The following is a 55193-nucleotide window of genomic DNA, read 5'->3' on the forward strand; positions in this document are numbered from 1 at the left end:
CTTGTTTAAAACTGACGGAATTCATTTAATTCCTTACCTATGCTTTTGTTCAGTTTTCAAAGAACTTTTTGTTTGCCGCTCGTTTTGGCGACTTTATTAAGATACCACCGTTCAATGCTGCTTGTCAACAACGTTTTGAACTTTTTTTAATATCTTATTTTCGCTTGAATCTGCTTCGCATTTGCTTAGTGCAACTGGCCGAAGCGACAAGAAGTAATATACCATCTGCTTGGCAGCTTGGTCAACACCTTTTTTAAAATTGATTATAAATTATAGATTTTCCGTCTCAAATACTTTCGGCAGTCTGCTGGGCCAGCTATTCTCCGGAACAAGCTGAACATGATTTGATAACGGTCCTCAAGCGCAGACTTCACGATTTTATCGATCCGCTCGTCTGTTAAATCAAATATAATCTCTTCCATTTCCTTCTTCAGTAAATATTCAAATTCTCTAATCTCTTGCTGATTCATCATCATTCCGAGCACATAGACACCTCTTTCCATATTTCTCCTTTCATTATGTCCATGGCTGGCTGTCACTATCATGCTTTATGAAAATGTCGAACAAAAAAAGTCATATGTATAGCCTGTCTTCATATTTTAAAACAAGAAAGACCGGACAAGGAGGCGGAGTAGGTATGAAATTCTTTATGATTATTAACGGCCGCAAAATCAAACAGTATATGGTCGTCGTATTTGCTGCATTTTTTGCAGCGGCACTGGCCTTTTTAAGTCAAGAGCAGCTCGCTGTCTTCTCGAGCAAGGAAGGACCTCGTGCTATTTATAAGGGTGAGGAAAAAGGGAATAAAGTCGCTTTAACTTTTGATATTAGCTGGGGTGAGAAACGGGCACTGCCGATTTTAGATATTTTAAAGGATGAGGGAATCAAAAATTGCACGTTCTTCCTCTCAGCTGCATGGGCCGAACGGCACCCTGAGATTGTAGAGCGGATCGTGAAGGACGGCCATGAAATCGCGAGTCTTGGTTATCAGTACAAGGATTATACCGATTTTGAAGACCGGCAAGTCAAGAGGGATATTCTAACCGCCCAAGAAAAGCTGAAGAAAGTGTCTGGAAAGATGACTTCTCTTCTTCGTCCGCCAAATGGCAGCTTCGATAAAAGAGTACTGAACATTTCTGAGGATTTAAATCATACGGTTGTTCATTGGAGCGTGGATACGAAGGACTGGAAGAACCCTGGTGTCGATAAAATCGTTCAGAATGCAACGGAGGATGTACAGGGGGGAGACATTATTCTTCTTCATGCATCAGATTCGGTGAAGCAGACGCATAAGGCGCTGCCGAATATTATTCAAAAGCTCAAGGATGACGGCTATAAGTTCGTCAGTGTGACAGAAATGATCGCCAACACACAGGCGAGCAGCAATGAGCTGAACTAAAGCGAGAGAGCCCTGCGCCATAAAGGCGAGGGCTCTCTTTGTTTTACTTTCGTGCAGCAGCACCTGTATGGGAGGGTTTGGTTTTGTTCTGACTTTGATTTAAACGGTGAAGCATGAGGATCTGATACGTGTTACACAAGATGAGCGGCACGAATGTGATCCACATGGAGATCGGGTTGTTTTGTTTTAGAACGGGCACCCATTCAAGTGTGGTGACAACTGTGATAAAAAATAACGTCGGAATGAACGCTGCCTGGTTCGTACGGTTTCTTTTTATCACTGCGATGGCCAGCGCATACAAAAGCAGTGCAGCTGGGATCGCGATATACGGCCAAAGTGCTTCTCCCTCTTTATGGAATGATGTATATCGCAAATAGAAAAGGTCAAAGACAACGACTGCGATAACAAGCAGCTGAACCGCTTCCCAAAGACCTTTCGACTTAAAAATTCCCAGCCCAAACCGGTGAACAGTCAAGTACGCAAAAAAGCCCATTTGGCTGAAAACGCTGAAAAGCGCTCCAAAGCCGATCAATCCGATAATATATATGCCGATTTCCTTAAAGCTGCCGCCGTCAGGAAATTGAAGAACAAAGCCAGTGATGATCGCGCTGATTGTTCCAATAAGTAAAGTCGTGGTAAATAAAAACACCCAGTTTCTTGAGTTCACGTGAGTATCCTCCTATTCGTTTCCGATTTCGATTGTACCATAATCACGCTTTGAAAATTCCAGTTTTCCTTTATTTGTTCAGTATATTTCACCTCTATTTTCCCATTCTAATACTAAGATCCAATTAGAAAGGAGGGAGCAGAAATGAAAAAGTCATGGATCGTGTTCCTGCTCTTCTGTTCACTTCTTCTTTCGATGAGCGGATGTGCTCAAAAAGAGGCGCAGGGCTCAAGCCAGATGGATTACGAAGCAACAAAGAAAATGCTCGTGGACCTGCTGAAGACAGAAGATGGGAAAAAGGCTATGATGGAAGTCCTGTCTGATGAAAAAATGCAGAAACAGCTCCTCATGGAAAGTGAAGTCATCAAGAAAACCATAGAAGAACAGCTGCTCACACCAAAAGGCCAGAAGTTTTGGACAGAGCTTTTTAAAGACCCTAAGTTCGCGGCCGCTTATGCCAAAAGCATGAAAAAAGAGCATGAAAAGCTCATGAAGGACTTAATGAAGGATCCTGAATATCAAGCGGCTGTCATGAAAATCATGCAGAATCCACAGATGGCTGCAAAGCTGCTGGAGCTTGTGAACAGCCAGCCTGTTCGAAAAGAAATGAAAAAAGTGATGCTCGAAACGTTTGAAAGCCCGATCGTCAAAGCGCAGATCAGTGAAATGCTGAAAAAAGCGGCGCATGAAGAAATCGACCAGACTCTGTCCAAAAAAGGCGGAGCAGGCGGCGGCTCAGAAGAGCAAAAAGCCCAGGAATCGAGCACCACACAATAAAACCTCCCGCTATCCGCAGGAGGCTTTTCTTTATTTACCTGTTTTTTCGATCACTTTTTTCGCGATCTGGATGTAGTGCTCGCCGATTGGATGTGCGGAGTCATATACGCTTGGCGCGAAGTCGTTTTCGTCGATATCCGGCTGGCCGAGCGGAATGTTGCCGAGCACTGGCACCATCAGCTCTTCAGACAGACGGTCACCGCCGCCTTTACCAAAGATGTACTCCTTCTCGCCTGTTATCTTGCTTTCGAAATACGCCATGTTCTCGACGATCCCGAGAATCTCATGGTCGGTTTTCAGTGCCATGCTTCCCGCTCGTGCCGCGACGAAAGCAGCTGTCGCATGCGGTGTGGTTACGATCACTTCACGGCACTTTGGCAGCATCTTATGCACATCGAGCGCGACGTCCCCTGTTCCTGGCGGAAGATCGAGCAGCATGTAATCCAGCTCTCCCCATTCTACTTCGCTGAAAAAGTTGTTCAGCATTTTGCCGAGCATCGGGCCGCGCCAAATGACCGGTGCGTTATCTTCCACGAAGAACGCCATCGAGATCACCTTGACCCCAAAGCGCTCTACAGGGAAGATTCGCTCTCCCCTTACTTTCGGACGTTCCTGAATGCCCATCATATCCGGCACACTGAAACCATAGATGTCAGCGTCGATCAAGCCGACCTTCTTGCCAAGACGTGCTAACGCAACAGCTAGGTTAACGGATACGGTCGATTTTCCGACGCCGCCTTTACCGCTCGCGATGGCGATGAACTCGGTTTTGCTGTTTTTGGACAAAAGCGGCGGAACACCCGGTTCTGGTGCTGGAGGTGCATCCTCTTTCACTTCAAAACGCAGGCCGACTGATTCAGCGCCTGCTCCTTTCAACACCGCCACAACCTGCTGCTGCAGCTGCATCTGTTCCGGTGTGCCTGTCTGGGCGATAGCCAGCTTCAAGCCGACATAGCCCTCTTTTATCTTGAGCTCGCGGATGCTTCCGCTCTCCACAAGGCTTTTATGTAAAAATGGGTCTTGAACGGATTGTAATAGCTCGATTACTTTTTCTTCTGTAAGCACAAAGACACATCCTTTTTCCACGTAAGTATAAAGCGATTATACCATACTCCATGAAAGTGCTTACTTAAATAGGCCGCGAAAAACGGAATTCCGTTTCGCAGCCCTCATACGGCTTATTCTTCTGTCTGTGCGGGAACTTTTTCTTTCGTATAATAGCGAAGGATGCCTTGATAGATGGAAGCGGAAATTTTCTGCTGGTAGGACTTGGTCTTCAAATACTCCCGCTCGGTCGGGTTGGATAAAAAGCCGACCTCGACTAAAGCGCCTGGTATCTCGGCCGTTCGCAGCAGATAGAGGCCGGACATCGATTTGGCAAGCCGGTCTGTGTTCTCGAGGTTACGGATCAGTTCGTCCTGTATCATGCGTGATAACCGCTCTTCCTGCTTTCGTGCAGGATGGTAAAACACTTGTGCGCCTCGCCATTTGGAAGAAGGCAGTGAGTTCAGGTGGATACTGATGAACAAATCGGCGTCTGAACCATTGATGATTTCTTTTCGATGCCTTAAATCTTCATTCTTTCGGTGACGCAGCTTCTTCGTTCCTTTATCCGCCAGATCACGATCCACTTCTCTTGTCATGATGACAAGCGCCCCTGATTCTTGCAAATAGTCACGCAGCATAAGCGAAATATTGAGCGCCACCTCTTTTTCAAGCACCGATCCATCCCCAATCGCCCCTCCGTCAGGTCCGCCGTGTCCTGGATCAATCACGACAACTTTTCCCGAAAGCGGCATGTTCCACGAACGCCACGAATCTTTATCTGTGAATTGATACGTTAACATAAACAGCAGCGCCGAGCATGCCAGTGCAAGCGCCGTCCGCCTCATCCACCTTTTCATGATCTGTAGTCCTCCCGCCAATCTCGATACCTCATGTATATGGGACAAGGGAGGGAGATATGATTGATTTCCATGTCGGTGAGAATGGCCAACTTTCCACAAAAAATTGGACACTATTCAAGCTATTTCAGGCAGCTTACCCGCAGGATCTTCGGGAATATAATATAAAAAACGGGCACTTGGCCCGTTATTTAGTGCAGCTTCATCCGATATCTTTTTTCGCCGTTTCTGTAGCCTTCCATCCACCATACCTGGACGTAGGCCTCGCAGCACATGTGAAGTGATTCCATCATCATTTCGGTTCCCCAGCACCAGAACTGCCAATATTCGAACAAGCTATCGGTGATATTTTTTTCTTTTTGCGCACTGCGGGCTTTGATCGTTTGCAGTGTTTCCCCGTGGTACGCGAAGCGGCTGTATGCCGCTCCGGCTAAATAGGCGTCAATCGCGATATCGATGCATGCGTCTTCTAAGTCCTGCTGATATAAAAGGGAGTATTGGAAAAAAGGCTGAAAAATGCGCTGTATTTCTTTTTTAATGTCAGTGAGTGAAAGATCGCGCAGGACCTTGCGCTCGAACTGCTCTTTTTTGTATTTTTGCTTTTCCCTGAAGTTCGTGAACAACTCTGCCATGGTTATCCTCTTCCTGCACGTTTAGGCGCTTTATCTTTTCTTATTATCAGCTTTTGCATTGAGCGTTGTGAGCATTCTGCGTAAATGATGGGAAATGCCGAATTACATGGTCTAAACTGCTTGTGCCTTTCCATAAAAATGAACATGACAAAAGGTTAAAATTATAGAATGAATTGCAGGAAATGAGGGATAATCATGCAAGATGGCTGCGAACGAATGGCGCTCGGGACGTGTTCTACGGCCGAAGGTTTTCAGACACAGGCCGCTGGCCGTTACTCCCATGCGGAAGGCTCCAACACGATCGCGAACGGAGCGGCTTCCCATGCCGAAGGGTTTAAAACGAATGCCAATGGCCCTGCATCGCACGCAGAGGGCAGCTCAAACAACGCATACGGCAGCGCCGCTCATTGCGAGGGATACTTAACACAGACCTTAGCGGATATGGCGCATGCCGAGGGCTTTTCCACCTCCGCTCAAGGACCTGCTTCTCACGCGGAGGGGCAAAGCACGGTGGCAACTGGACGTGCCGCACATGCGGAAGGCAGCTCAAGCACCGCATCCGGTCAGGCATCTCATGCGGAAGGCAGCTTAACGACAGCCTCAGGCATCGCCGCTCATGCAGAAGGAGAATTTACGACAGCATCCGGACTCGTCTCTCACGCAGAGGGGCAAGGCACGATCGCTGAGGGCGAGTCTTCTCACTCAGAAGGCGATACAACCCGCGCACGCGGCAGAGCATCACATGCCGAAGGAAATCTGACGCTCGCCAGCGGCAGTTTCTCCCATGCCGAGGGACAACGGACGATCGCTTTTGGCGACCTCTCGCATGCCCAAGGAAATCAAAGCCAGGCCATTGGGCAAAATTCGCATGCGGAAGGGGCTTTAACCATTGCCAATGGGTTCAATTCGCACGCTGAAGGGGTCAATACTGTCGCCTCTGGATCCTTTTCTCATACCGAGGGACAGTCGACCAATGCGAACACGTTTGAAGGGGTTCATGTGATGGGCCAGTTCGGTGCAGCCAACGAGCTGAGCTATTCGTGGTATTTGGCGAATGGAACGGACGCCTCCACTCCCGGACTTGCTGCCAAAATTTTAAGCAACGGCAATGTTAAAATAGATGGCACGGTCAGCTCCCCTGCAGCTGATTATGCGGAAATGTTCGAAATCGCTGACGGAGAACCGATCGGGCATGGTTACTTTATTGCGCTTTCCGGTGACAAGGCACGCATAGCCACTTCTGCCGATGATTATATTGTCGGCATCACGAGCGCACGTCCGGCGTTTTTGTCCGACAGCGGTGAAATGAGATGGAAGAACAAGTTCTTAACAGACGAATGGGGAGACATTTTATATGAACAGGTAACGCTGCCTGAAGTCGCTGATGGATATGGTGGAAGGGTGTTACCAGAGAGGGAGATGGTGCGTCCAAGGCTGAACCCTGATTACCGGCCGTCCGATGAATATGTCCCTCGCCTCGAAAGAAAGGAGTGGATCGCGGTCGGCATGCTCGGCAAGCTGCTCGTGCGTGACAACGGGGAGTGCCAGCCTGATCAATATTGCGCGCCAAATGACAGCGGAATAGCTGTTCCGGCCGCAAACGGCTACCGCGTATTGAAGCGAACAGGTCCTAATCAGGTTTTGGTGCTCTTTCGGTAGGTGGTGGTTGAAGCAGATATGTAGTTTTCAGGTCAAAATGAAGATTTGCGGGTCGAATGAGGTGTGTTTCGAGTAGATACGGCGGATAATCGGGTCGAAATTTTAAAAAGCGGGTCCAACTACGAAAAAACCCCCAGCCACATGGGCTCGGGGTTTTCCATAATCGTTCCAAAGATTAACGCTTTGAGAACTGAGGTGCACGGCGTGCGCCTTTAAGACCGTACTTCTTACGCTCTTTCATACGAGCGTCACGAGTAAGGAATCCAGCAGACTTCAAAGTTCCGCGGAACTCAGGGTCAGCTTGAAGCAATGCACGAGAAACACCGTGGCGGATTGCGCCCGCTTGTCCAGTGTATCCTCCGCCAGAAACGTTAACTAGAACGTTGTACTTGCCTAGTGTATCTGTTTCGTTAAGCGGCTGCTTCACGATCAATTTTAAAGTTTCTAATCCGAAATATTCGTCGATGCTGCGTCCGTTGATGACAATTTGTCCTTCGCCAGGAACTAATCGTACACGTGCTACGGAGTGCTTACGACGTCCAGTGCCATAGTATTGAACTTGTGCCACGTAAATACCCTCCTCTTATTATCCGCGTAATTCGTAGTTTTCAGGCTTTTGTGCTTGGTGGTTATGTTCTGAACCAGCATACACATGAAGCTTTTTGAACATTTTGCGTCCAAGGCTGTTCTTAGGAAGCATGCCTTTGATCGCTAACTCAAGCATTTGAACCGGACGAGTTGTGCGCATTTCAAGAGCCGTTCTCGTACGTAGTCCGCCTGGGTGTCCAGTGTGACGGTAGTAGATCTTGTCGCTTAACTTCTTACCAGTTAAGTGGATCTTCTCAGCATTGATGATGATTACGTTGTCACCAGTGTCAACGTGTGGTGTAAAAATCGGCTTGTGCTTTCCGCGAAGGATAGATGCAACTTCACTTGCAAGACGTCCTAGAGTCTTTCCTTCTGCGTCGATCACGTACCATTTACGTTCTACTTCAGCAGCTTTCGCCATGAATGTCGTACGCATGTGTTTTTCCCTCCTGTATGTTCAATCGCTAAATCGCATAAATTGTATATGTGTCATTTCCCGAGATATCTCCGGGGCAGTGGCGATATCATTTAGAAATACCAAAATATATCTTATAATACTATAACAACGATGTCAAGCGTATCACAATATTTTATCGTGATTTTTATCATGAAATCTCCGCAATCCTTTGGTCCTTATTCCTCATAAAAAACGCGGTTAAGATAAAGCCCGTGGGCCGGAGCCGTTTTTCCCGCTTTCGTCCGGTCTCGCGCACGCAGCAGCTCCGAAATGCTGCCTGGTTCAATCTTGCCCTGCCCCACATCCAGAAGCGTGCCGACAATGATTCTGACCATGTTATACAAAAAACCGTCGCCTCTTATCGTGATCGTCCAGTCTGCCCCATCTCTTAAAAGCTCAAGGTGGTGAATCGTCCTCACTTTATCCTCGACCTCTGAGCGTGCAGAACAGAAAGAGGTGAAATCGTGCGTACCGAGAAAATGAGGGATCGCCGCATCCAGGAGTTCTGCGTCCAATGGATAAGGAAAATGGCTCGCATAGTTCCGTTGAAACACGTCTCCTTGGCGGGAAGTGTTCAGCTTGTACACATATTCCTTCCCCACAGCCGAGAACCGGGCATGAAACGTACTTTCCGCTTCCTGCGCGTCAAGCACGCGTATATCGGCCGGAAGAAGGGCGTTAAGCGCTTTGATCCATCTTTCAGGGGTGATGGCAAGACTGCTGTCAAAATGCAGTACCTGACCCCTTGCATGGACGCCTGCGTCTGTACGGCCAGAAGCAGACACGGGTACCGGACCCCCTTTGTGCATCACCGCAAGACAGCGTTCGATCTCCCCCTGCACCGTGCGGCCCGCTGGCTGGATCTGATAGCCCGCAAAGCCCGTGCCATCGTAAGCTATCGTCAGCTTGTATCGTGTCATCTTCGTCCAAGCTCCTCTACGACCGGGTGAAGAACAGAACAGCTGTCAGCATGAACAATGACACAATCGCGAGTGTATCGCGCATCTGCCAGTTCAGCTCCCTTAGCCGTGTTCTTCCTTCTCCGCCTCGGTATCCTCTAGATTCCATCGCGATCGCCAGTTCTTCCGCCCGTTTAAAGGCCGAAACAAACAGCGGGATGAGCAAAGGCACGAATGCTTTTACTCGTTCCTTGACCGGACCGCTCGTAAAATCCGCTCCGCGAGCCATCTGTGCTTTCATGATCTTCTCCGTCTCCTGCAGCAATGTCGGGATAAACCGCAGCGAGATGCTCATCATTAGCGCAAACTCATGAACGGGCAGCTTCACCTTTTTCAGGGGATGAAGCAAATACTCCAGACCGTCGGTGATGTCGATCGGTGTGGTCGTCAATGTCAGAAGCGAGGTCATCATCACAAGCAAAATCAATCGGAGCGAGATGAACAAGCCCTGAATAACGCCGCCTTCATATATTTTCAACCAGCCGAGGTCGAGCAGCACGTCTCCCTCTTTTGTCATGAGTACATGAAGGATGAGGGTGAAGAACACAAGAAAGAAAACAGGCTTCAGCCCTCTGTACAAATAGCTGGCAGGAACGCCAGAGCTTGCAAGCACGAGCACTGTGAAAAGGGCGGCTGCGCCGTACGAAATCAAGTTGTTCGCCAAAAAGATGACAAAGATAAAGAGAAACGATGACAACAGCTTAGACCGCGGATCCATCCGGTGCAGGACCGACGACGCTGGATAATATTGCCCGATAATCACATTTTGCAGCATTATCGCCGACCCTCCTTCCATTCGGAAGCGAGCACGGCGGCAAGGGCTTCTGCCGTAAATTGAGACAGCTCGTGCCTTACACCTGACACCGCATGCCATTTATGCAGAAACTTCACCGTCTCCGGCACGTCCAGACTCGCCTCTTTCAGCTTGTCTTCTTGTTTGAAAATGTCAGGCGGGATCCCTTGCATGAACACCGCGCCATTGTGCATGACCACGATCTCATCGGCATACTTGGCGGCATCCTCCATGCTGTGCGTCACAAGGATCGTCGTCAGCTTTCGGTCATGATGTAGCTTAGCGAACAGCTCCATGATTTCGTTGCGCCCGGAAGGATCGAGTCCTGCCGTTGGCTCATCGAGGATGAGCACATCCGGTTTCATCGCCAGAACACCGGCGATCGCGACACGGCGCATCTGGCCGCCGCTTAAATCGAAGGGCGATTTATCCTTCACGTCCGCCGGGAGACCGACGAGTTGGATCATTTCTTTTGCGCGCTCTTTTGCTTCTGATTCAGGTGTGCCGAAATTCATCGGACCAAACATGATGTCTTTTTCCACGGTTTCTTCAAATAGCTGGTGCTCCGGATATTGAAACACAATGCCCACCTTTTTACGCAGACTCTTCATGTCCCGCTTCTTATCCCCTGCAGCCCACTCATCCTCACCCATCATGATGCTGCCAGATGTCGGCTTCAGCAGGCCGTTCAAATGCTGAATGAGTGTGGACTTTCCTGAACCCGTATGGCCGATCAGCGCAAGAAAAGTGCCATCTGCAATCTGCAGGCTGATCTCTTTTAAAGCGAGGCGCTCATAAGGAGAGCCTGGCATATAGCGGTGCTCTAGCTGCCTGATTTCAATGTCCATAATGCTCTCACCAACTCTTCCTGCGTTAAATAGTCCCGTGTTAACGGCACGCCTTCTGCCCGCAGCTGCTGACTCAGCTTAACGGAAAAAGGCGTGTCGAGCCCTGCATCAAGGATAAGGCTCGTGTTCGAAAAAACATCCGAGGGCGAACCAATCGCCGATAAGCGCCCTTTGTTCATGACAAGTACTCTGTCCGAATGCAGCGCCTCCTCCAGGTCATGGGTGATCGAGATAACCGTGATCCCCTTCTCCCGGTTCAGCTCTCTTACCGTCTGAAGCACTTCCTTGCGACCAAGCGGATCAAGCATCGACGTCGCTTCATCCAAAATGATGATGCTCGGCTGCTGCGCGAGTATTCCCGCAATCGCCACGCGCTGCTTCTGACCGCCTGAGAGAAGATGCGGCTCCTGGTCCAAATACTCCTGCATTCCCACGTGCTGAACGCTCTCGTTGATTCTTTGGATCATCTCATCACGCGGCACCCCAAAGTTCTCAAGGCCAAACGCGATATCGTCTCTCACACTCGTTCCGACAAACTGGTTATCCGGGTTCTGAAACACGACTCCGACACGGCGCCTGATCTCCCACAGCTCGTCCATGTTCGTCGTCGTCAGCCCTTCCACCTCAACACTTCCGCTATCCGGAAGCAAAAGACCATTCAAAAGCTTCGCCAGCGTCGACTTCCCCGACCCATTATGCCCGGTAATCGACAGCCACTCTCCTTTATTACACGAAAAGCTCACATTTTTTAGCGCAAGCTCTGTCTCAGCCGGATACTTGAAAACCACATCATTCACCCTCAAGATTTCCATCAAGACTCGATCCCTCCCCTAAGCTGTCCATACTAAACTGCTCTCTGCTCATGATTATAACGCAATTTGTGTGTATCATTAAAATGCACTGCTATTTAAGGATTCAAGAAGAAGTTGATTTCCGTTCCAGGCGCACGCTTTCCGCGGGGTGAGCGGTGAGCCCTTTTGTCGCTTCGCGCCTTTAAAAGGTCTCACCTGTCTCACTCATCCCGCAGGATAAGGAAAGCTGTGTAACAGGACATCGCACGAAGAAAAAGTGAACTTCTTTTTCGAGGAGTCGGCGCCTTACACTCCAATCAACTAAATCAACGAAGAATTCAAGGTGATTAAGCAACCTTTATGAATTAAGTCATTAGCGTTGTTTTGTATCATACCGTTATTGAAGTTATTCAAGGAAGATGACTTCTGCAAGACAACACTCAAAATTCAAGCTTTAATCTGTATAATAACTGAATGACAGCCGCATCTGCCACTAAGCAGTCAGCCAGCACCAAGAACGAACTTTATCTTCTTCAAAATAGCCAATTTCTTTTAGACTTATTTATTGTTATGGCTTGCTACTTCTTCAAAAAAGTAAAACCATCGCCTGATCCAAGACACCTGACAGGATGTAGCTGTAAAATAACGGAATGTCAGCCGCAATTAGCTAATTGTCGCCCGAGTTTTACTCTAGCTCAGCCGCTTTCACACCAAACTCACCTGCGCCGTTGCATAACCCGTCTGTATACATGCATAACACAGCCGCGCCGGCCTCGAAAACCTTCGAGGAAAGCTCAGAATCCCATTTCTCCGCCTGAAATACCAGCAAAACTGGCGCAACAGTTCTTTGGCTTCCAAAAACATCATGCTCAGCACATTCAAAGGTTAACATTAAAACCTAAAAGGCCGGATAGGTCTACTTGCTTCTCAAAAACAGTCTGCGCTTACTCATTACCACCTTCGAATCCTTCTCTGCAAGTTGATCGGAGTGAAAGGTGCCGACTCCAGCGGGACGAGTGGGAAGGTGAGACCCTTCAATGGCGCGTGCGACGAAGGGGCTCACCTCCCGCCCCGCGGAAAGCGTGCACCTGTAACGCAGATCGACCTCATCTCAGAATCCCGCAAGGCATCGAAGTAACATGAGAAGCTAAAAGGCTGGGATTATGTTACTCGCTTTTCACATACGGAGTGCGCTGAAGCCTTATCACCTTCGAGTCCTTCCCTGCAAGTCGATCGGAGTGAAAGGTGCCGACTCCTCGAAAATGAACACCGCATTTTCTTCGTGCGATGTCTTGCTTCGAGCCTTCCTTAGACGATTGGCTAGCGAAGGGGCTCACCTGTGACGCGAATCAACTTTATCTTAGAATCCAGAAAGGCTTCGAAGTAACATTAAAAGCTAAAAGGTTTGGATATAGTACTTGCTTTTCGCAAACAGTCTGCGCTAAATCATTATCACCTTCGAATCCTTCCCTGCAAGTTGATCGGAGTGAAAGGTGCCGACTCCAGCGGGATGAGTGAGACAGGTGAGACCTTCCGAAGGCGCTTGCGACGGAAGGGCTCACCGCTCACCCCGCGGAAAGCGTGCACCTGTAACGCAGATCGACCTCATCTCAGAATCCTACAAGGCATCGAAGATTGCTAACTTAAACACTAACATATCTTTTTGAGCAAACAAAAAAGGGCAAGACCCGAATCCGTGAAGACCCTATCCCGCCCTTTGATGCGTATTAAACTAATTCAATGATAACCATCGGCGCACCGTCTCCACGGCGAGGTCCGATTTTCGCGATGCGAGTGTAACCTCCGCTGCGCTCTGCATAGCGTGGTGCAAGATCAGTGAAAAGTTTCTGAAGTGAACGCTGTCCAGTCTCTTCATTAGCGATTTCGTTACGCATGAATGAAGCCGCTTGACGGCGAGCGTGAAGGTCTCCACGCTTTCCAAGTGTAATCATCTTTTCAGCGAATTTGCGAACTTCCTTAGCTCGCGCTTCCGTTGTTTCGATGCGCTCGTTAATGATCAAGTCTGTTGTCAAATCACGAAGCATAGCTTTGCGAATGGAAGACACACGACCTAACTTTTGGTATCCCATGAGATATTCCCTCCTTCTGCGATAACTCTGAATCTATGATGGCTTAAAGATTAATCTTCAGCGCGTAAGGCAAGACCAAGCTCTTCTAGCTTCTCTTGAACTTCTTCAAGAGATTTCTTTCCGAGGTTGCGTACCTTCATCATATCTTCTTCTGATTTATTTGCAAGTTCTTGAACTGTGTTAATGCCAGCGCGCTTGAGGCAGTTGTAAGAACGAACAGAAAGATCAAGCTCCTCGATCGTCATCTCTAGAACTTTTTCCTTTTGGTCTTCTTCTTTTTCAACCATAATTTCCGCTTTTTGCGCTTGATCCGTTAACCCGACAAAAATGTTCAGGTGTTCCGTGATGATCTTCGCTCCAAGGGAAACCGCCTCTTCTGGACGGATGCTGCCATCTGTCCATACGTCAAGCGTTAACTTGTCATAGTTTGTAACTTGACCGACACGCGTGTTTTCTACTTGGTAGTTCACACGTGAGATCGGTGTATAAATAGAATCCACCGGAATAACTCCGATCGGCAGATCTTCACGCTTGTTGCCTTCAGCCTGGATGTATCCACGGCCGCGCTTTGCTGTCAGCTTCATTTGGAAATGAGCGCCTTCAGACAAAGTAGCAATGTGAAGATCAGGATTCAGGATTTCTACATCACTGTCGTGCGTAATGTCGCCAGCTGTAACGACTCCTTCGCCCTGCACATCAATCTCAAGAGTCTTATCTTCTTCAGAATAAATCTTCATTGCGAGCTTCTTCAAGTTCAAGATGATCGTAGTAACATCTTCTACTACACCTTCAACTGTAGAGAACTCGTGCAATACTCCATTAATCTGAATGGATGTGATAGCTGCTCCAGGAAGTGAGGATAACAGGATACGACGTAAGGAGTTGCCTAGAGTAGTCCCATATCCACGCTCGAGTGGTTCAACAACAAACTTTCCGTATGTGGCATCGTCGCTGATTTCAACCGTTTCGATTCTTGGCTTTTCGATTTCGATCATTCAACTAACCCTCCTTCAAACGTCGAACCTCGGCTGGGCTCATAGCCCTGCCGAAATTCCCCAATAGGCATTCCCGACATTTAATAACCAAAACGATATATTCCACATAACCATTATAGACAGGCTAGTGGAATATATACCCATCGCGTATAAAAATTATACGCGGCGGCGTTTTGGAGGACGGCATCCGTTGTGAGGAACCGGAGTAACGTCACGAATTGCAGTTACTTCCAATCCTACCGCTTGAAGGGCACGGATTGCAGCTTCACGTCCAGCACCAGGGCCTTTAACGGAAACTTCAAGAGTCTTCATTCCGTGCTCCTGAGCTGTTTTACCAGCTGTTTCAGCAGCCATTTGAGCTGCGAATGGAGTGGATTTACGAGAGCCTTTAAATCCTAGGTGGCCAGCAGTCGCCCAAGATACAGCGTTCCCGTGAGTGTCAGTGATAGTAACGATCGTGTTGTTGAACGTAGAGCGGATGTGCGCTACGCCGCTTTCGATATTCTTTTTGACACGACGCTTACGTGTATTAGTTTTACGTGGCTTTGCCATTTAGATTCTACCTCCTTTACTTACTTTTTCTTATTCGCTACAGTACGGCGAGGTCCTTTACGAGTACGAGAGTTGTTCTTCGTATTTTGACCGCGAACCGGAAGTCCACGACGGTGACGTACACCACGGTATGCACCGATCTCGATTAGACGCTTAATGTTTAGGGACACTTCACGGCGAAGGTCACCTTCTACTTTGTGTGAGTCAAGGACTTCACGGATTTTGTTTAGTTCGTCTTCCGTAAGATCGCGAACACGAGTTTCTTCAGATACACCAGCAGCAGCTAGAACCTGCTGAGCTTTCGCTTTACCGATACCGAAGATGTATGTTAAAGAGATTACCACTCGCTTGTCGCGCGGAATGTCAACTCCAGCAATACGTGCCATTATCTTTGCACCTCCTTGATATTAACCTTGTTTTTGCTTATGTTTCGGGTTTTCACAGATTACCATTACAGTACCTCTGCGACGAATTACTTTACACTTTTCACAAATCGGCTTAACTGATGGTCTTACCTTCATTTTTATTAACCTCCTTATGTTCACGGAGTACGAAAATTTATTTGAAGCGATACGTAATGCGACCACGTGATAAGTCATATGGAGACAGTTCAACTGTCACTTTATCTCCTGGAAGGATCCGAATGTAGTGCATGCGGATCTTACCGGATACGTGAGCAAGAACTTTATGACCATTTTCCAGTTCCACACGAAACATGGCGTTCGGAAGAGGCTCGATTACCGTGCCTTCTACCTCAATAACATCATCTTTAGCCATCGACTTGATCTCCCTTCTTCAGAGCAATGACGTCCTCGTCGGAAAACTTCGCTACAGCATAACGCAGTTTGCCATTGGTTACACGGCCAGTTTCAAGAATACTTCTTGCAACTTCCGGTGAAGTAAAGTCCATCAGTTCTAAGTGATTCAGGTTTTTGCGTTTGGCTCGGTCGAATTTACGCTTGTCGCCGTCCGCGATGAGGACGAACCTTTCATCTTGGATACCGACGATGACCCCAAGCTTATCATTGTCACGGCCGTTTAGAATGCGAACCAGCTGCCCGAGTTTCGGACCATGATTGTATTCATTCACGCTCATCACCTGCACTTAGATTTTCGTCAGGATTTCATACCCTTCATCCGTAATGACAACAGTATGTTCAAAATGAGCACACCATTTGCCATCCGTTGTGACTACCGTCCAGTTATCGGATAATGTTCGAACATAGCGAGTACCCGCATTGATCATCGGCTCGATGGCAAGCACCATACCCTTTTTCAAGAGCGGTCCCCTGCCTGGCGGTCCGTAATGAGGTATCTGCGGATCCTCATGCAATTCCTGCCCGATCCCGTGACCCACGTATTCACGTACAACCGAGAAGCCTTCGCCCTCTGCGTACTTTTGAATTTCATGGGAGATATCGGTCAACCGCGCGCCTGCTTTAGCTTTTGCCAATCCTTTAAATAAGGACTCTTCTGTTACATCCAGGAGTTTTTGAGCTTCATCTGAAATCTCTCCTACTCCGTACGTCCATGCGGAATCACCGTGATATCCTTTGTACTTCGCCCCAATATCTATCGAGATAATGTCGCCATGGTTAAGCACGCGAGATCCAGGTATTCCATGTACAAGCTCTTCGTTAACGGAAGCACAGATGCTGCCGGAGAACCCATTATAGTTCTTAAACGAAGGTGTTGCACCATGGCTGCGGATGAACTTATCGGCAATCGCGTCAAGCTCGCCAGTTGTAATGCCAGGCTTTACATGTTTACTTAACTCTTGGTGTGTTAAAGCTACGATGCGACCTGCTTCCCGCATGATTTCAATCTCGCGCGGCGTTTTGCAGATGATCATTTAGCAAGACCTCCAATGAGCTGATCGATGTCTGAATAGACTTTTTCGATTTCCTGGTCACCGTCAATATTCTTGAGGTACCCTTTCTCTTCATAAAAATCAAGCAACGGCTTTGCCTGTTTCATGTTAACTTCCAGTCGTGTACGAACGGTCTCTTCGTTATCGTCTTGTCGCTGAATTAGCGTACCACCGTCTTTGTCACATACTCCTTCAACCTTTGGCGGGTTGAAAATTACATGGTATGTTGCTCCACAAATCTGGCAAACTCGACGTCCTGTCAAACGTTTCATGAGATGGTCCGAATCGACAGATATATTGACAACATAGTCAATCTGGCGCCCAAGATCAGTAAGAATTGTTTCTAATGCCTCAGCTTGCGCCACAGTCCGTGGGAAGCCATCAAGCAAGAATCCTTTTTGGCAATCGCTCTTAGCCAGACGCTCGCGTACGATTCCGATGGTCACTTCGTCAGGGACGAGGTTTCCAGCATCCATGTACGACTTCGCTTCTAGTCCAAGTGAAGTTTCCTCCTTGATAGCTGCGCGGAACATATCTCCCGTAGAAATATGCGGGATTCCATATTTATCAACAATTCTTTCTGCCTGAGTGCCTTTACCTGCACCGGGCAATCCCATCAAGACTAGATACATCTAATCCCTCCATACATGTCCCTTACTTTTGGCAGAGGCGAAGGGGAAGTTTAATTCTTCCCTTTTCCTCTATTTAATGAAGCCTTTATAGTGCCGCTTAATCAGCTGGCTCTCTATCTGCTTCATCGTATCTAATGCCACACCTACAACAATCAGCAAGCTCGTTCCACCGATCTGTACAGATGGAGGAAGGTTCAATGCTGGTATTTTTGTAAAGATTACCGGAAGGATAGCGATAACCGCGAGGAATAGAGATCCTACAAACGTTAATCGGTACAGAATTCTCGTAATATACGTTTGAGTGTTTGCCCCTGGACGGATGCCCGGGATGTAGCCACCCTGCTTTTTAAGGTTATCGGCCATTTGCTCCGGGTTAACCTGGATGAACGTATAGAAATACGAAAATCCGATAATTAAAGCTGCATATATGATCATTCCGATAGGCTGGGAATAGTCAAACGCATTGATGATCCACTTTGTCACACTGTTTTGCTCGAAAAAGCCAGCGATCGTGCGCGGAGTAATGAGCAAGGAAATCGCGAAGATAACCGGGATTACTCCTGCCGCGTTGACCTTGATCGGCAAGTGAGTGGACTGACCGCCAACAGGCTTTGTACCAACGACTCGTTTTGCATACTGAATAGGGATTTTACGAACACCTTGTTGAATAAAGATTACTGCGACAATAATTAAGACAACAGCAATTAACAGCAGAACTACAGATACGATATGCATAAACAGTTCTTCTTTAGGACCGTTAATCTGTGCTGCATAAAGCTGGGTAACTGCTGTAGGAATAGCTGCGACAATCCCCGCAAAAATGAGAACGGAAATCCCGTTTCCAATTCCTTTAAGGGTAATCTGCTCACCTAACCACATTAAGAATGCGGTACCTGCAGTTAAAACTAACGCAATGAATAGGTACGTTGTAGGGCTTGGGTCGGTTATGAGTCCCGGGAAAATGTTATTAAACCCGATAGACATCCCGATCGCCTGGATGAAACCAAGGACAATCGTTCCATAGCGTGTGAACTGGGCCAGCTTCTTGCGCCCTACCTCACCTTGCTTGCTCCATTCGGTAAACTTCGGAACTACATCCATCTGCAAAAGCTGCACGATGATGGATGCCGTGATGTACGGCATAATACCCATAGCGAAGATTGAGAAGTTCTGTAATGCTCCGCCACCAAACGTATTTAAAAATCCAAGGAAGTCAGCACTGTTGCTGTTGCTGAATTTCAGCACGTCCCGGTTTACCCCTGGTACTGGAATGAATGTTCCAAGACGGAACACAACCAGCATAGCAAGTGTAAATAGAATTTTATTTCTCAGATCACCCACACGCAAGATATTGGAGATTGTCCCTAACATTAGATCACCTCAGTATTTCCGCCAGCAGCTTCAATTGCTTCTTTAGCAGAAGCAGAGAACTTGTGCGCTTTAACTGTAAGCTTAACTCCTAATTTGCCATTTCCAAGAATCTTGATACCGTTCATTTCCTTGCTGACTACGCCAGTTTCAAGAAGAAGTTCCGGAGTTACCTCTGTACCTTCTGCGAAAGTTGCAAGTCGATCAAGGTTTACGATCGCGTACTCTTTACGAGTTGGATTCGTGAATCCGCGCTTAGGCAAACGACGTGCTAATGGGTTCTGTCCGCCTTCAAATCCAGGACGAACTCCACCGCCAGAACGTGAGTTTTGCCCTTTGTGACCGCGTCCGCTAGTTTTTCCGTTTCCAGAACCGATACCGCGTCCTACACGGTTGCGTGTTTTACGGGATCCTTCTGATGGTTTTAACTCATGAAGTTTCATCTGAGCACCTCCTCATGGTTTATTTCGATTTTTATGCGTCGATTTCGTTAACTGTTAAAAGGTGAGACACCTTGTTTACCATACCGCGGATAGCCGCGTTGTCAGCGTGTACCACTGTCTGATGCATCTTGCGAAGACCTAGAGTCTTAACAACGATGCGCTGGTTCTCAGGACGGCCGATAACACTGCGAGTGAGGGTGATTTCTAATTTCTTAGCCATCTATATTCCCTCCTTAACCTAAAAGCTCTTGTACTGATTTACCGCGAAGTTTCGCAACATCCTCAGCACGCTTTAAATTTTTCAAACCTTCGATTGTTGCACGAACCATGTTGATCGGGTTGTTCGATCCAAGTGACTTGGAAAGGATGTCACCCACACCAGCAAGTTCAAGCACCGCACGGACAGGTCCGCCGGCAATAACTCCAGTACCTTCAGAAGCTGGCTTCAGAAGTACGTTTCCAGCGCCAAATCGTCCAACGATTTGGTGAGGGATTGTTGTACGAACGATAGGTACAGAAATCAAGTTTTTCTTAGCATCTTCAATCGCTTTACGGATTGCGTCCGGTACTTCTTGAGCTTTACCAGTACCGAAGCCCACGTGACCGTTTTTGTCACCTACGACAACCACTGCAGCAAAGCGGAAACGACGTCCACCTTTTACGACCTTAGCTACACGGTTGACCGTAACGACGCGTTCTTCAAGTTCAAGTTTGTTAGAGTCGATACGCATCAGGTTCCCTCCTTCTATTAAAATTCTAGACCAGCTTCGCGAGCCGCGTCTGCCAATGCTTTAATGCGTCCGTGGTAGAGGTATCCTCCACGGTCAAATACTACTGCAGTATAACCTTTTTCCTTTGCACGCTCAGCAACTGCTTTCCCGATTGCTTTCGCTGCGTCAACGTTACCGCCGTTTCCTGCTTCAATTCCTTTGTCAAGAGTTGATGCAGATACAAGTGTTACTCCAGCTTGATCATCGATCAATTGTGCATAGATGTGTTTTGTAGAACGGAATACGTTCAAACGGGGACGTTGTGCTGTACCGATAACAGTACGGCGAACACGAGCATGTCTTTTCTTACGAGCGACATTCTTATCAGCTTTCGTGATCATCCTTTGCACTCCTTTCCGCTAACTAACGGCTTTATTTACCTGTTTTACCTTCTTTGCGTCGTACGAATTCACCTTCGTAACGAATTCCTTTACCTTTGTAAGGCTCTGGAGAACGTACAGAACGGATGTTAGCTGCTACTTCTCCAACACGCTGCTTGTCAATTCCTTTTACGATAACTTTCGTATTCGCAGGAACGTCGATTTCGATTCCTGGTTCAGGAGTGATTTCTACAGGGTGAGAGTATCCAACGTTAAGCACAAGCTTGTTTCCAGCTTTAGATGCACGGTAACCGACACCGATGATCTCAAGTGCTCTTTCGTATCCGTTTGTTACACCGATTACCATGTTGTTAAGCACGCTGCGCGTAGTTCCGTGAAGAGCTTTGTGGTCTTTGCGGTCGCTCGGGCGTTCCACAGTGATCACGTTTTCTTCAACCTTAACTTTGATATCAGCATTGAACTGGCGGGACAGTTCACCTTTAGGTCCTTTAACTGTAACTGTGTTGTCAGCAGCTACATTGATTGTAACCCCAGTTGGGACTTCAATCACTTTGTTGCCTATACGAGACATATTGGCACCTCCATTCGCTGTCTATTTATTACCAAACGTACGCTAGAACTTCGCCGCCCATTTGAGCTTTGCGAGCTTCTTTGTCCGTCATGATTCCTTTTGATGTAGAAACGATTGCGATTCCAAGTCCTCCAAGAACTCGTGGAAGCTCATCGGACTTCGCATATACACGCAAGCCAGGCTTGCTGATACGCTTAAGACCAGAAATTACGCGCTCGTTGCTTGAACCGTACTTAAGGAAGATACGGATCATACCTTGTTTGTTGTCTTCAACGTACTCGATGTCGCGAACGAAACCTTCACGCTTAAGGATCTCAGCGATCTCTTTCTTGATGTTTGAAGCTGGAAGCTCCAACTTATCATGGCGAACAGTGTTAGCGTTGCGGATACGAGTAAGCATGTCTGCAATTGGATCTGTCATAACCATTACTAGTTACCTCCTTCCCTTTTCTCAGGGTATTACCAGCTGGCTTTTTTAACGCCAGGAATTTGTCCTTTATAAGCAAGTTCTCTAAAGCAGATACGGCATAGCTTAAACTTGCGGATTACTGAATGAGGGCGCCCGCATCGTTCACAGCGCGTGTACTCTTGCACTTTGAACTTCTGCTGACGTTGCTGCTTAGCAATCATTGACTTCTTTGCCACGGGTAAACCTCCTTTGGCTGAAAGGTTATTTTTGGAATGGCATTCCAACTTGTGTTAGAAGCTCACGAGCTTCCTCGTCAGTGTTCGCTGTCGTTACAATAACGATGTCCATTCCGCGAACTTTGTTTACTTTATCATAATCGATCTCTGGGAAGATCAATTGCTCTTTCACACCAAGCGTGTAGTTTCCGCGTCCGTCGAAAGACTTCTTAGAAATACCGCGGAAGTCACGTACACGTGGAAGGGATACAGCGATTAGCTTATCAAGAAACTCGAACATACGCTCACCGCGTAGAGTTACTTTTGTTCCAATCGGCATACCTTCACGAAGCTTGAAGCCTGCGATAGATTTCTTAGCACGAGTGATAACCGGCTTTTGACCAGCGATCGCTGTAAGCTCTTCAACAGCCGTGTCCAATACTTTTGAGTTGGAAACAGCTTCACCAACACCCATGTTGATGACGATCTTTTCGATCTTTGGTACCTGCATAACTGATTTGTAGCTGAACTTCTCCATTAGAGAAGGAACGATGTCTTTTTTATAACGCTCTTGTAGACGGTTCATTTGGTGGCCCTCCTTTCAATGCGAGACTTATTTATCTAGAACTTCACCAGATTTGGCTACACGAACTTTTTTCCCGTCAACTTCTTTGTATCCTACACGGGTAGGAACACCAGTTTTAGGGTCAAGAGGCATCACGTTAGAAACGTGAATAGGTGCTTCCATAGTAACAATTCCGCCTTGCGGATTCGCCTGGGAAGGCTTAGAGTGTTTCTTCACCACGTTTACGCCTTCAACAAGCACTCGGTTTTCTTTCGGGAAAGCGGCAAGGATTGTTCCTTGCTTGCCTTTGTCCTTACCAGAAATGACCTGAACTTTATCGCCTTTCTTAACATGCAATGGCATGAGCGTACTGCACCTCCTTACAAGACATTTTAAGCGCCTTGCTTGCTTTTGAATGAATTAAAGAACTTCTGGAGCAAGTGATACGATCTTCATGAACTGCTTGTCACGAAGCTCACGAGCAACAGGTCCGAAAATACGAGTTCCACGAGGACCTTTGTCATCTTTTACGATAACTGCAGCGTTCTCGTCGAAACGGATGAATGATCCGTCTTTACGGCGCATTCCACGCTTCGTACGTACAACAACCGCTTTGACAACATCACCTTTTTTAACAACGCCCCCTGGTGTAGCGGACTTAACAGAACATACGATAATGTCACCAACATTAGCGTACTTGCGTCCAGAACCACCTAGAACTTTAATGCATAGAAGTTCTTTAGCACCAGAGTTGTCAGCGCCTTTTAAACGAGTTTCTTGTTGAATCATGCGAATTGGCCTCCCTTCGGATATAGTTGTAATCCGAACATGTATTTAGATGATTACTGCTTCTTCAATGACTTCAGTCAAACGGAAACGCTTATCCTTAGATAGCGGACGAGTTTCCATGATGCGTACTACATCACCGATTTTTGCAGTGTTGTTTTCATCATGCGCTTTTAACTTTTTAGAGTATTTAACGCGCTTGCTGTACAATGGATGTTTCTTGTAAGTTTCTACAAGAACCGTGATCGTTTTGTCCATCTTGTCAGATACGACACGACCAACATATACCTTGCGCTGGTTACGTTCACTCATTGTGCGAACCTCCTCTCAAGAATTAACCGTTAGTAATCCCTAGCTCTCTTTCACGTAAAACCGTTTTTGCACGGGCAATTGCTTTACGAACTTCACGAATGCGGGCTGGGTTTTCTAGTTGACCTGTAGCTAGCTGGAAACGTAGGTTGAAAAGCTCTTCCTTTAGGGATTTTGCTTTTTGTTCTACTTCAGCAGTGGTCAGGTTACGAATGTCATTAGCCTTCATTTGTGTCACCACCCACTTCTTGGCGTTTCACAAACTTACATTTTACAGGAAGCTTGTGTGATGCCAGACGCAATGCTTCACGAGCGATCTCTTCAGATACTCCCGAGATTTCGAACATTACTTTACCTGGCTTTACTACTGCTACCCATCCTTCAGGAGCACCTTTACCGGAACCCATTCGAACTTCTAGAGGCTTCGCAGTGTATGGCTTAGATGGGAAAATTTTAATCCAAACTTTACCGCCACGCTTCATATAACGAGTCATCGCAATACGAGCTGCTTCGATCTGACGGTTTGTGATCCACGAAGCTTCAAGAGCTTGCAAACCAAACTCTCCGAAATGAACTTCAGTTCCGCCTTTTGCGTTCCCACGCATTTTACCGCGGTGTTCACGACGATATTTAACACGTTTTGGCAATAACATATTATTTGCCTCCTTCCGCTTTTTTCGTTCCTTTTGTTGGAAGGACTTCACCACGGTAGATCCAGATTTTCACACCGATCTTACCGAAAGTTGTGTCAGCTTCAGCAGTACCGTAGTCGATGTCTGCACGAAGTGTGTGAAGAGGAACAGTTCCTTCACTGTAGTGTTCAGAACGAGCGATGTCAGCTCCGCCTAAACGACCAGATACTTCAGTTTTGATACCTTTTGCGCCCATACGCATAGCACGCTGGATAGCTTGCTTCATCGCACGACGGAAAGATACGCGGTTTTCTAATTGACGAGCGATGTTTTCTGCTACTAGCTTCGCATCAACATCAGCTTGCTTGATTTCGAAAATGTTAACGTGTACTCGCTTGCCGCCAGTAAGGTCGTTAAGAGCTTTACGAAGTGCTTCCACTTCTGTTCCGCCTTTACCGATTACCATACCAGGCTTAGCAGTCTTGATTGTAACATTTACACGGTTTGCCGCACGTTCGATTTCGATACCAGATACGGCTGCGTCTTTAAGACGCTTTTCAATATATGAACGGATCTTGATGTCTTCGTGCAAAAGTGCTGCGTAATCCTTTTCTGCGTACCACTTGGATTCCCAGTCACGGATAATGCCAATACGAAGACCTATTGGATTTACTTTTTGACCCACGTCTTAACCCTCCTTCTTTTCAGAAACAACGATCGTGATGTGGCTCGTACGCTTGTTGATGCGGCTGGCACGTCCCATAGCACGTGGACGGAATCGCTTCAATGTGATCCCTTCATCAACGAACGCCTTGGCGATCACTAAGTTGTTTGGTTCCATTTCATAGTTGTGTTCCGCGTTTGCAATAGCAGACTTTAGCACCTTTTCGATGACAGGAGAAGCCGCTTTTGGCGTTAAACGTAGAATTGCAAGTGCTTCACCGACTTTTTTACCTCTGATCAAGTCGATTACGATTCGTGCTTTACGAGGAGCGATGCGCACTTGTTTCGCGATTGCTTTAGCTTCCATTATGTGTACCTCCCCTCAATTAACGTCTAGTTTTCTTATCATCAGCTGCGTGACCTTTGTAAGTACGAGTTGGAGCGAATTCTCCCAACTTATGTCCTACCATGTCCTCAGTCACGTAAACCGGTACGTGCTTGCGACCATCATAAACAGCGATTGTGTGTCCGATGAATTCAGGGAAGATTGTAGAACGGCGAGACCAAGTCTTAAGAACTTTCTTGTCATCCGCAGCGTTCATCGTCTCAACTTTCTTCATCAAGTGATCATCTACAAATGGTCCTTTTTTCAAACTGCGACCCATATGGGAACCTCCCTTCGTGCTTGCACTACGGTTCGAGTGAACCGTAGGACAATCACGTTATTTTTTACGACGACGCACGATGTACTTGTCGTTTTGATTGTTTTTCTTACGAGTCTTGTAACCAAGAGTCGGCTTGCCCCATGGTGACATTGGTGATTTGCGTCCGATTGGAGCGCGGCCTTCACCACCACCGTGCGGGTGATCGTTAGGGTTCATTACAGAACCACGAACTGTAGGACGGATGCCCTTCCAGCGAGAACGACCAGCTTTACCTACTTTAACTAGTTCGTGCTCAAGGTTTCCAACTTGACCAAGTGTAGCACGGCAAGTAAGAAGGATCATGCGAACTTCACCAGATCCAAGACGAACAAGAGCGTATCTCTCTTCTTTTCCAAGAAGCTGAGCTTCTGCACCAGCAGAACGAGCCAATTGTCCACCTTTTCCAGGCTTCAATTCGATGTTGTGGATTGTAGAACCTACAGGAATGTTAGCAAGCGGAAGTGCGTTACCTACTTTAATATCCGCTTCTGGACCAGACATGATCTCTTGACCAACCTGAAGTCCTTTAGGAGCTAGGATATAACGCTTTTCTCCATCCAAGTAGTTGATTAGTGCGATGTTAGCAGTACGGTTCGGATCGTACTCGATTGTAGCAACGCGGCCTGGTATTCCATCCTTGTTACGTTTGAAATCGATGATACGATACTTACGCTTGTGTCCACCACCTTGGTGACGAACAGTTAGTTTACCTTGGTTGTTACGTCCAGCTTTTTTGCTAAGCGGAGCAAGCAAGGATTTTTCCGGACGGTCCGTTGTGATTTCAGCGAAGTCAAGCTGAGTCATGTTACGGCGACCGTTTGTTGTCGGTTTAAACTTTTTGATACCCATCGTAATTTCCCTCCTTTACGTGTTGTTCGTATTAAACTCCTTCAAAGAAGTCTAGTTCTTTGCTCTCCGGAGTTAGTGTAACAACTGCTTTCTTGCGTTTTGAAGTGTAGCCAGTGTGGCGTCCAACACGCTTGAACTTACCTTTGTAAGTCGCAGTGTTTACTGATTTTACTTTCACACCGAAAATTTCTTCAAGCGCGCTTTTGATTTGAGTCTTTGTCGCGCGAGTGTCAACTTCGAAAGTGAATTTCTTATCAGCCATGATTTCAGTAGAAGCCTCAGTAATAACGGGGCGCTTAATTACATCACGAGCATCCATTATGCGAGCACCTCCTCTACTTTTTGAACAGCGTCTCTAGTCATCACTAGCTTGTCGTGCTTTAACACGTCAAGAACGCTAACACCGTCAGCAGTAACAACCGTTACACCTGGCAGGTTGCGAGCAGAAATGGCTACAAAGTCATTGTAGTCGCCTGTTACAACTAGTGCTTTGCGATCTGCTGAAATATTTGCTAGTACAGCTTTCATGTCCTTCGTCTTAGGAGCATCAAATGCAAGTCCTTCAAGAACGATTAGGTCATTGTCGATCACCTTGGAAGATAGCGCTGATTTAATAGCTAAGCGGCGAACCTTCTTAGGTAGTTTGTACGAATAGCTGCGCGGAGTAGGTCCGAAAACAACTCCACCGCCAACCCATTGTGGAGAACGGATAGATCCTTGACGAGCACGTCCAGTACCTTTCTGTTTCCAAGGCTTGCGTCCACCACCAGCAACTTCGGAACGATTTTTAACATCGTGGTTTCCTTGGCGCTGTGATGCTTGCTGCATGATAACAGCGTCGAAAAGCACGCTTTTGTTAGGCTCAATACCGAAAACGGATTCGTTAAGCTCGATATCGCCAGCTTGTGTGCCATCTTGTTTAAAAACTGCTACTTTTGGCATCAGATTGTCCTCCTTTCTTATTTAGCATCCTTTGCTTTAACAGCAGAGTTAATAGTTACGTAAGATTTCTTCGCTCCAGGAACGTTACCTTTGATAAGGATTACGTTGCGTTCTGCGTCAACTCTTACTACTTCAAGGTTCTGAACCGTTACAACGTCTCCGCCAGTACGTCCAGGAAGAGCTTTTCCTTTGAATACGCGGTTCGGGTCAACTGCACCCATTGAACCAGGACGACGGTGGTAACGGGAACCGTGGCTCATAGGTCCGCGGGATTGTCCGTGGCGCTTGATTACACCTTGGAATCCTTTACCTTTCGAAGTTCCAGTCACGTCTACAACGTCACCTTCTGCAAAAATATCAACCTTGACTTCCTGACCAACTTCGTATGCCGCAACATCAACGTTACGGAATTCTTTAACGTAGCGCTTAGGGCTTGTGCTTGCTTTTGCAGCATGACCAGCTTCCGGCTTGTTAGAGCGAGCTGCTTTCTTGTCGTCGAATCCTAATTGGATCGCTTCGTATCCGTCATTCTCAACAGATTTCTTCTGAAGCACCACGTTAGGAGCGATTTCAACAACAGTTACAGGGATCATGTCTCCGTTTTCTGCGAAAACTTGAGTCATACCGATTTTCTTTCCTAAGATTCCTTTGGCCATTTGTCACACCTCCTGTGAGTTTAAATGTTTTTTATATGGTTCTTATATGGTTCGTTCACGAAAAATTAAAGCTTGATTTCGATGTCTACGCCAGACGGCAGATCCAAACGCATTAATGAATCAACTGTTTGTGGAGTAGGCTCGATGATGTCGATAAGACGCTTGTGTGTGCGCATTTCGAACTGCTCACGAGAGTCCTTGTACTTGTGCACCGCACGTAGGATCGTGTAGATCGCTTTTTCAGTAGGTAGAGGAATCGGTCCTGACACCTTTGCTCCTGAACGCTTAGCAGTTTCAACGATTTTCTCAGCTGATTGATCAAGAATTCTGTGATCATACGCCTTTAAACGGATACGAATCTTTTGCTTTGCCATTATTTTCCCTCCTTTATTCGCCTATTTTTGTAAACAGACATTGCTCACCGGAAATTTAAACCTGATATCACCCGCCATGGCAAAGGGGCCGGGTGTGTCAGCAACCTTCCGAGTCATCGCAGTGAATGACCAACATTACTCATTATAGAGAAAAACAATGGGCAATGCAAGTGTTTATGAAAGTTTTTTTTGATCGATGCGTTTCTTTACAAATGAAAGCTGAAAACGTTGATAATTAAGGGGTCTATTAGCTTTTTTGACGAGTTTCTTCTATATAATACCGCGGTAAGTGTGAGGCCTATATGTTTACTAGCCAGAACATCGCATGAAATAGCCCTATTGTGCATTTGCAGCATCCCTCGATCAGTGAATTCATGAGTGATAGCTCATTTATTTGCAGATTTGAGAAGCTTATTTGCAGGTTTGAGGAGTTTATTTGCGAATCTGAAAATTTATTTGCATATGGTCATTTTTTCGTTTGATAGCCAACAAATTATACGCTGAAGAGCCTATTTATTTGCATAATCCTACGATTGTTTGCAAAGCTCTGCTCTTGGATGATATGAGTGGGTATTTGCTTTAGAGGTTGTTGGGGGTGCTTCGGTGAGGATCTGGTTCTTGGGCCTTGTTGTGCGAACATTTTCTTCGTTGTCTTCAAACAACTGGGGTCCGGTACCGAGATGAGTTTGGCTCTTGGACCTTATTTGGCAAACATCTTCCCCCGTCTTCAAACATCTGGGGTCCGGTACCGAGATTATGACCTTCGGTATAATCAAAACCCGTTATCGGTACCGGACCCCACTGCGGGACGCAGGGATGCAAAAGATGGTTTGGTTTTTTGGCTTTGTTTGTGCGAACATGCATAGTTGCTAACGAAGCTAATGATGGTTTTGGTCCTCAGGCTTAGTTTGGCGAATATGTACCTTTGGAGTGGTTATGACCATGAAAAAAAGCATCCTCAAATGAGGATGCTTTTTTATAAAGAGAAGTTAAGACTACTCTTGGATTGTTGCTACAACGCCAGCGCCTACTGTACGTCCACCTTCACGAATAGAGAACTTAGTTCCTTCTTCGATTGCGATTGGAGCGATTAGTTCAACAGTCATTTCGATGTTGTCGCCAGGCATAACCATTTCTACGCCTTCAGGAAGGTTACAAATACCAGTTACGTCAGTTGTACGGAAGTAGAACTGTGGACGGTAGTTTGTGAAGAATGGAGTGTGACGGCCACCCTCTTCTTTTGAAAGAACGTATACTTCAGCTTTGAACTTAGTGTGAGCTTTTACAGTTCCTGGCTTAACAAGAACTTGTCCACGCTCAACGTCGTCACGGGATACACCACGAAGAAGTGCACCGATGTTGTCTCCAGCTTCAGCGTAGTCAAGAAGCTTACGGAACATTTCTACACCTGTTACAGTTGTAGATTTAGGCTCTTCAGTAAGACCAAGGATCTCGATTACGTCACCAACTTTAACTACTCCACGCTCAACGCGTCCAGTAGCAACTGTTCCACGTCCAGTGATTGAGAATACGTCCTCAACTGGCATCATGAAAGGCTTGTCAGTTTCACGAGGAGGAGTTGGGATGTACTCATCTACAGCGTTCATTAGCTCGTAGATTTTTTCTTCCCAAGCAGCGTCTCCTTCAAGAGCTTTAAGAGCAGAACCTTTGATTACTGGAATGTCGTCTCCAGGGAAGTCGTACTCAGAAAGAAGGTCACGAATTTCCATTTCAACTAGTTCAAGAAGCTCTTCGTCGTCAACCATGTCACACTTGTTCATGAATACAACAAGGTAAGGTACACCTACTTGACGAGAAAGAAGGATGTGCTCACGTGTTTGTGGCATTGGGCCGTCAGCAGCAGATACTACTAGGATCCCTCCGTCCATTTGTGCAGCACCAGTGATCATGTTTTTAACATAGTCAGCGTGGCCTGGGCAGTCAACGTGTGCGTAGTGACGAGTGTCAGTTTCGTACTCAACGTGTGCAGTTGAGATTGTGATTCCGCGCTCGCGCTCTTCTGGAGCACCGTCGATTTGGTCGTAAGCACGTGCTTGTGCTTTACCAGTCTTTGCAAGAACAGTTGTGATTGCAGCTGTTAGAGTTGTTTTACCGTGGTCAACGTGACCGATTGTACCGATATTAGCATGCGTTTTGGAACGATCGAATTTCTCTTTACCCATGAGAATGATTCCTCCTTAAAATATGTGTAATTCATAGTTTTTTATATAAAACAGGCAAGAGGGTTTCTTGCCTATTTTAGATTACAGTAAAAACGAAGTCATGACAACCAACTCGTTCAATTATTGACCAGTTGATTTCTTGATGATTTCTTCAGAGATTGACTTTGGTACTTCTTCGTAGTGGTCGAAGTGCATAGAGTACGTACCGCGTCCTTGTGTACGTGAACGCAAGCTAGTTGCGTATCCGAACATTTCAGATAGCGGAACCATCGCTTTAACGATTTGTGCGTTACCGCGAGCTTCCATACCTTCTACGCGTCCACGGCGAGAAGTAACGTCACCCATGATGTCTCCCATGTACTCTTCAGGAACCGTTACTTCAACTTTCATGATCGGCTCTAGAATGGCAGGGTCACATTTTGATTTAGCGTTTTTAAGTGCCATTGAACCGGCAATTTTGAACGCCATTTCGTTGGAGTCAACATCGTGGTATGATCCGTCAACGATACGGGCTTTAAGGTCCAATAATGGGAAGCCTGCAAGCATACCGTTTTTCATTGACTCTTCGATACCAGCTTGTACAGCAGGGATGTATTCACGAGGAACTGCCCCACCAACGATTTTGTTTTCAAATACGAATCCAGATCCTTCTTCACCTGGCTCGAATTCAACCCAAACGTGGCCGTACTGACCGCGTCCACCGGATTGACGAACGAATTTACCTTCAACTTTAGCAGCCTGGCGAATTGTTTCACGGTATGCTACCTGTGGAGCACCCACGTTAGCTTCTACCTTGAATTCGCGGCGCATACGGTCAACAAGGATATCAAGGTGAAGCTCACCCATACCTGCGATGATCGTTTGTCCAGTTTCTTCGTTAGTTTCCGTACGGAATGTTGGATCTTCTTCAGCAAGCTTAGAAAGAGCCATACCCATCTTGTCTTGGTCTGCTTTAGACTTCGGCTCGATAGATAGTGAGATAACCGGCTCTGGGAATACCATTGATTCAAGAATAACAAGGTTCTTCTCGTCACAAAGAGTGTCACCAGTTGTAGTATCTTTAAGACCTACAGCAGCTGCGATATCTCCAGCGTATACGATCGAGATCTCTTCACGTGAGTTAGCGTGCATTTGCAGGATACGTCCTACGCGCTCGCGCTTTCCTTTTGTAGAGTTCTGAACGTATGATCCAGAGTTCAATGTACCAGAGTACACACGGAAGAATGTTAACTTACCAACATATGGGTCAGTCATAACTTTGAATGCAAGTGCTGAGAATGGAGCTTCGTCACTTGACTCACGAGTTACTTCTTCTTCTGAATCTGGAAGTGTACCTTTGATCGCTGGTACGTCAACCGGCGATGGAAGGTAATCAAGAACTGCGTCTAGCATAAGCTGAACACCTTTGTTCTTGAATGCAGAACCACATGTTACAGGGTAGAACTCAACGTTACAAGTACCTTTACGGATTCCTGCTTTAAGCTCTTCCTTCGTGATTTCTTCGCCTTCTAAGTACTTCATCATCATTTCTTCATCAAGCTCAGCTACCGCTTCAATTAGCTTGTTGCGGTATTCTTCAGCCAATTCTTTGTGCTCTTCCGGAATTTCGCGAACTTCGATATCCGTACCGAGGTCGTTTCCGTAGAATACAGCGTTCATTTCAACTAGGTCGATGATCGCTTCGAACTGGTCTTCAGCACCGATCGGTAATTGGATCGGGTGAGCGTTGGCACCAAGACGGTCGTGGATTGTCTTTACAGAGTAAAGGAAGTCCGCACCGATCTTGTCCATTTTGTTTACGAATACTACACGTGGAACGCCGTATGTTGTCGCTTGACGCCATACTGTTTCTGTTTGTGGTTCTACACCTGATTGAGCATCAAGTAGTGCAACCGCTCCGTCTAATACACGCAATGAACGTTCTACTTCAACTGTGAAGTCTACGTGACCTGGAGTATCGATGATGTTGATACGGTGATCTCTCCATTGAGCAGTTGTCGCAGCGGAAGTGATTGTGATTCCGCGCTCTTGTTCCTGCTCCATCCAGTCCATTTGTGATGCACCTTCGTGCGTTTCACCAATTTTGTGGATACGGCCCGTGTAGTAAAGTACACGTTCAGTAGTTGTCGTTTTACCAGCATCGATGTGAGCCATGATCCCGATATTACGCGTATTTTTTAAGGAGAATTCTCTTGCCATGAAATTCTCTCCTTCCTATGCCTAGGAATAAATTTTTATGTGGTTTTAGAGACAGTCCAAGAACTGTCTCTAAAGTGATCCTACCAGCGGTAGTGAGCGAAAGCTTTGTTGGCTTCAGCCATTTTGTGCATATCTTCACGCTTCTTAACAGATGCACCAGTGTTGTTAGCAGCATCCATGATTTCGTAAGCAAGACGTTCTTCCATTGTCTTTTCTCCGCGAAGGCGTGAGTAGTTTGTAAGGTAACGAAGTCCAAGAGTCGTACGACGTTCTGGGCGAACTTCAACCGGTACTTGATAGTTAGCTCCACCTACACGGCGAGCGCGAACTTCAAGAACTGGCATAATGTTCTTAAGAGCCTGTTCGAAAACTTCCATAGGGTCGTTTCCAGTGCGGTCCTTAATGAGTTCGAACGCGTTGTACAAAATTGTTTGTGCTACTCCTCTTTTACCGTCAACCATAATTTTGTTGATTAGACGAGTTACAAGCTTTGACTTGTAAATTGGATCAGGCAGCACATCACGACGAGTTACAGGTCCTTTACGTGGCATGTGGTCCCCTCCTTCCTAAAATTGTGTGTATTTGTTCATGCGATTGTTTGATTACTTCTTAGGCGCTTTAGGACGCTTTGTTCCATACTTGGAACGACCTTGCATACGGTTGTTAACACCAGCTGTGTCAAGCGCACCACGAACGATGTGGTAACGTACCCCTGGTAAGTCCTTTACACGTCCACCACGGATAAGAACAACACTGTGCTCTTGAAGGTTGTGGCCGATACCTGGGATGTAAGCTGTTACCTCGATCTGGTTAGTCAAACGAACACGCGCATACTTACGTAGTGCTGAGTTCGGCTTCTTTGGAGTCATTGTACCTACACGCGTACATACACCACGCTTTTGTGGAGATGAAACGTTAGTTTGTGACTTAACGAAGCTGTTGTAACCTTTGTTCAAAGCTGGAGAGTCAGACTTTTTGATCTTAGACTCACGGCCTTTACGAACGAGTTGGTTAATAGTTGGCATTTTGTTTCCTCCTTCCTCGGTTTGTAGTACCACCCATCCAGGTGGTTCATTTTTCGGACAAAAGAAAGTTTTTGCGGGAGAAGCCAGGAGCTTGCCCTCGCAAAAACGTATTATTTTATCCTTTTATCGCAACAGTTGCAGCTCCTACATCGATACCGCAAGCTTTTCCAAGCTTTTTCATCGAATCAACCTGCACAATCGGAACGTGCTTCTCTTCGGCAATCAATAAAACCTTATTGGTTACTCTCCGGTCAGCATCTTCGGCTACGATGAGCTCTTTCACTTCTCCGTTTTGCAAAGCCTTGATGGTTTGCTTCGTACCTACGATAATTTCTGAAGCTTGAGTTACTTTTTCATAAGACATACGAATATCCTCCAAAGCAACATTCTTAGGAGCACATCGATAATCATAGCATCGATGCACTCCCAATGTCAACACCTATTCTTGTGAAACGAGCAGTTCTTGCGCTTCTTTCTCAGCGTTCTCATCTTCTGCTACAGCAGGGGAATTGACGCCGATGTTGCGGTAGCGTGTCATACCCGTACCAGCCGGGATCAGCTTACCGATAATAACGTTCTCCTTGAGGCCAAGAAGCTCGTCGCGCTTACCTTTGATCGCAGCATCAGTAAGGACACGAGTTGTCTCCTGGAACGATGCAGCAGAAAGGAATGACTCTGTTTCAAGGGAAGCTTTTGTAATACCGAGCAATACTGGACGTCCTGTCGCAGGTGTTCCGCCGTCAAGCAAGACTTTGCGGTTGGCATCTGTGAACGCATGGATATCCATAAGGGCGCCTGGAAGCACTTCTGTATCTCCAGCATCGATAATGCGCACTTTGCGAAGCATCTGGCGGACCATTACTTCAACGTGCTTATCGCCGATTTCTACCCCTTGCATACGGTATACCTTTTGTACTTCGCGAAGGAGATATTCCTGAACGCCTTCCGCACCTCTTACTTTGATCAGTTCTTTCGGATCGATCGAACCTTCAGTAAGAACCTGGCCAGCTACAACAGCATCGCCTTCCACGACTTTAATACGGGCTCCGTAAGGGATCACGTATGTTCTTGTCTCGATTTCACCCTGAACAAGGACTTCACGCTTTTCTTTCGCTTCATTAACCTGAATTACGGTTCCTTCGACTTCAGAAATAACGGCCTGACCTTTCGGGTTACGCGCCTCGAACAATTCCTGGATACGCGGAAGACCTTGTGTGATATCGTCTCCTGCTACACCGCCGGTATGGAACGTACGCATGGTAAGCTGTGTTCCTGGTTCCCCGATCGATTGAGCAGCGATGATACCAACGGCCTCGCCCACTTCAACGTCCGAACCTGTTGCCAGGTTGCGTCCGTAGCACATTTTACAAACACCATGGCGTGTATCACAAGTGAAGACAGAGCGGATATGAACTTCCTTAATGCCCATCTCTTCAATTGCAAGTGCCAGGTCTTCCGTAATGAGCTCGTTTTTGCCAACAATCACTTCGTTTGTTTCCGGGTGGTACAACGTTTTGAAAACGGTACGTCCGATCAAACGCTCGTTAAGCGGCTCGATGATCTCATTTCCTTCTTTAATGGCAGCTACTTTCAGTCCACGGTCGGTTCCGCAGTCTTTTTCACGGACGATAACATCCTGTGCAACGTCTACGAGACGGCGAGTGAGGTAACCTGAGTCAGCTGTTTTAAGGGCTGTATCGGCTAGACCTTTACGCGCACCGTGAGTGGAGATAAAGTACTCGAGTACCGTCAGACCTTCACGGAAGGAAGATTTGATTGGAAGCTCGATGATCTTACCAGCCGGGTTGGCCATGAGTCCGCGCATACCCGCTAGCTGTGTAAAGTTGGACGCGTTACCACGCGCTCCGGAGTCTGACATCATGAAGATCGGGTTACGTTTATCAAGGGTAAGCATGAGCTTCGCCTGAATTTCATCCTTCGTTACACTCCAGATGTTGATAACGCGCTCGTAACGCTCGTCTTCTGTGATCAAACCGCGGCGGAACTGCTTCATAACTGTCGCAACTTTTTCTTCCGCTTTAACAAGAATTTCTTGTTTTTCCGGTAATACGACGATGTCGGAAACACCGATCGTGATACCAGCGCGAGTCGAATATTTGAAACCGAGTTCCTTCATGCGGTCAAGCATTTTGGATGTTTCGGTAATTTTGAAACGTTTGAAGATCTCAGCGATGACTTTTCCGAGGATCCCCTTCTTAAACGGTGTAACCTCTTCACGTTTCGCGATTTCTTCTTTTACATTAGCGCCTTTTTCAAGGAAGTATTTAGCCGGAGTTTCCACCTGAAGGTTTGTTGTCGTCGGCTCGTTAATGTAAGGGAACGATTCTGGCATGATCTCATTGAACAATAGCTTACCTACTGTTGTGATGAGAAGCTGGTCTTGCTGCTCTGGCTTGAATGAAGGCTTGTTAAGGCTTGAAACCATAACCGCGATACGCGTATGAAGGTGGACGAATCCATTTTCATAAGCGACGATCGCTTCGCTTGCATCCTTAAAGACAGATCCTTCACCGATCGCACCGGCACGTTCCATCGTCAGGTAGTAGTTACCTAATACCATATCCTGTGAAGGCGTAACGACTGGCTTACCGTCTTTCGGGTTCAGAATGTTTTGTGCAGCAAGCATCAAGATGCGTGCTTCAGCTTGTGCTTCAGCTGATAGCGGTACGTGAACAGCCATCTGGTCACCGTCAAAGTCCGCGTTGTATGCCGTACATACGAGCGGGTGAAGACGGATCGCACGACCTTCAACAAGTGTCGGTTCGAACGCCTGAATTCCAAGTCTGTGAAGCGTTGGTGCACGGTTCAGAAGGACTGGGTGCTCGCGGATGACTTCCTCAAGTACATCCCATACCTCTGGCTGAACGCGTTCAACTTTGCGCTTCGCACTCTTGATGTTGTGTGCAAGTCCTTTAGAAACGAGCTCTTTCATAACGAAAGGCTTGAACAGCTCAAGCGCCATTTCTTTCGGAAGTCCGCACTGATACATTTTTAGGTTAGGTCCTACGACGATAACCGAACGTCCAGAGTAGTCAACACGCTTACCAAGAAGGTTTTGACGGAAACGTCCTTGCTTACCTTTCAGCATGTGTGAAAGGGATTTAAGCGGACGGTTACCAGGACCCGTTACCGGACGGCCGCGGCGGCCGTTATCGATCAACGCATCGACAGCTTCTTGAAGCATACGCTTTTCGTTCTGTACGATGATGTTTGGCGCGCCAAGATCAAGCAGACGCTTCAAACGGTTGTTACGGTTGATAACACGGCGGTACAAGTCGTTCAAATCAGAAGTCGCGAAACGTCCTCCGTCGAGCTGAACCATTGGGCGAAGTTCCGGTGGAATAACCGGAAGCACGTCGAGGATCATCCAATCCGGGTGGTTACCGGAATGACGGAACGCTTCGAGCACTTCTAGACGCTTGATCGCACGTGTACGACGCTGGCCTTGTGCTGTTTTCAGCTCTTCTTTTAGCTGAGTAACGTCTTTTTCAAGATCGATGTCCTCTAAAAGACGCTTGATCGCTTCTGCTCCCATTTGAGCCGTGAAGCCTTTGCCGTATTTCTCACGGTAGGCACGGTACTCTTTTTCAGAAAGCAGCTGTTTCTTCTCAAGCGGAGTTTCCCCTTGATCGGTTACAACGTAAGAAGCAAAATAAATGATTTCCTCAAGTGCGCGCGGAGACATGTCAAGGACAAGACCCATGCGGCTTGGGATACCTTTGAAGTACCAAATGTGGGATACAGGAGCAGCAAGCTCGATGTGACCCATGCGGTCACGTCGAACTTTCGCTCTTGTTACTTCAACACCACAGCGGTCACAGACAACGCCCTTATAACGGACACGCTTGTACTTGCCGCAGTGGCATTCCCAATCCTTCGTTGGTCCGAAGATTCGTTCACAGAACAAGCCGTCTTTTTCAGGCTTTAATGTACGGTAGTTAATCGTTTCAGGCTTTTTGACTTCCCCTCTGGACCATGAGCGGATCTTATCAGGCGAAGCTAAGCCGATTTTCATATACTCAAAATTATTTACGTCTATCAAGGAGCGTACCTCCCTTTTGATATCCTCGTTTATTCATTAACGGTGTATGACTCTAAATTAAGGTTAAGTTTCTCGTTCGCCTGATCATCTTCATCATCAAGCTCGCGCATTTCGATCTCTTGATCATCTCCGGAAAGGATCTTCACGTCCATACCGAGAGACTGAAGCTCTTTAATCAATACTTTGAATGATTCAGGAACACCTGGCTCCGGAACATTCTCGCCTTTTACGATGGCTTCGTACGTCTTCACACGGCCGACAACGTCATCGGACTTGACTGTGAGGATTTCCTGAAGCGTGTAGGCAGCGCCGTATGCTTCAAGCGCCCATACTTCCATCTCCCCGAAACGCTGTCCACCGAACTGCGCTTTACCTCCAAGAGGCTGCTGGGTAACAAGTGAGTATGGCCCTGTTGAACGAGCGTGAAGCTTATCGTCAACCATGTGGGCAAGCTTGATCATGTACATGACACCGACTGATACGCGGTTATCAAACGGAACACCTGTGCGTCCGTCATAAAGGACCGTCTTACCGTCGCGCGCCATTCCGGCTTCTTCAATCGTGCCCCACACATCTTCCTCGCGCGCTCCGTCAAATACCGGTGTCGCAACGTGGATGCCAAGCTGGCGGGCAGCCATTCCAAGGTGAAGCTCCAGCACCTGTCCGATGTTCATACGAGATGGTACACCGAGCGGGTTAAGCATGATGTCAACTGGCGTTCCGTCAGGCAGGTAAGGCATGTCTTCTTCCGGCATGATGCGGGAGATAACCCCTTTGTTACCGTGACGTCCGGCCATTTTGTCACCTTCGTGAATCTTACGCTTTTGCACGATGTACGCGCGGACAAGCTGATTCACACCTGGAGGAAGCTCGTCGCCGTCTTCACGGTTAAAGACTTTCACATCCAGGATGATGCCGTCTCCGCCGTGAGGAACACGTAGAGAGGTATCACGCACTTCACGTGCTTTTTCACCGAATATGGCATGTAGCAGGCGCTCTTCCGCTGTAAGCTCCGTTACACCTTTAGGCGTTACTTTACCTACGAGAATATCGCCGTCTTTTACTTCGGCACCGACACGGATAATTCCGCGCTCGTCAAGGTTGCGAAGCGCATCCTCACCGACGTTCGGGATATCACGTGTGATTTCTTCTGGTCCAAGCTTCGTGTCACGCGCTTCTGACTCATATTCTTCAATATGAATCGACGTGTACACATCATCCTTTACAAGGCGCTCGCTCATGATGACGGCATCCTCATAGTTGTACCCTTCCCAGGTCATGAATGCGACAAGAACGTTTCTTCCAAGAGCCAATTCGCCCTTTTCCATGGAAGGTCCGTCAGCGAGGATCTCGCCCTTCGTCACGCGGTCGCCTTTAGAGACAATCGGACGCTGGTTGTAGCATGTTCCTTGGTTGGAACGGATGAATTTAAGCAGGTTATATTTATCAAGGTCGCCTCGTACTTCTTTTCCATCAACGACAGAAATACGGCGGACTTGAACTTGTTTCGCAGTAACGCGCTCAACGATTCCTTCGTGCTTGTTAATAACAGCAGCTCCGGAATCCTTCGCTGAAACGTGCTCCATTCCTGTTCCGACGATCGGCGATTCAGGCACGAGCAATGGCACGGCCTGACGCTGCATGTTCGCACCCATGAGGGCACGGTTGGAGTCGTCATTTTCCAAGAACGGGATACAAGCTGTTGCGGCAGAAACGACTTGTTTCGGCGATACGTCCATATAGTCGATCTTATCGCGCTTCATCACCGTGTTATCTCCACGGAAACGAGCAATAATATCTTCCTTCGTGAACGATCCGTCTTCATTAAGAAGCGAGTTCGCCTGTGCCACTACATAGTTATCTTCCTCATCAGCCGTCAAGTAATCGATCTGTCCAGTTACTTTCCCTGTATCCGGGTCAACGCGGCGGTATGGAGTCTCGATGAATCCGTACTCGTTCACCTTCGCATAGCTGGATAGTGAGTTGATCAAACCGATGTTCGGACCTTCCGGCGTTTCGATCGGACACATACGCCCATAGTGAGAGTAGTGAACGTCACGAACTTCGAAGCCTGCGCGCTCACGCGTCAGACCGCCGGGCCCGAGGGCAGATAGACGGCGCTTGTGCGTCAATTCAGCAAGCGGATTCGTCTGATCCATGAACTGTGACAGCTGAGAGCTTCCAAAGAACTCTTTAATCGCCGCAATAACTGGGCGGATGTTGATAAGAGCCTGAGGTGTGATCGCGTTCGTGTCCTGGATGGACATACGTTCGCGTACAACACGCTCCATACGGGAAAGACCGATGCGGAACTGGTTCTGAAGCAGCTCCCCAACAGAACGAAGACGTCGGTTACCGAGGTGATCGATGTCGTCCGTGTTCCCTACAGAGTGAAGCAAGTTAAAGAAGTAATTGATTGAAGCGATAATGTCAGAAACCGTGATGTTCTTCACGTCTTTCTCTACATTGCCGTTTCCGATTACTTTGATCACTTTCTCGCCTTCCTGATCATCAGGAGCGTAGATGCTGATAGACTGCAAAGGAATATCCTCATCTTCAGCCACTCCGCCAGCAGGCGTTACCGTTTTGTAGCCTGCACCTTCTTCTAAGAAAGGAAGGATCTTATCAAGCGTACGGCGGTCAAGCAACGTACCCGCTTCTGCTACCACTTCACCTGTCTCAGGATTCGCAATAGATTCAGCCAGTCTTTGGTTGAACAAACGGTTTTTAATATGAAGCTTTTTGTTGATTTTGTAACGCCCAACGCTTGCCAGGTCATATCGTTTCGGATCAAAGAAACGAGACTCTAACAAACTTTTAGCGTTCTCCACCGTAGGAGGCTCACCAGGGCGCAGACGCTCATAGATTTCGAGAAGCGCTTTTTCAGTGCCTTCTGTATTATCTTTATCAAGCGTGTTGCGCAGGTACTCATCCTCTCCAAGGAGATCGATGATTTCTTGATCAGAGCCAAACCCTAATGCACGAAGCAATACAGTGATTGGAATCTTTCTTGTGCGGTCGATACGCACGTAAACTACGTCCTTGGCATCCGTTTCAAACTCTAGCCAAGCACCGCGGTTTGGAATGACAGTAGCGGTAAAACCTTTTTTACCGTTCTTGTCGATCTTCTCGCTATAGTAAACACTTGGTGAACGAACGAGCTGTGATACGATTACACGCTCAGCGCCGTTGATCACAAATGTTCCTGTGTCTGTCATCAACGGGAAATCTCCCATGAATACTTCTTGCTCTTTTACTTCGCCAGTTTCCTTATTAATAAGGCGCACTTTCACGCGAAGCGGAGCAGCGTAAGTTACATCACGCTCTTTTGATTCTTCTACAGGATATTTCGGCTCACCAAGACTGTAATCAATGAACTCTAAAACAAGGTTTCCTGTAAAATCTTCAATCGGCGAAATGTCATGAAACATTTCACGTAACCCCTCATCAAGAAACCATTGATAGGAAGCGGTTTGAATTTCGATAAGATTCGGCAATTCAAGCACTTCGCTGATCCTTGCATAACTTCTTCGTTGGCGGTGGCGTCCAAACTGAACTAGTTGACCTGTCAACTGATTCACCCCTCAAATCCAGCGTTTTTTTCGTGTGTTCTTAAACCTTGCACTCTAGCATGAAAATGTCTAAAGACAAAAAGAAAAAGGGTTTTCAAGAAAAAACCGCAATTTTCACCGGCAAAGCCGATTCTATTATTTTGTCCAAAACAGCCGCATATTATACATAAAACCTTGATTTATCAACGTTTATACGCCCACCACGAAAAAATGGGCGCCAAAATGCGAATTCATTGGCATTTTATAATATTATCATAGGGAAAAACACGCGTCAAATATTTTTTTATTGATTTTTCTGTGCCATGATAATATAATATCCTTTTTTCTTTTCCACTACTTCACTATTCCCGAATAAAGAATCTATTTTTTCAAGCGCAGAAGGCGCCCCTTGCTTCTTTTGGATCACGATCCAAAGCTCTCCACCAGGCTTAAGCTTCTCATACGCCTGCTCAAAAAGCTCATGCACAACCTTCTTCCCCGCCCTGATCGGCGGATTGCTGATCACACACGCAAGCCCATCCTCCACCTGCTCCAGAAGACTGCTCTTTTTAATAGAAACATTCGAAACACCATTGTTCGCCGCATTCAGCAAAGCCAGATCAAGCGCACGCTCGTTCACATCCACCATGACCACTTTGCGTGCAGGCTCCGCTTTTGCGAGCGATAAACCAATCGGCCCGTAGCCGCAACCGACATCCGCATAATCACCTTCGACATCCGGCGCAGTGAACACATCAATCAGCACACGGCTGCCGAAGTCCACTTCTTTCTTCGAGAAAACACCGCGGTCCGTCGTGAAACGGTAGGTATGCCCCTTAAGCTCAAAATTCCAAGTCTGGCGGCTGCTCTCTACTTCGGGTTTTTCAGAATAATAATGTCCACTCATTTTACTGCTCCTCTACTAAAGGATGTTACAAGTGTGTCCTGCATTTGCAGGTTTGAGACATGAAGCATTTTTCAGGAATCGAAGATGGGGTTGATCTGCGTTACAGGTGCACGCTTTCCGCGGGGCGGGAGGTGAGCCCCTTCGTCGCACGCGCCATTGAAGGGTCTCACCTTCCCACTCGTCCCGCAGGAGTCGGCACCTTTCACTCCGATCACCCTTATCAAAGAAGAATTCAAAGATGAACTAAAAGGCGCAAGCCTTCACAAACAGATCTCGGTATCAGACATGGGATGTCGAAATACCTAAGGAAATGTTCACAAAATCAGGTCTAAGAGTCAAAACCAAAAAGCACCTTAGCAACTATCCATGTTCGCACTAACAACACCAAGAAGCCAAACCATCTTTAGCATCTCCGCGTCCCGCAGTGGGGTCCGGTACCGATAACGGGTTTCGATGATACCGAAGGTCATCATCTCGGTACCGGACCCCAGATGTTTAAAAACCTCGAAGAACATGTTTGCCACACCAAGTCCAAGAACCTAAACCAGCATCTTAGTAGCTATTAATGTTCGCTCAAACAACGCCAAGAAGCCAAACCATCTTTAGCATCCCCGCGTCCCGCAGTGGGGTCCGGTACCGATAATGGGTTTCGATGATACCGAAGGTCATCATCTCGGTACCGGACCCCAGATGTTTGAAAACCTCAAAGAACATGTTCGCCACACCAAGTCCAATAGCCAAAACCACCATCTCGGTACCGGACCCCAGATGTTTGAAAACCTCGAAGAACATGTTCGCCACACCAAGTCCAAGTACCCAAACCAACCCATCTTCAAATACTCCACTTAATTTACTGCCTTAACGAATAAAAAGGCCCGCCTGAGGCGAACCTTTTTTTGTTTAAAATTACTTAACTTCTACAGAAGCTCCAACTTCTTCAAGCTTAGCTTTGATTTCTTCAGCTTCTTCTTTGTTAACGCCTTCTTTAACTGTTCCAGGAGCGCCGTCAACTAGTTCTTTAGCTTCTTTAAGTCCAAGACCTGTAAGCTCACGAACTACCTTGATAACTTTGATTTTTGAAGCTCCAGCGTTAGCAAGAACTACATCAAACTCAGTCTTTTCAGCAGCAGCTTCACCAGCAGCAGCACCAGCAGCAGCTACAGGAGCAGCAGCAGTAACACCGAATTCTTCTTCGATTGCTTTTACAAGATCGTTAAGTTCTAAAACTGTCATTGTTTTTAGGCTTTCAATGATTTGTTCTTTAGACATTTTAATTTCCTCCTTATATTAGGTAAAGTTTAGTTTTGGGTAAGGCTTACGCGCCTTGTTGTTCTTTTTGCTCTGCAACTGCCTTAGTAGCCAACGCAAAGTTGCGGATAGGTGCTTGAAGCACGCTGAGTACCATAGAAAGAAGTCCTTCGCGTGATGGAAGCTCGGCAAGTGCCTTAACTTCTTCAACAGATGCGATTTGTCCTTCGATAACACCAGCTTTGATTTCAAGCGCTTCGTTTGCTTTCGCAAAGCTGTTAATGATCTTAGCAGGTGCTACTACATCGTCGTTAGAGAACGCGATTGCTGTAGGGCCTGTAAGGTGCTGGGAAAGTTCACCCAAGCCAGCTTGCTCAGCTGCACGTGCAGTCATTGAGTTCTTGTAAACTTTGTACTCAATGCCAGCTTCGCGCAATTGCTTACGAAGTTCAGTCACTTGTGCTACGTTTAGTCCGCGGTAGTCAACAACGATTGTTGATTTGCTCTCGCTAAGCTTGCCAGCGATCACGGACACTAGTTCCTTTTTCGTTTCTAGAATGCTGCTCATCCTTACACCTCCTGTATTAGTGATGCATCAGACCGTAGTTGGCATTTAAAAAGCCTCCGTGTCCCGAAAGACACGGAGGCGTAAGTTTCAAAAATAACATCGGCGCACGAGTACGCGTGATATGCTTTTCGATACTACAACCTCGGCAGGATGATTAAGCGCTAAGCCCCTGCTGTCTACGGTAAGTACGATGCGTATTTGGTTACAACATTATATACTATAACGGTTTGAAAACCGGTTGTCAACTATCGCTTTACAGAAAATGTAGATGGGTTAACTTTTACGCCAGGACCCATTGTAGAAGAGATTGCTACGTTCTTAAGGTAAGTACCTTTCGCTGCAGCAGGCTTCACTTTAAGTAAAGTATCGATGATTGTGTTAAGGTTCTCAGAAAGCTTTTCAGCTTCGAAAGAAACTTTTCCGATTGGAACGTGAACGTTACCAGTCTTGTCAACACGGTACTCAACTTTACCAGCTTTGATTTCATTAACAGCTTTTGTAACATCAAATGTTACTGTACCTGTCTTAGGGTTTGGCATTAAGCCTTTTGGTCCTAAAACACGTCCAAGCTTACCAACTTCAGCCATCATGTCTGGAGTTGCAACGATTACGTCAAACTCGAACCAGCCTTGCTGAATCTTGTTGATGTAATCAGAATCTCCAACGTGATCTGCTCCAGCTGCTTCTGCTTCTTTCGCTTTTTCACCTTTTGCGAATACTAGGACACGCTGAGTCTTACCTGTTCCGTTCGGAAGCACAACTGCTCCACGAACTTGCTGGTCAGCTTTCTTCGTGTCTACGCCAAGGCGTACAGCTACTTCTACAGACTCATCAAACTTAGCAGATGCTGCTTTTTTTACAAGCTCGATCGCTTCGTTTGAATCGTATGCTTTTGTGCGGTCTACTAATTTAGCCGCTTCTTGGTACTTCTTGCTCTTTTTAGCCATTGTTAATTTCCTCCTTTGTGGTTTAGCGGATATTCCTCCCACTTGTCTGCGAGCCTAGGCTGGCAGTTCGTGAATAGAAGTTTTCACTTTTACTCACTAATAAAGGTTGCGAACCGTCTTGATGACGGCAGGATATTATCCTTTTACTCGCAACCTCTGTTTCATTCATCTTGCTCACACGGGATTAGTCTTCGATAACGATTCCCATGCTGCGCGCTGTACCTTCAACCATGCGCATCGCAGCTTCGACGCTGGCAGCGTTTAGATCAGGCATTTTTGACTCTGCGATTTCGCGAACTTTATCACGCTTCACAGTAGCAACTTTTTTCTTGTTTGGCTCACCAGAACCAGACTCGATTCCTGCAGCAACTTTCAAAAGAACAGCAGCTGGAGGAGTTTTTGTGATGAATGTAAATGAACGGTCTTCAAAAACCGTGATTTCAACCGGAATAATTAGACCAGCTTGATCAGCAGTACGAGCGTTGAATTCTTTACAGAATCCCATGATGTTAACACCCGCTTGTCCTAGTGCAGGACCAACCGGTGGAGCTGGGTTAGCTTTACCAGCAGGGATTTGCAACTTCACCATTTTAATAACCTTTTTAGCCACGCGACACACCTCCTTAAGTCCGTGATGTGGTAATTGGGCCGAAACCCTCCCACTCAAAAATACGCTTCCCCTCTTATCGCGAGAGAGAAAGCCGTTGTTTAGAAATATCAAACATAAAAAATTCTATCACTTTTCCATGCTGATATCAAGTCTTTTTAAAATAGATCTTCTTTTAGATCTTGTTGACTTGATCAAAGTCGAGCTCAACCGGGGTTTCACGGCCGAACATGTTAACGTGGACCTTCAGCTTTCTTCTTGTCATGTCGATCTCTTCAATCGAGCCAACAAAGTCAGCAAAAGGACCTTCCTTCACGCGGACAGACTCCTTAATTTCGAAGTCCACCTCAACACGAGGCTCTTCCAAGCCCATGCCTTTAAGAATGTGCTCCACTTCTTCAGGAAGAAGCGCAGTCGGCTTGCTTCCCGCGCCAGCGGATCCAACAAACCCTGTAACTCCCGGCGTGTTGCGGACAACATACCAAGAATCATCTGTCATAATCATTTCCGTCAGAACGTACCCTGGAAATACTTTCTTCATGCTCGTCTTAGTTTTGCCGTTTTTCGTTTCTGTTTCTTCCTCTACAGGAACAAGCACACGAAAAATCTTATCGGTCATCCCCATTGACTCAAGACGTTTTTCCAAGTTCGCCTTTACTTTGTTTTCATACCCGGAATACGTATGAACAACATACCAATTCTTTTCCATAACGATGGGACCGTGTCCTTTCCCTCCTAAAATGGATATACTCTAGCCATTTTAACCATGATAAGCTTGATCTAACCTAGAATTAATTCTACAAGCTTTGAAATGCCAAGATCGACAGCCCAAAAGAAAATTGCCATCACAACAACAGTTGATATAACAACTGTCGTATATTTAACAACTTCCTTGCGCTTCGGCCATGTAACCTTCTTCATTTCCTTGCTTACGTCAGAGAAAAACTTACCAGGAGACTTTTTTGTTTTTTCTGCAACATCCGCCATTGATTAAACCCCCATGTAAATATCGCATGCTATTTAAAAACGGCCTGCAACAGCCGTCACTTCGTTTCCTTGTGGTTCGTGTGGGCATTACAATAGCTACAGAATTTCTTGACCTGCAGCCGCTCCGGCTGACTTTGCTGGTTTTTCATGGTTGTATAATTACGATTCGAGCATTGTTCGCAGGCTAAAGATACTTTTTTCCTCATAGTTGAGCACCCTTCATCATAAACCCACTTCTCCACGATAGATTATTACTTTTATCACATTATCACAGGGCATGGGGGTTGTCAATGAAGCCTTGTCAACCCTGAAAAAACGGAAGTAGACAAAACACCATAAAAAAACAAAACCGCTTTTGCTTCACTGCGACCCACAGTGGGGTCCGGTACCGATAACGGTGTTCATTATACCGAAGGTCATAATCTCGGTACCTGACCTCAGGTTAGCTTCGAAGAACATGTTCGCACTATCTCCGCCAAGAAACAATGAGCCTCCAGTCGAGCCAACAAAAAAGCCAACCCGAATGACGTTCATTCGAATCAGCTCGTGATTTCTCGAAGCTCCAGGTAGCGTTCGAGTTTTCGTTTTACCCGTTGAAGGGCGTTGTCGATGGATTTTACATGCCTGTCGAGATCGACGGATATTTCTTGATAGGAGCGCCCGTCTAAATAAAGCATTAAGACTTTGCGCTCGAGGTCACTTAATATCTCGCCCATCTTCAGCTCGATGTCATCAAATTCTTCCTGGTTGATGATCAGCTCTTCAGGGTCTGTTACCTTTGTTCCACAGATCACATCCAAAAGAGTGCGGTCGGATTCTTCGTCATAGATAGGCTTGTCCAATGACACGTATGAGTTTAAAGGGATGTGTTTCTGCCTTGTCGCTGTCTTAATGGCGGTGATCATCTGCCTCGTGATGCACAGTTCGGCAAATGCCTTGAAGGAAGAAAGCTTGTCCTCTTTAAAATCCCGGATCGCTTTGTATAAGCCGATCATGCCCTCTTGTATGATGTCCTCACGGTCGGCACCGATCAGGAAATAGGACCTTGCCTTCGCGCGCACAAAGTTCTTGTATTTGTTAATCAAAAACTCCAGCGCACCGCTGTCTCCCTTGTGCATGAGCTCCACAAGGTTTTCGTCTTCCATATGCTCGTAATCCTGTATTTCCGCTTCCATGAGATTGATCATGCGTACAATCCCCCCGACCAGGTTTAACCGGCAAAATATAGAAATATTATACAATGGAATGAAAAGATGCGTCAAGATTGCTTATTTTTCGCCTCTTCGCCATTTTTCGAAAATTACCGCAACTTCATCGGTTAAAAAAATAGAGGAGGCACCTTTTTTCGGCTTCGTCTCCGCTACTGATTTCTGAATCTGCTTTTCTACCTGCTCCATCTCCCGCTTAAGCTCGCGGGCGGATTTTCTTAGTGCGCCTTTCCCAAAGATGGCCCACTGCTCCGCAGAATCAGATGTTGCCACAGAGATAACGGTGTTGACCGCTTTTAGTTCGGCGATCATCCGCTCAATTCGCTCATCCGCTGTTTCATTTTCTCTCGTATAAATGACTTCTACCTGATGGCGCTTTGTTTTCTTTTCCATGCCTGGAGAGAGATGGGCGTCGAACACGATGATTACACGGTCACCGCTGACGCCTTTATACTCTGCCATTTTTTCAATCAGGAGGTGGCGCGCTTTCTCGAAATCTATGTTCTTCAGGTCTCGCAGTTCCGGCCACGCTCCGATGATGTTATATCCGTCAACAATGAGGATATGAATGGTTTTCATTACACCGATAAAGGATGGCGGCTGCGGTACACTTCGTACATGAGCAGTCCGGCTGCTACAGAAGCGTTAAGCGAGGTAACCTTTCCTTCCATAGGAAGCTGGACGAGGAAATCACAAGTGTCTTTGACCAGTCGGCCGATTCCCTTTCCTTCACTTCCGATGACAAGCCCTAAAGGAAGATCCCATTTCGCCTGCCTGTAATCCTCTTTTCCTTTCATATCTGCGCCAGCAAACCAGATGCCGCGCTCTTTCAGTTCATTCATTGTTTGAACGATGTTTGTCACGCGAACGACCGGAATGTATTCAATGGCGCCAGTGGAAGCCTTTGCGACCGCTGCTGTCAGTCCGACCGCGCGTCTTTTGGGGATGATGACGCCATGCGCCCCTACTGCGTCAGCTGTCCGGATGATGGAGCCGAGGTTATGAGGATCCTCGATTTCATCCAGTATGAGGAAGAACGGTTCTTCGTTTCGTTCTTCTGCGCGCTTGAATAAATCTTCAATGTCCGCATATTCGTATGCTGCGACGGCGGCGATAACCCCTTGATGGTTTCCTCCGTCACTGAGCAGGTCCAGCTTTTGCTTCGGTACGAAGCTGACGAGCACGTTGTTCTTTTTCGCCAGATGTATCACCTGGCTGACAGGGCCTTTCTGTGAACCCTCTCCTACAAATATCTTATTGATCTCACGGCCTGACCGCAATGTTTCCAGTACAGGATTTCTCCCGATAATAAACTCTTCGTTCTCACTCATGATTGCTTGTCCTCCTTGCCGCTTTCCTGCTGTCCGAAAATGCGCTGCATCAGCTCGTCCAGCCTTTTTTCATTTTTTGATAAATATAAAAATCCGATGATCGCTTCTAGTGCGGTTGCGTGCCGGTACGTATGGATGTCCGTGTTTTTCGGAACGGACCCTTGGTTGGCATTGCGCCCGCGGCGGATGACCGCTTGTTCTTCTTCTGTAAAAAAGTTCTGTTCCATCAGCAGCATGAGCAGTTTCGCCTGTGACTTTGCCGAAACGTGAGAAGTCGCGAGCCGGTGAAGCATATTCGGCTTCACCTGGCCGCTCATGATCAAGTGCTCCCTCACGTACTGCTCCATTACAGCATCACCCATATAGGCGAGGGTCATGCCGCTCAGCTGTTTGACATCATTGGGCTTTAGATCTGGCATCGCTATACCCGTTTCCAGCGCACACCTTGCGCGGTATCCTCTAAAATAATGTTCTGACTTTTTAGCTGATCACGGATTTCGTCGGCACGTGCGAAGTTACGCTGCTTTCTTGCTTCGTTTCGCTCTTGGATAAGAGCATCGATATCCGCATCAAGAAGTTCTGCTTCTTTTTTCAACGTAAGACCGAGAACGCCCGCCATTTCCTCGAGTATGTCTAAAAACGATGTCAGAACAGATTCTGCCACATTTTCTTCCTGCAAGTAGACGTTTGCCTCTTTCGCTGCATCAAACATGACAGAAATGGCGTTCGCAGTGTTAAAGTCATCATCCATCGCCTGTTTGAATCGCTCCTTAAAGGATGCTGTCTTCTCCAGCCAGTTATTTGCGTCTTCACCGAGACCAGCCGTTACCGTTAAACGGTGCCCCACGTTCTCAAATGCTGTACGAATGCGGTTCAATCCTGCCTCAGCCGATTCGAGCAGTTCTTTTGAGAAGTTAATCGGGTTGCGGTAATGAACCGCAAGCATGAAGAAACGGATAACTTGCGGATCGAGCTCCTTCACCATATCATTCACAAGAACAAAGTTGCCGAGTGATTTCGACATTTTTTCGTTGTTAATGTTAATATACCCGTTATGCATCCAATACTTAGCCATCGGTTCCTCGTTCAGTGCTTCAGACTGAGCGATTTCGTTTTCATGATGCGGGAATGCCAGATCCTGACCGCCGCCGTGAATGTCGATCGAGTCGCCAAGATACTTTTTCGCCATCGCTGAGCACTCGATATGCCAGCCTGGGCGGCCTTTGCCCCATGGGCTATCCCACGAGATTTCGCCCTCTTTCGCCGCTTTCCATAGCGCGAAATCGAGCGGATCACTCTTTTTCTCGCCTACTTCAATACGAGCACCGACACGAAGGTCATCGATCGACTGATGTGACAGCTTGCCGTAGCCTTTAAACTCACGGGTCTTATAATAGACGTCGCCGCCCGCTTCGTACGCGAACCCTTTTTCAATCAGCTTTTGGATAAAATCAATGATTTCAGGCATCGTTTCCATCACGCGAGGGTGATGATCTGCCTTTTGAACGCCGAGCGCGCATGTATCTTCATGGTACGCATCAATGAATTTCTGGGCGACCGTCGGAACATCAGAGCCCGTTTCATTCGCCACGCGGATCAGCTTGTCATCCACATCCGTAAAATTGGAGATGAACTTCACTTCATAGCCGCTGTATTGCAAATATCGCCGTACTGTATCAAACACGATCGCCGGGCGTGCATTTCCGATATGGATGTAGTTATAGACGGTCGGACCGCACACGTACATTCTCACTTTGCCTTCTTCTAGCGGGATGAACGGCTCTTTCTGGCGGGATAATGTATTATAAATGACTAAACTCACCGCGTTTCACTTCCTTCTTTTAGTCTTTGTATCTCTTCACTTAGCCTTGTTAATTCACCTTGCAGCTCCCGGAATTTATCGGCCACGGGGTCTGGCAGGTTGCGGTGGTCAAGCTCATTGCCCAGCTTCACACCGTCTTGTATTTTCACACGTCCCGGAATGCCGACAACGGTCGAGTTTGGCGGCACATCCTGCAGCACGACGGATCCTGCTCCCACTTTGGAGTTTCTGCCAATCGTGATGTTTCCGAGCACTTTCGCACCCGTCGCGATCAAGGCGTTGTCCTCGATCGTCGGATGCCGCTTCCCTTTTTCCTTACCTGTACCACCCAATGTTACGCCCTGATAGATCGTGACGTTGTCCCCGATAATACAGGTTTCCCCAATCACCACACCCATACCGTGGTCAATGAAGAACCGCCGTCCGATCTGGGCTCCCGGATGGATCTCGATCCCGGTAAAAAAGCGGCTGATCTGCGACACCGCCCGGGCAAGGAAAAACCATTTGTTGCGAAACAGCGCGTGGGCGATACGGTGTGCCCATAGCGCATGCAGTCCGGCATATGTCAGCACAACCTCCAGCACGCCGCGTGCCGCCGGGTCATTCTCAAATATCACATGGATATCCTCTTTCATCGCTTTAAACATTTTGCTCACCGCCTTTATGTCGAATCTAAAAATGAAGCAACGCTGTAGTTGATTTCCGTTACAGATGCACGCTTTCCACTGGGCGGCCGGCACCTTTCACCACAATCAACTTTTTTTCAGGAGTCTTTTCAAGCCCATTCTTTAAGCTAGCTTTTAAAAGGATACTTCTAGTTCGAATGAAATAACGACCGTTTCTTGAAGAAGTGTTTCATACAAATAAAAAACGCCCCTGTGCCATATGACACAGAGACGCTTTATGCGCGGTTCCACTCTGTTTGACGGGTCAGTTGAGTAACTATATAGATTCCCGTCCGCTTTCTAAGCTTCTTAACGCGAAGCAGTCGCCCGGCCTACTGTTACCTTCAGCACGGGACTCCGAGGTGCACTTCGGACAAGTTTTTTCATGAACCACTTTCAGCCGGTGATGGTTCTCTCTTTTATGAAAAAAGGCTCGCCTACTCTCCTCATCGTCGAGTTTGCCTTATTGAAAAAGAAGTTTCTTTTACTATATTATATTCCATGCGAATTGTTAACATTTATGACTTGGAAATTTTTTCGATCACTTTCTCAATGCGTGATGACACACGATCTTTTCCAAGCAGGGCGATCGATACAAGAAGATCCGGGCCGTGCACCTGTCCTGTAGCGGCTACACGCACCGGCATGAACAAGTTCTTCCCTTTCTGTCCAGTTTCTTTCTGCACCGCTTTAAGCATTGCCTTCACATCATCCGGCTCAAGCGTCTCACTTTCCTGCACTTTAGACAAGAACGATTCCATCACTTGCGGCACGGTTTCACCGGCAAGCACTTCCTCCGCTTCCGTATCATGGCTGACTTCTTCTGTGAAGAAAAGCTCTGACAATGTCACGATTTCCGCACCATAGCTCATTTGATCCTTAAAAAGACCAACGAGGCGGTTTACCCAAGCCTGCTCATCTGCTGAAAGGTTTTCAGAGATTTTGCCTGCTTTGACAAGGTGAGGCAATGAAAGCTCCACGATTCGCTCAAGCGGCTGCTGCTTCATGTATTGGTTGTTCAGCCACTCCAGCTTTTGTGTATCGAATACCGCTGGAGATTTTGAGAGGCGCGCTGTATCAAACATGTTGATCAGTTCGTCCTTCGTGAAAATCTCTTCTTCTCCGCCTGGTGACCAGCCAAGCAGCGTAATAAAGTTAAACAGCGCTTCCGGCAAGTAGCCAAGCTGTTCGTATTGCTCGATAAACTGGATGATCGACTCATCGCGCTTCGAAAGCTTTTTGCGGTTTTCGTTGCAAATCAGCGTCATGTGGCCAAATACAGGCGGCTCGAAACCGAGCGCTTCATAGACCATCAGCTGCTTCGGTGTGTTTGAGATATGATCGTCACCGCGCAATACGTGGCTGATCGCCATGTCGTGGTCGTCGGCTGCTACTGCGAAGTTGTATGTCGGAATGCCGTCTTTCTTCACAATAACAAAATCTCCGATGCCGTTTGATTCAAACGACACGCTGCCTTTTACCATGTCATCCCACGCGTACTCGCGGTTAGGGGTGACAGCAAAACGGATGCTCGGCTTGCGGCCTTCTGCGATAAACGCTTCTTCCTGCTCAGCCGTCAAATGGCGGCAGCGTCCGTTGTATACCGGTGTTTCGTTCTTATCCATCTGCTCTTCGCGTGACGCTTCGAGCTCTTCTTCTGTACAATAGCACTTGTAAGCTTTGCCGTTCTCTAGCAGCTCTTCGTAATACTTTTTATAAATGTCGAGACGTTCCATCTGGCGGTATGGACCATATTCTCCGCCAACGTCGATGCTTTCATCCCAGTCGATGCCAAGCCATTTTAAATACGTGAGCTGGCTTTCTTCTCCGCCTGCAATGTTGCGCTTTTGATCCGTGTCTTCGATGCGGATGATGAATTTGCCGCCTTTGCTGCGTGCGTATATATAGTTAAACAATGCGGTACGCGCGTTTCCGATATGAAGGTAGCCTGTAGGACTCGGAGCGTATCGCACCCGTACTTCTTTCGTCATGATTGTTCACCTCAAGAGTATTTGTTTGTTTACATAGTATCATATCTACATATTTGTTTTTGTTAAGGATGTGATTATAGAATTCAGGGAGTGGTTGATTTCCGTTACAGGCGCACGCTTTCCGCGGGGTGAGCGGTGAGCCCTTTTGTCGCTACGCGCCTTTAAAAGGTCTCACCTTCTCACTCATCCCGCTGGAGTCGGCGCCTTTCACTCCAATCAACCTAGTCTAAGAAGCATTCTAAGATGAACAAGTCAGCAGAACCTATTGTACTAACAAAAAGCAGATCACTGCCAGACAGTCGTGTAAGTATACCGTTCAGCGGGCATTTTTTAATATAGTCTGTGTGTTATGTGCGTTCTAGCAATATGACGGCTTGGGCGGCGATGCCTTCTCCGCGGCCTGTGAAGCCGAGTTGTTCGGTTGTGGTGGCTTTTACGTTTACTTGTTCTTTGTCGGCTTCGAGCAAGCTGGCGATGACGCCTCGCATGTCTTCAATGTGCGGGGCCATTTTGGGCTTTTGAGCGATGATGGTGCAGTCGACGTTTCCTAGACGGTAGCCTTTCTTTTTCACGAGCTGGAATGAATCGTGCAGCAGGCGTTTGGAGTCTGCGTCTTTATAAGCCATATCGGTGTCCGGAAAATGCTTGCCGATATCACCTTCTCCAGCCGCTCCGAGCAGGGCATCGTTGATGGCGTGCAGCAGCACATCCGCGTCTGAATGGCCGAGCAGCCCTTTTTCATATGGAATCTCGATTCCGCCAATGATGAGCGGGCGGTTCTCTGCGAACGCGTGTACATCAAATCCTTGTCCAATGCGCATGGTTAGTGTGCCTCCTGTCTTTCTCTTAAAATCGCTTTTGCGAACAGCAGATCATCTGCTGTTGTGAGCTTAATATTGCGGTAGTCGCCTTCTACCACCGCTACTGTAAGGTTATATTTTTCAGCGAGACTTGCATCGTCCGTGCCGACATAGCCTTCCGTACAGGCTTGTTCGTGCGCTTTTTTAATAAGTGAAAGACGAAAAGCTTGTGGGGTTTGGGCAGCCCACAAGCTGGATCGGTCCATCGTATGCGTGACCTGTCCTTCTGAAATATGTTTGATCGTGTCCTTGACCGGGACGGCGAGCACGGCAGCACCTGTTTCGGCCGCTTTCTCCGCGAGCGCGTGAATGTCTTTTTCCGCTGCAAACGGCCTTGCACCGTCATGGATGAGAACGAGCGAATCGCCGTCATCAAGCGCCTTAAGCCCTTCATGCACGCTGTCCTGACGCTCTTTGCCGCCAGGCACGATTTTCATGATCTTTCTATAGCTGTAAAACTGGCGAAACTCTTCTAGCAAGGTGATCTCGCGCTCGTTACCGACGAGGATGATGCGTGCGCACCATGGATCCTGCTCAAACACTTTTACCGTATGAGCGATGACCGGCATCCCATCGAGCTCAATCCATTGCTTGTTCTTGCCGGCGTTCATCCGCTTGCCTTGTCCTGCCGCAAGAATGATTACGTTATAATCCACGTTCTTCCCCACCGTTCTATCTCGCTTACAGCGCCTTCTCGAGCAGCTTCGGCTTAGCAAAAATCATACGCCCAGCTGAAGTCTGAAGCACGCTCGTCACGAGCACATCGATATGCTTTCCGATATAATCGCGTCCGTCCTCGACAACGATCATCGTACCGTCAT

General features: G+C 47.1%; 70 protein-coding genes and 1 other annotated feature (1 of these 71 running past the window's edge). Of the genes, 3 read left to right on the forward strand and 67 right to left on the reverse strand.

All coding sequences use genetic code 11. The features are described from left to right. Positions 1-263: 263 nt before the first annotated feature. Positions 264-503 (reverse strand): hypothetical protein, encoded by a 240-nt coding sequence (locus ACFQPF_RS13135; RefSeq protein WP_379750196.1) that lies wholly within the window; start codon positions 501-503, stop codon positions 264-266. A 134-nt stretch (positions 504-637) separates the two neighbouring features. Between ACFQPF_RS13135 and pdaB the strand changes: the two genes are divergently transcribed. Further along, the gene (pdaB, locus tag ACFQPF_RS13140) at positions 638-1399 is read left to right on the forward strand and encodes a polysaccharide deacetylase family sporulation protein PdaB (protein WP_379750197.1); all 762 of its coding nucleotides are present in this window, start codon (positions 638-640) and stop codon (positions 1397-1399) included. A gap of 43 nt (positions 1400-1442) precedes the next feature. Here the strand turns inward: pdaB and ACFQPF_RS13145 are convergent, their stop codons facing one another. Beyond that, the gene (locus tag ACFQPF_RS13145) at positions 1443-2066 is read right to left on the reverse strand and encodes a KinB-signaling pathway activation protein (RefSeq protein ID WP_379750198.1); all 624 of its coding nucleotides are present in this window, start codon (positions 2064-2066) and stop codon (positions 1443-1445) included. Between the two features lie 144 nt (positions 2067-2210). On the opposite strand from ACFQPF_RS13145, the gene gerD reads away from it, so the two are divergent. After that, entirely contained in the window at positions 2211-2843 is a 633-nt protein-coding gene (gene gerD / locus ACFQPF_RS13150; RefSeq protein WP_379750199.1) for a spore germination lipoprotein GerD, read from the forward strand. 30 nt (positions 2844-2873) lie between these two features. On the opposite strand, the gene ACFQPF_RS13155 is transcribed toward gerD, so the two are convergent. The 3 genes from ACFQPF_RS13155 to ACFQPF_RS13165 form a co-directional block, all read right to left on the reverse strand. Continuing rightward, complete coding sequence (locus tag ACFQPF_RS13155) at positions 2874-3908, reverse strand: Mrp/NBP35 family ATP-binding protein (protein ID WP_379750200.1); 1035 nt, start codon at positions 3906-3908, stop codon at positions 2874-2876. A 113-nt stretch (positions 3909-4021) separates the two neighbouring features. Next, positions 4022-4747 carry an N-acetylmuramoyl-L-alanine amidase CwlD gene (gene cwlD, locus ACFQPF_RS13160; RefSeq protein WP_379750201.1) on the reverse strand — a complete coding sequence of 242 codons (726 nt, stop codon included), beginning with the start codon at positions 4745-4747 and terminating at the stop codon, positions 4022-4024. Between the two features lie 191 nt (positions 4748-4938). After that, positions 4939-5379: a DUF2521 family protein gene (locus ACFQPF_RS13165; RefSeq protein WP_379750202.1), complete on the reverse strand. Its 441-nt coding sequence runs from the start codon at positions 5377-5379 to the stop codon at positions 4939-4941. Between the two features lie 195 nt (positions 5380-5574). Between ACFQPF_RS13165 and ACFQPF_RS13170 the strand changes: the two genes are divergently transcribed. Beyond that, positions 5575-7038 (forward strand): peptidase G2 autoproteolytic cleavage domain-containing protein, encoded by a 1464-nt coding sequence (locus ACFQPF_RS13170; protein ID WP_379750203.1) that lies wholly within the window; start codon positions 5575-5577, stop codon positions 7036-7038. Between the two features lie 175 nt (positions 7039-7213). Here the strand turns inward: ACFQPF_RS13170 and rpsI are convergent, their stop codons facing one another. The 62 genes from rpsI to ACFQPF_RS13480 form a co-directional block, all read right to left on the reverse strand. Next, positions 7214-7606: a 30S ribosomal protein S9 gene (gene rpsI / locus ACFQPF_RS13175; RefSeq protein WP_379750204.1), complete on the reverse strand. Its 393-nt coding sequence runs from the start codon at positions 7604-7606 to the stop codon at positions 7214-7216. Positions 7607-7624: 18 nt separating this feature from the next. Further along, on the reverse strand, positions 7625-8062 hold the full coding sequence (gene rplM, locus ACFQPF_RS13180) for a 50S ribosomal protein L13 (RefSeq protein ID WP_379750205.1): 438 nt from the start codon (positions 8060-8062) through the stop codon (positions 7625-7627). A gap of 197 nt (positions 8063-8259) precedes the next feature. Next, complete coding sequence (gene truA / locus ACFQPF_RS13185) at positions 8260-9003, reverse strand: tRNA pseudouridine(38-40) synthase TruA (protein ID WP_379750206.1); 744 nt, start codon at positions 9001-9003, stop codon at positions 8260-8262. A gap of 16 nt (positions 9004-9019) precedes the next feature. Continuing rightward, a complete protein-coding gene (locus ACFQPF_RS13190; RefSeq protein WP_379750207.1) occupies positions 9020-9817 on the reverse strand; it encodes an energy-coupling factor transporter transmembrane component T family protein in 798 nt (265 codons plus the stop codon). Beyond that, the gene (locus ACFQPF_RS13195; protein WP_379750208.1) at positions 9817-10683 is read right to left on the reverse strand and encodes an energy-coupling factor ABC transporter ATP-binding protein; all 867 of its coding nucleotides are present in this window, start codon (positions 10681-10683) and stop codon (positions 9817-9819) included. The genes ACFQPF_RS13190 and ACFQPF_RS13195 overlap by 1 nt, the downstream gene beginning before the upstream one ends. Then, positions 10659-11495 (reverse strand): energy-coupling factor ABC transporter ATP-binding protein, encoded by an 837-nt coding sequence (locus ACFQPF_RS13200; RefSeq protein WP_379750255.1) that lies wholly within the window; start codon positions 11493-11495, stop codon positions 10659-10661. Before ACFQPF_RS13200 ends, ACFQPF_RS13195 begins: the two co-directional genes overlap by 25 nt. Positions 11496-13201: 1706 nt before the next feature. Then, positions 13202-13564 (reverse strand): 50S ribosomal protein L17, encoded by a 363-nt coding sequence (gene rplQ / locus ACFQPF_RS13205; RefSeq protein ID WP_379750209.1) that lies wholly within the window; start codon positions 13562-13564, stop codon positions 13202-13204. A gap of 50 nt (positions 13565-13614) precedes the next feature. After that, positions 13615-14559, reverse strand: a complete 945-nt coding sequence (locus ACFQPF_RS13210) for a DNA-directed RNA polymerase subunit alpha (protein WP_379750210.1) — start codon at positions 14557-14559, stop codon at positions 13615-13617. Positions 14560-14715: 156 nt separating this feature from the next. Further along, positions 14716-15111 carry a 30S ribosomal protein S11 gene (gene rpsK, locus ACFQPF_RS13215; RefSeq protein ID WP_094253169.1) on the reverse strand — a complete coding sequence of 132 codons (396 nt, stop codon included), beginning with the start codon at positions 15109-15111 and terminating at the stop codon, positions 14716-14718. A 20-nt stretch (positions 15112-15131) separates the two neighbouring features. Further along, positions 15132-15497 (reverse strand): 30S ribosomal protein S13, encoded by a 366-nt coding sequence (gene rpsM, locus ACFQPF_RS13220; RefSeq protein ID WP_379750211.1) that lies wholly within the window; start codon positions 15495-15497, stop codon positions 15132-15134. 21 nt (positions 15498-15518) lie between these two features. Beyond that, positions 15519-15632, reverse strand: coding sequence for a 50S ribosomal protein L36 (gene rpmJ, locus ACFQPF_RS13225; protein WP_007203526.1), 114 nt, complete (start codon positions 15630-15632; stop codon positions 15519-15521). Between the two features lie 37 nt (positions 15633-15669). Further along, a complete protein-coding gene (gene infA, locus ACFQPF_RS13230) occupies positions 15670-15888 on the reverse strand; it encodes a translation initiation factor IF-1 (protein WP_066237890.1) in 219 nt (72 codons plus the stop codon). Continuing rightward, positions 15881-16201 (reverse strand): RNA-binding protein, encoded by a 321-nt coding sequence (locus ACFQPF_RS13235; RefSeq protein ID WP_379750212.1) that lies wholly within the window; start codon positions 16199-16201, stop codon positions 15881-15883. The genes infA and ACFQPF_RS13235 overlap by 8 nt, the downstream gene beginning before the upstream one ends. Before the next feature lie 15 nt (positions 16202-16216). Then, a complete protein-coding gene (gene map / locus ACFQPF_RS13240; RefSeq protein WP_379750213.1) occupies positions 16217-16963 on the reverse strand; it encodes a type I methionyl aminopeptidase in 747 nt (248 codons plus the stop codon). Continuing rightward, a complete protein-coding gene (locus ACFQPF_RS13245; protein ID WP_379750214.1) occupies positions 16960-17613 on the reverse strand; it encodes an adenylate kinase in 654 nt (217 codons plus the stop codon). Before ACFQPF_RS13245 ends, map begins: the two co-directional genes overlap by 4 nt. Before the next feature lie 69 nt (positions 17614-17682). Beyond that, complete coding sequence (secY, locus tag ACFQPF_RS13250; protein ID WP_379750215.1) at positions 17683-18984, reverse strand: preprotein translocase subunit SecY; 1302 nt, start codon at positions 18982-18984, stop codon at positions 17683-17685. Continuing rightward, on the reverse strand, positions 18984-19424 hold the full coding sequence (gene rplO, locus ACFQPF_RS13255; RefSeq protein ID WP_379750216.1) for a 50S ribosomal protein L15: 441 nt from the start codon (positions 19422-19424) through the stop codon (positions 18984-18986). Before rplO ends, secY begins: the two co-directional genes overlap by 1 nt. Before the next feature lie 31 nt (positions 19425-19455). Next, on the reverse strand, positions 19456-19644 hold the full coding sequence (rpmD, locus tag ACFQPF_RS13260; RefSeq protein WP_379750217.1) for a 50S ribosomal protein L30: 189 nt from the start codon (positions 19642-19644) through the stop codon (positions 19456-19458). A 13-nt stretch (positions 19645-19657) separates the two neighbouring features. Next, positions 19658-20158: a 30S ribosomal protein S5 gene (gene rpsE / locus ACFQPF_RS13265; protein ID WP_094253177.1), complete on the reverse strand. Its 501-nt coding sequence runs from the start codon at positions 20156-20158 to the stop codon at positions 19658-19660. 14 nt (positions 20159-20172) lie between these two features. Next, positions 20173-20535 carry a 50S ribosomal protein L18 gene (gene rplR / locus ACFQPF_RS13270; protein WP_379750218.1) on the reverse strand — a complete coding sequence of 121 codons (363 nt, stop codon included), beginning with the start codon at positions 20533-20535 and terminating at the stop codon, positions 20173-20175. A 31-nt stretch (positions 20536-20566) separates the two neighbouring features. Continuing rightward, positions 20567-21106, reverse strand: a complete 540-nt coding sequence (gene rplF / locus ACFQPF_RS13275) for a 50S ribosomal protein L6 (RefSeq protein WP_379750219.1) — start codon at positions 21104-21106, stop codon at positions 20567-20569. 28 nt (positions 21107-21134) lie between these two features. After that, positions 21135-21533: a 30S ribosomal protein S8 gene (gene rpsH, locus ACFQPF_RS13280; protein WP_094253180.1), complete on the reverse strand. Its 399-nt coding sequence runs from the start codon at positions 21531-21533 to the stop codon at positions 21135-21137. Between the two features lie 32 nt (positions 21534-21565). Next, on the reverse strand, positions 21566-21751 hold the full coding sequence (rpsN, locus tag ACFQPF_RS13285) for a 30S ribosomal protein S14 (RefSeq protein ID WP_007203538.1): 186 nt from the start codon (positions 21749-21751) through the stop codon (positions 21566-21568). A gap of 25 nt (positions 21752-21776) precedes the next feature. Next, on the reverse strand, positions 21777-22316 hold the full coding sequence (gene rplE / locus ACFQPF_RS13290; protein WP_379750220.1) for a 50S ribosomal protein L5: 540 nt from the start codon (positions 22314-22316) through the stop codon (positions 21777-21779). A 27-nt stretch (positions 22317-22343) separates the two neighbouring features. Next, positions 22344-22652 carry a 50S ribosomal protein L24 gene (gene rplX, locus ACFQPF_RS13295; RefSeq protein ID WP_379750256.1) on the reverse strand — a complete coding sequence of 103 codons (309 nt, stop codon included), beginning with the start codon at positions 22650-22652 and terminating at the stop codon, positions 22344-22346. Positions 22653-22715: 63 nt separating this feature from the next. After that, positions 22716-23084 carry a 50S ribosomal protein L14 gene (gene rplN, locus ACFQPF_RS13300; RefSeq protein ID WP_094253183.1) on the reverse strand — a complete coding sequence of 123 codons (369 nt, stop codon included), beginning with the start codon at positions 23082-23084 and terminating at the stop codon, positions 22716-22718. 45 nt (positions 23085-23129) lie between these two features. Then, positions 23130-23393: a 30S ribosomal protein S17 gene (gene rpsQ / locus ACFQPF_RS13305; protein ID WP_379750221.1), complete on the reverse strand. Its 264-nt coding sequence runs from the start codon at positions 23391-23393 to the stop codon at positions 23130-23132. A gap of 22 nt (positions 23394-23415) precedes the next feature. After that, positions 23416-23619, reverse strand: coding sequence for a 50S ribosomal protein L29 (gene rpmC, locus ACFQPF_RS13310; protein WP_094253185.1), 204 nt, complete (start codon positions 23617-23619; stop codon positions 23416-23418). Continuing rightward, positions 23609-24043, reverse strand: a complete 435-nt coding sequence (gene rplP / locus ACFQPF_RS13315; RefSeq protein ID WP_379750222.1) for a 50S ribosomal protein L16 — start codon at positions 24041-24043, stop codon at positions 23609-23611. The genes rpmC and rplP overlap by 11 nt, the downstream gene beginning before the upstream one ends. A 1-nt stretch (position 24044) precedes the next feature. Beyond that, positions 24045-24707, reverse strand: a complete 663-nt coding sequence (gene rpsC, locus ACFQPF_RS13320) for a 30S ribosomal protein S3 (protein ID WP_379750223.1) — start codon at positions 24705-24707, stop codon at positions 24045-24047. Between the two features lie 3 nt (positions 24708-24710). Next, positions 24711-25052, reverse strand: coding sequence for a 50S ribosomal protein L22 (rplV, locus tag ACFQPF_RS13325; protein ID WP_094253188.1), 342 nt, complete (start codon positions 25050-25052; stop codon positions 24711-24713). A 19-nt stretch (positions 25053-25071) separates the two neighbouring features. Beyond that, a complete protein-coding gene (rpsS, locus tag ACFQPF_RS13330; protein ID WP_379750224.1) occupies positions 25072-25350 on the reverse strand; it encodes a 30S ribosomal protein S19 in 279 nt (92 codons plus the stop codon). A 57-nt stretch (positions 25351-25407) separates the two neighbouring features. Continuing rightward, positions 25408-26238 (reverse strand): 50S ribosomal protein L2, encoded by an 831-nt coding sequence (gene rplB, locus ACFQPF_RS13335; RefSeq protein WP_379750225.1) that lies wholly within the window; start codon positions 26236-26238, stop codon positions 25408-25410. 31 nt (positions 26239-26269) lie between these two features. After that, a complete protein-coding gene (gene rplW / locus ACFQPF_RS13340) occupies positions 26270-26557 on the reverse strand; it encodes a 50S ribosomal protein L23 (RefSeq protein WP_379750226.1) in 288 nt (95 codons plus the stop codon). Beyond that, the gene (gene rplD, locus ACFQPF_RS13345; protein WP_379750227.1) at positions 26557-27180 is read right to left on the reverse strand and encodes a 50S ribosomal protein L4; all 624 of its coding nucleotides are present in this window, start codon (positions 27178-27180) and stop codon (positions 26557-26559) included. The genes rplW and rplD overlap by 1 nt, the downstream gene beginning before the upstream one ends. 17 nt (positions 27181-27197) lie before the next feature. Continuing rightward, positions 27198-27836 carry a 50S ribosomal protein L3 gene (gene rplC, locus ACFQPF_RS13350; RefSeq protein WP_379750228.1) on the reverse strand — a complete coding sequence of 213 codons (639 nt, stop codon included), beginning with the start codon at positions 27834-27836 and terminating at the stop codon, positions 27198-27200. Between the two features lie 65 nt (positions 27837-27901). Further along, positions 27902-28210, reverse strand: a complete 309-nt coding sequence (gene rpsJ / locus ACFQPF_RS13355) for a 30S ribosomal protein S10 (RefSeq protein ID WP_053356198.1) — start codon at positions 28208-28210, stop codon at positions 27902-27904. A gap of 995 nt (positions 28211-29205) precedes the next feature. Then, the gene (gene tuf / locus ACFQPF_RS13360; protein ID WP_379750229.1) at positions 29206-30393 is read right to left on the reverse strand and encodes an elongation factor Tu; all 1188 of its coding nucleotides are present in this window, start codon (positions 30391-30393) and stop codon (positions 29206-29208) included. 120 nt (positions 30394-30513) lie between these two features. Continuing rightward, entirely contained in the window at positions 30514-32592 is a 2079-nt protein-coding gene (gene fusA, locus ACFQPF_RS13365; protein WP_379750230.1) for an elongation factor G, read from the reverse strand. A gap of 80 nt (positions 32593-32672) precedes the next feature. Continuing rightward, positions 32673-33143 (reverse strand): 30S ribosomal protein S7, encoded by a 471-nt coding sequence (rpsG, locus tag ACFQPF_RS13370; RefSeq protein WP_379750231.1) that lies wholly within the window; start codon positions 33141-33143, stop codon positions 32673-32675. 51 nt (positions 33144-33194) lie between these two features. Then, complete coding sequence (gene rpsL / locus ACFQPF_RS13375) at positions 33195-33617, reverse strand: 30S ribosomal protein S12 (RefSeq protein ID WP_094253198.1); 423 nt, start codon at positions 33615-33617, stop codon at positions 33195-33197. Positions 33618-33732: 115 nt separating this feature from the next. Continuing rightward, positions 33733-33981, reverse strand: coding sequence for a 50S ribosomal protein L7ae-like protein (locus tag ACFQPF_RS13380; protein ID WP_094253199.1), 249 nt, complete (start codon positions 33979-33981; stop codon positions 33733-33735). Between the two features lie 75 nt (positions 33982-34056). After that, positions 34057-37680: a DNA-directed RNA polymerase subunit beta' gene (gene rpoC / locus ACFQPF_RS13385; RefSeq protein WP_379750232.1), complete on the reverse strand. Its 3624-nt coding sequence runs from the start codon at positions 37678-37680 to the stop codon at positions 34057-34059. A 29-nt stretch (positions 37681-37709) separates the two neighbouring features. Then, complete coding sequence (gene rpoB / locus ACFQPF_RS13390) at positions 37710-41252, reverse strand: DNA-directed RNA polymerase subunit beta (RefSeq protein WP_379750233.1); 3543 nt, start codon at positions 41250-41252, stop codon at positions 37710-37712. A 283-nt stretch (positions 41253-41535) separates the two neighbouring features. After that, positions 41536-42138 (reverse strand): class I SAM-dependent methyltransferase, encoded by a 603-nt coding sequence (locus tag ACFQPF_RS13395; protein WP_379750234.1) that lies wholly within the window; start codon positions 42136-42138, stop codon positions 41536-41538. 906 nt (positions 42139-43044) lie between these two features. Continuing rightward, positions 43045-43407: a 50S ribosomal protein L7/L12 gene (gene rplL / locus ACFQPF_RS13400; protein ID WP_379750235.1), complete on the reverse strand. Its 363-nt coding sequence runs from the start codon at positions 43405-43407 to the stop codon at positions 43045-43047. Between the two features lie 46 nt (positions 43408-43453). Next, positions 43454-43954, reverse strand: a complete 501-nt coding sequence (rplJ, locus tag ACFQPF_RS13405; protein WP_379750236.1) for a 50S ribosomal protein L10 — start codon at positions 43952-43954, stop codon at positions 43454-43456. Positions 43955-43991: 37 nt separating this feature from the next. Then, positions 43992-44154: a sequence feature (ribosomal protein L10 leader region), on the reverse strand. Between the two features lie 45 nt (positions 44155-44199). After that, the gene (rplA, locus tag ACFQPF_RS13410) at positions 44200-44901 is read right to left on the reverse strand and encodes a 50S ribosomal protein L1 (RefSeq protein WP_379750237.1); all 702 of its coding nucleotides are present in this window, start codon (positions 44899-44901) and stop codon (positions 44200-44202) included. Positions 44902-45085: 184 nt separating this feature from the next. Further along, complete coding sequence (rplK, locus tag ACFQPF_RS13415; RefSeq protein WP_165766865.1) at positions 45086-45511, reverse strand: 50S ribosomal protein L11; 426 nt, start codon at positions 45509-45511, stop codon at positions 45086-45088. Between the two features lie 172 nt (positions 45512-45683). Further along, the gene (nusG, locus tag ACFQPF_RS13420) at positions 45684-46217 is read right to left on the reverse strand and encodes a transcription termination/antitermination protein NusG (protein WP_379750238.1); all 534 of its coding nucleotides are present in this window, start codon (positions 46215-46217) and stop codon (positions 45684-45686) included. 71 nt (positions 46218-46288) lie between these two features. Continuing rightward, positions 46289-46495, reverse strand: a complete 207-nt coding sequence (gene secE / locus ACFQPF_RS13425) for a preprotein translocase subunit SecE (RefSeq protein ID WP_379750239.1) — start codon at positions 46493-46495, stop codon at positions 46289-46291. 56 nt (positions 46496-46551) lie between these two features. After that, positions 46552-46701 carry a 50S ribosomal protein L33 gene (rpmG, locus tag ACFQPF_RS13430; protein WP_094253209.1) on the reverse strand — a complete coding sequence of 50 codons (150 nt, stop codon included), beginning with the start codon at positions 46699-46701 and terminating at the stop codon, positions 46552-46554. Positions 46702-47034: 333 nt separating this feature from the next. Then, positions 47035-47682 carry an RNA polymerase sporulation sigma factor SigH gene (gene sigH, locus ACFQPF_RS13435; RefSeq protein ID WP_379750240.1) on the reverse strand — a complete coding sequence of 216 codons (648 nt, stop codon included), beginning with the start codon at positions 47680-47682 and terminating at the stop codon, positions 47035-47037. Between the two features lie 81 nt (positions 47683-47763). Further along, positions 47764-48273 (reverse strand): NYN domain-containing protein, encoded by a 510-nt coding sequence (locus ACFQPF_RS13440; protein WP_379750257.1) that lies wholly within the window; start codon positions 48271-48273, stop codon positions 47764-47766. 8 nt (positions 48274-48281) lie between these two features. Further along, a complete protein-coding gene (gene rlmB / locus ACFQPF_RS13445) occupies positions 48282-49034 on the reverse strand; it encodes a 23S rRNA (guanosine(2251)-2'-O)-methyltransferase RlmB (protein ID WP_379750241.1) in 753 nt (250 codons plus the stop codon). Continuing rightward, positions 49031-49453, reverse strand: a complete 423-nt coding sequence (locus ACFQPF_RS13450) for a Mini-ribonuclease 3 (protein WP_379750242.1) — start codon at positions 49451-49453, stop codon at positions 49031-49033. The genes rlmB and ACFQPF_RS13450 overlap by 4 nt, the downstream gene beginning before the upstream one ends. A gap of 2 nt (positions 49454-49455) precedes the next feature. Further along, positions 49456-50856, reverse strand: a complete 1401-nt coding sequence (gene cysS / locus ACFQPF_RS13455) for a cysteine--tRNA ligase (RefSeq protein WP_379750243.1) — start codon at positions 50854-50856, stop codon at positions 49456-49458. Next, positions 50853-51503, reverse strand: a complete 651-nt coding sequence (cysE, locus tag ACFQPF_RS13460; RefSeq protein ID WP_379750244.1) for a serine O-acetyltransferase — start codon at positions 51501-51503, stop codon at positions 50853-50855. The genes cysS and cysE overlap by 4 nt, the downstream gene beginning before the upstream one ends. 536 nt (positions 51504-52039) lie before the next feature. Beyond that, positions 52040-53512, reverse strand: coding sequence for a glutamate--tRNA ligase (gltX, locus tag ACFQPF_RS13465; RefSeq protein ID WP_379750245.1), 1473 nt, complete (start codon positions 53510-53512; stop codon positions 52040-52042). Between the two features lie 347 nt (positions 53513-53859). Further along, positions 53860-54333: a 2-C-methyl-D-erythritol 2,4-cyclodiphosphate synthase gene (ispF, locus tag ACFQPF_RS13470; protein ID WP_379750246.1), complete on the reverse strand. Its 474-nt coding sequence runs from the start codon at positions 54331-54333 to the stop codon at positions 53860-53862. Positions 54334-54335: 2 nt separating this feature from the next. Continuing rightward, positions 54336-55028, reverse strand: coding sequence for a 2-C-methyl-D-erythritol 4-phosphate cytidylyltransferase (ispD, locus tag ACFQPF_RS13475; RefSeq protein WP_379750247.1), 693 nt, complete (start codon positions 55026-55028; stop codon positions 54336-54338). A 25-nt stretch (positions 55029-55053) separates the two neighbouring features. Beyond that, a protein-coding gene (locus ACFQPF_RS13480) for a PIN/TRAM domain-containing protein (protein WP_379750248.1) crosses the window boundary here: on the reverse strand, positions 55054-55193 show its 3' portion. It continues 952 nt past the right edge of the window; 140 of the gene's 1092 nt are visible here — the last part of the coding sequence; the start codon falls outside the window, past its right edge; it ends in the stop codon at positions 55054-55056.

Origin of the sequence: Fictibacillus iocasae (genome assembly GCF_042665465.1) — a bacterium.
Classification (GTDB): Bacteria; Bacillota; Bacilli; order Bacillales; family Fictibacillaceae; genus Fictibacillus; species Fictibacillus iocasae.

What these genes read in the sequence shown, in the direction of transcription:
- rplP (WP_379750222.1), bottom strand. Translation starts at nt 24,043, where the DNA reads ATGTTATTGCCAAAACGTGTTAAATATCGTCGTGAACACCGCGGTAAA.
- rplL (WP_379750235.1), bottom strand. Translation starts at nt 43,407, where the DNA reads ATGTCTAAAGAACAAATCATTGAAAGCCTAAAAACAATGACAGTTTTA.
- ACFQPF_RS13245 (WP_379750214.1), bottom strand. Translation starts at nt 17,613, where the DNA reads ATGTATCTAGTCTTGATGGGATTGCCCGGTGCAGGTAAAGGCACTCAG.
- ACFQPF_RS13135 (WP_379750196.1), bottom strand. Translation starts at nt 503, where the DNA reads ATGGAAAGAGGTGTCTATGTGCTCGGAATGATGATGAATCAGCAAGAG.
- infA (WP_066237890.1), bottom strand. Translation starts at nt 15,888, where the DNA reads ATGGCTAAAGATGATGTTATTGAGGTAGAAGGCACGGTAATCGAGCCT.
- ispF (WP_379750246.1), bottom strand. Translation starts at nt 54,333, where the DNA reads ATGCGCATTGGACAAGGATTTGATGTACACGCGTTCGCAGAGAACCGC.
- ACFQPF_RS13380 (WP_094253199.1), bottom strand. Translation starts at nt 33,981, where the DNA reads ATGTCTTATGAAAAAGTAACTCAAGCTTCAGAAATTATCGTAGGTACG.
- rpsK (WP_094253169.1), bottom strand. Translation starts at nt 15,111, where the DNA reads ATGGCAAAGCCACGTAAAACTAATACACGTAAGCGTCGTGTCAAAAAG.
- ACFQPF_RS13200 (WP_379750255.1), bottom strand. Translation starts at nt 11,495, where the DNA reads ATGGAAATCTTGAGGGTGAATGATGTGGTTTTCAAGTATCCGGCTGAG.
- map (WP_379750213.1), bottom strand. Translation starts at nt 16,963, where the DNA reads ATGATCATCTGCAAAACGCCGCGCGAGATTGAAATCATGCGGGAAGCA.
- cwlD (WP_379750201.1), bottom strand. Translation starts at nt 4,747, where the DNA reads ATGAAAAGGTGGATGAGGCGGACGGCGCTTGCACTGGCATGCTCGGCG.
- secE (WP_379750239.1), bottom strand. Translation starts at nt 46,495, where the DNA reads ATGGCGGATGTTGCAGAAAAAACAAAAAAGTCTCCTGGTAAGTTTTTC.
- rlmB (WP_379750241.1), bottom strand. Translation starts at nt 49,034, where the DNA reads ATGAGTGAGAACGAAGAGTTTATTATCGGGAGAAATCCTGTACTGGAA.
- rplB (WP_379750225.1), bottom strand. Translation starts at nt 26,238, where the DNA reads ATGGGTATCAAAAAGTTTAAACCGACAACAAACGGTCGCCGTAACATG.
- ACFQPF_RS13165 (WP_379750202.1), bottom strand. Translation starts at nt 5,379, where the DNA reads ATGGCAGAGTTGTTCACGAACTTCAGGGAAAAGCAAAAATACAAAAAA.
- rplW (WP_379750226.1), bottom strand. Translation starts at nt 26,557, where the DNA reads ATGGATGCTCGTGATGTAATTAAGCGCCCCGTTATTACTGAGGCTTCT.
- rpsH (WP_094253180.1), bottom strand. Translation starts at nt 21,533, where the DNA reads ATGGTTATGACAGATCCAATTGCAGACATGCTTACTCGTATCCGCAAC.
- rplF (WP_379750219.1), bottom strand. Translation starts at nt 21,106, where the DNA reads ATGTCTCGTATAGGCAACAAAGTGATTGAAGTCCCAACTGGGGTTACA.
- nusG (WP_379750238.1), bottom strand. Translation starts at nt 46,217, where the DNA reads ATGGAAAAGAATTGGTATGTTGTTCATACGTATTCCGGGTATGAAAAC.
- ACFQPF_RS13395 (WP_379750234.1), bottom strand. Translation starts at nt 42,138, where the DNA reads ATGAGTGGACATTATTATTCTGAAAAACCCGAAGTAGAGAGCAGCCGC.
- rplO (WP_379750216.1), bottom strand. Translation starts at nt 19,424, where the DNA reads ATGAAACTTCATGAGTTAAAACCATCAGAAGGATCCCGTAAAACACGC.
- fusA (WP_379750230.1), bottom strand. Translation starts at nt 32,592, where the DNA reads ATGGCAAGAGAATTCTCCTTAAAAAATACGCGTAATATCGGGATCATG.
- rplM (WP_379750205.1), bottom strand. Translation starts at nt 8,062, where the DNA reads ATGCGTACGACATTCATGGCGAAAGCTGCTGAAGTAGAACGTAAATGG.
- rplQ (WP_379750209.1), bottom strand. Translation starts at nt 13,564, where the DNA reads ATGGGATACCAAAAGTTAGGTCGTGTGTCTTCCATTCGCAAAGCTATG.
- rpsG (WP_379750231.1), bottom strand. Translation starts at nt 33,143, where the DNA reads ATGCCACGTAAAGGACCTGTAACTCGTCGTGATGTGCTGCCTGATCCA.
- rplJ (WP_379750236.1), bottom strand. Translation starts at nt 43,954, where the DNA reads ATGAGCAGCATTCTAGAAACGAAAAAGGAACTAGTGTCCGTGATCGCT.
- rplC (WP_379750228.1), bottom strand. Translation starts at nt 27,836, where the DNA reads ATGGCCAAAGGAATCTTAGGAAAGAAAATCGGTATGACTCAAGTTTTC.
- tuf (WP_379750229.1), bottom strand. Translation starts at nt 30,393, where the DNA reads ATGGGTAAAGAGAAATTCGATCGTTCCAAAACGCATGCTAATATCGGT.
- secY (WP_379750215.1), bottom strand. Translation starts at nt 18,984, where the DNA reads ATGTTAGGGACAATCTCCAATATCTTGCGTGTGGGTGATCTGAGAAAT.
- rpsJ (WP_053356198.1), bottom strand. Translation starts at nt 28,210, where the DNA reads ATGGCAAAGCAAAAGATTCGTATCCGTTTAAAGGCGTATGATCACAGA.
- rpmG (WP_094253209.1), bottom strand. Translation starts at nt 46,701, where the DNA reads ATGAGGAAAAAAGTATCTTTAGCCTGCGAACAATGCTCGAATCGTAAT.
- ACFQPF_RS13190 (WP_379750207.1), bottom strand. Translation starts at nt 9,817, where the DNA reads ATGCTGCAAAATGTGATTATCGGGCAATATTATCCAGCGTCGTCGGTC.
- rpsL (WP_094253198.1), bottom strand. Translation starts at nt 33,617, where the DNA reads ATGCCAACTATTAACCAACTCGTTCGTAAAGGCCGTGAGTCTAAGATC.
- gltX (WP_379750245.1), bottom strand. Translation starts at nt 53,512, where the DNA reads ATGACGAAAGAAGTACGGGTGCGATACGCTCCGAGTCCTACAGGCTAC.
- rplD (WP_379750227.1), bottom strand. Translation starts at nt 27,180, where the DNA reads ATGCCAAAAGTAGCAGTTTTTAAACAAGATGGCACACAAGCTGGCGAT.
- gerD (WP_379750199.1), top strand. Translation starts at nt 2,211, where the DNA reads ATGAAAAAGTCATGGATCGTGTTCCTGCTCTTCTGTTCACTTCTTCTT.
- rpsS (WP_379750224.1), bottom strand. Translation starts at nt 25,350, where the DNA reads ATGGGTCGCAGTTTGAAAAAAGGACCATTTGTAGATGATCACTTGATG.
- sigH (WP_379750240.1), bottom strand. Translation starts at nt 47,682, where the DNA reads ATGATCAATCTCATGGAAGCGGAAATACAGGATTACGAGCATATGGAA.
- rpmJ (WP_007203526.1), bottom strand. Translation starts at nt 15,632, where the DNA reads ATGAAGGTAAGACCATCAGTTAAGCCGATTTGTGAAAAGTGTAAAGTA.
- rpsQ (WP_379750221.1), bottom strand. Translation starts at nt 23,393, where the DNA reads ATGAGTGAACGTAACCAGCGCAAGGTATATGTTGGTCGTGTCGTATCT.
- ACFQPF_RS13195 (WP_379750208.1), bottom strand. Translation starts at nt 10,683, where the DNA reads ATGGACATTGAAATCAGGCAGCTAGAGCACCGCTATATGCCAGGCTCT.
- rplV (WP_094253188.1), bottom strand. Translation starts at nt 25,052, where the DNA reads ATGGAAGCTAAAGCAATCGCGAAACAAGTGCGCATCGCTCCTCGTAAA.
- truA (WP_379750206.1), bottom strand. Translation starts at nt 9,003, where the DNA reads ATGACACGATACAAGCTGACGATAGCTTACGATGGCACGGGCTTTGCG.
- rplA (WP_379750237.1), bottom strand. Translation starts at nt 44,901, where the DNA reads ATGGCTAAAAAGAGCAAGAAGTACCAAGAAGCGGCTAAATTAGTAGAC.
- rplN (WP_094253183.1), bottom strand. Translation starts at nt 23,084, where the DNA reads ATGATTCAACAAGAAACTCGTTTAAAAGGCGCTGACAACTCTGGTGCT.
- rplE (WP_379750220.1), bottom strand. Translation starts at nt 22,316, where the DNA reads ATGAACCGTCTACAAGAGCGTTATAAAAAAGACATCGTTCCTTCTCTA.
- rpsM (WP_379750211.1), bottom strand. Translation starts at nt 15,497, where the DNA reads ATGGCACGTATTGCTGGAGTTGACATTCCGCGCGACAAGCGAGTGGTA.
- rpmC (WP_094253185.1), bottom strand. Translation starts at nt 23,619, where the DNA reads ATGAAGGCTAATGACATTCGTAACCTGACCACTGCTGAAGTAGAACAA.
- ACFQPF_RS13450 (WP_379750242.1), bottom strand. Translation starts at nt 49,453, where the DNA reads ATGCCAGATCTAAAGCCCAATGATGTCAAACAGCTGAGCGGCATGACC.
- ACFQPF_RS13210 (WP_379750210.1), bottom strand. Translation starts at nt 14,559, where the DNA reads ATGATCGAAATCGAAAAGCCAAGAATCGAAACGGTTGAAATCAGCGAC.
- ACFQPF_RS13170 (WP_379750203.1), top strand. Translation starts at nt 5,575, where the DNA reads ATGCAAGATGGCTGCGAACGAATGGCGCTCGGGACGTGTTCTACGGCC.
- pdaB (WP_379750197.1), top strand. Translation starts at nt 638, where the DNA reads ATGAAATTCTTTATGATTATTAACGGCCGCAAAATCAAACAGTATATG.
- rpmD (WP_379750217.1), bottom strand. Translation starts at nt 19,644, where the DNA reads ATGGCTAAGAAATTAGAAATCACCCTCACTCGCAGTGTTATCGGCCGT.
- cysE (WP_379750244.1), bottom strand. Translation starts at nt 51,503, where the DNA reads ATGTTTAAAGCGATGAAAGAGGATATCCATGTGATATTTGAGAATGAC.
- rplR (WP_379750218.1), bottom strand. Translation starts at nt 20,535, where the DNA reads ATGATCACGAAAGCTGATAAGAATGTCGCTCGTAAGAAAAGACATGCT.